53 protein-coding genes and 3 pseudogenes (1 of these 56 cut by a window edge) are annotated in these 56,377 nt (G+C 59.3%); 23 read left to right on the top strand and 33 right to left on the bottom strand.

The window, feature by feature from the left end; all coding sequences use genetic code 11:
* From AWB76_RS39665 to AWB76_RS33410, 3 genes and pseudogenes are all read left to right on the top strand, one after another.
* Window positions 1-63: pseudogene (locus AWB76_RS39665) on the top strand (transposase); its annotated part reaches 426 nt to the left of the window's first position; the annotation flags it as partial.
* 192 nt (window positions 64-255) lie between these two features.
* Window positions 256-442: pseudogene (locus AWB76_RS39660) on the top strand (transposase); the annotation flags it as partial.
* 762 nt (window positions 443-1,204) lie between these two features.
* Window positions 1,205-2,179 carry an NHL repeat-containing protein gene (locus AWB76_RS33410; RefSeq protein ID WP_061164380.1) on the top strand — a complete coding sequence of 325 codons (975 nt, stop codon included), beginning with the start codon at window positions 1,205-1,207 and terminating at the stop codon, window positions 2,177-2,179.
* A gap of 719 nt (window positions 2,180-2,898) precedes the next feature.
* Here the strand turns inward: AWB76_RS33410 and AWB76_RS41755 are convergent.
* The 3 genes from AWB76_RS41755 to AWB76_RS41260 all read right to left on the bottom strand — a co-directional run bounded on the left by AWB76_RS41755 (window position 2,899) and on the right by AWB76_RS41260 (window position 4,308).
* Window positions 2,899-3,075, bottom strand: a complete 177-nt coding sequence (locus AWB76_RS41755) for a hypothetical protein (protein WP_167357798.1) — start codon at window positions 3,073-3,075, stop codon at window positions 2,899-2,901.
* A gap of 535 nt (window positions 3,076-3,610) precedes the next feature.
* Window positions 3,611-3,958 carry an IS110 family transposase gene (locus AWB76_RS33400; protein ID WP_061164379.1) on the bottom strand — a complete coding sequence of 116 codons (348 nt, stop codon included), beginning with the start codon at window positions 3,956-3,958 and terminating at the stop codon, window positions 3,611-3,613.
* 146 nt (window positions 3,959-4,104) lie between these two features.
* Window positions 4,105-4,308 (bottom strand): hypothetical protein, encoded by a 204-nt coding sequence (locus tag AWB76_RS41260; RefSeq protein WP_157696263.1) that lies wholly within the window; start codon window positions 4,306-4,308, stop codon window positions 4,105-4,107.
* A 795-nt stretch (window positions 4,309-5,103) separates the two neighbouring features.
* On the opposite strand from AWB76_RS41260, the gene AWB76_RS33395 reads away from it, so the two are divergent.
* On the top strand, window positions 5,104-5,502 hold the full coding sequence (locus AWB76_RS33395; RefSeq protein ID WP_061164378.1) for a nuclear transport factor 2 family protein: 399 nt from the start codon (window positions 5,104-5,106) through the stop codon (window positions 5,500-5,502).
* Between the two features lie 119 nt (window positions 5,503-5,621).
* A pseudogene (locus AWB76_RS39655) lies at window positions 5,622-6,368 on the top strand (transposase).
* A 524-nt stretch (window positions 6,369-6,892) separates the two neighbouring features.
* Here AWB76_RS39655 and AWB76_RS33380 read toward each other — a convergent pair.
* From AWB76_RS33380 to AWB76_RS33340, 10 genes are all read right to left on the bottom strand, one after another.
* A complete protein-coding gene (locus AWB76_RS33380) occupies window positions 6,893-7,576 on the bottom strand; it encodes a response regulator transcription factor (protein ID WP_061164375.1) in 684 nt (227 codons plus the stop codon).
* Between the two features lie 137 nt (window positions 7,577-7,713).
* Entirely contained in the window at window positions 7,714-9,063 is a 1,350-nt protein-coding gene (locus AWB76_RS33375) for a sensor histidine kinase (protein WP_061164374.1), read from the bottom strand.
* Window positions 9,064-9,201: 138 nt separating this feature from the next.
* Window positions 9,202-9,651, bottom strand: coding sequence for a cupin domain-containing protein (locus tag AWB76_RS39650; RefSeq protein ID WP_074171464.1), 450 nt, complete (start codon window positions 9,649-9,651; stop codon window positions 9,202-9,204).
* A 12-nt stretch (window positions 9,652-9,663) separates the two neighbouring features.
* Window positions 9,664-11,343, bottom strand: coding sequence for an acyl CoA:acetate/3-ketoacid CoA transferase (locus AWB76_RS33370; protein ID WP_082864589.1), 1,680 nt, complete (start codon window positions 11,341-11,343; stop codon window positions 9,664-9,666).
* A gap of 140 nt (window positions 11,344-11,483) precedes the next feature.
* Window positions 11,484-11,792 (bottom strand): hypothetical protein, encoded by a 309-nt coding sequence (locus AWB76_RS33365; RefSeq protein WP_061164373.1) that lies wholly within the window; start codon window positions 11,790-11,792, stop codon window positions 11,484-11,486.
* Window positions 11,793-12,186: 394 nt separating this feature from the next.
* Window positions 12,187-12,930: a response regulator transcription factor gene (locus tag AWB76_RS39645; RefSeq protein ID WP_082864587.1), complete on the bottom strand. Its 744-nt coding sequence runs from the start codon at window positions 12,928-12,930 to the stop codon at window positions 12,187-12,189.
* A 205-nt stretch (window positions 12,931-13,135) separates the two neighbouring features.
* Window positions 13,136-13,888 carry a response regulator transcription factor gene (locus tag AWB76_RS33355; protein ID WP_061164393.1) on the bottom strand — a complete coding sequence of 251 codons (753 nt, stop codon included), beginning with the start codon at window positions 13,886-13,888 and terminating at the stop codon, window positions 13,136-13,138.
* Window positions 13,889-14,438: 550 nt separating this feature from the next.
* Window positions 14,439-16,139 carry a tannase/feruloyl esterase family alpha/beta hydrolase gene (locus AWB76_RS33350; protein WP_061164371.1) on the bottom strand — a complete coding sequence of 567 codons (1,701 nt, stop codon included), beginning with the start codon at window positions 16,137-16,139 and terminating at the stop codon, window positions 14,439-14,441.
* A 56-nt stretch (window positions 16,140-16,195) separates the two neighbouring features.
* Window positions 16,196-17,194, bottom strand: a complete 999-nt coding sequence (locus AWB76_RS33345; RefSeq protein ID WP_061164370.1) for a hypothetical protein — start codon at window positions 17,192-17,194, stop codon at window positions 16,196-16,198.
* Window positions 17,191-18,546, bottom strand: a complete 1,356-nt coding sequence (locus AWB76_RS33340) for an MFS transporter (protein WP_061164369.1) — start codon at window positions 18,544-18,546, stop codon at window positions 17,191-17,193. Before AWB76_RS33340 ends, AWB76_RS33345 begins: the two co-directional genes overlap by 4 nt.
* Before the next feature lie 114 nt (window positions 18,547-18,660).
* On the opposite strand from AWB76_RS33340, the gene AWB76_RS33335 reads away from it, so the two are divergent.
* The gene (locus AWB76_RS33335) at window positions 18,661-19,560 is read left to right on the top strand and encodes a LysR family transcriptional regulator (protein WP_061164368.1); all 900 of its coding nucleotides are present in this window, start codon (window positions 18,661-18,663) and stop codon (window positions 19,558-19,560) included.
* A 453-nt stretch (window positions 19,561-20,013) separates the two neighbouring features.
* Here the strand turns inward: AWB76_RS33335 and AWB76_RS33330 are convergent, their stop codons facing one another.
* The 3 genes from AWB76_RS33330 to AWB76_RS33320 form a co-directional block, all read right to left on the bottom strand.
* Window positions 20,014-20,868, bottom strand: a complete 855-nt coding sequence (locus tag AWB76_RS33330; RefSeq protein WP_061164367.1) for a CPBP family intramembrane glutamic endopeptidase — start codon at window positions 20,866-20,868, stop codon at window positions 20,014-20,016.
* Window positions 20,869-21,416: 548 nt separating this feature from the next.
* Window positions 21,417-23,858 (bottom strand): hybrid sensor histidine kinase/response regulator, encoded by a 2,442-nt coding sequence (locus tag AWB76_RS33325; RefSeq protein WP_061164366.1) that lies wholly within the window; start codon window positions 23,856-23,858, stop codon window positions 21,417-21,419.
* Between the two features lie 405 nt (window positions 23,859-24,263).
* Window positions 24,264-24,599 carry an HdeA/HdeB family chaperone gene (locus tag AWB76_RS33320; protein WP_061136687.1) on the bottom strand — a complete coding sequence of 112 codons (336 nt, stop codon included), beginning with the start codon at window positions 24,597-24,599 and terminating at the stop codon, window positions 24,264-24,266.
* 955 nt (window positions 24,600-25,554) lie between these two features.
* On the opposite strand from AWB76_RS33320, the gene AWB76_RS33315 reads away from it, so the two are divergent.
* Both AWB76_RS33315 and AWB76_RS33310 read left to right on the top strand, forming a co-directional pair.
* Window positions 25,555-26,601 (top strand): aminopeptidase, encoded by a 1,047-nt coding sequence (locus AWB76_RS33315; protein ID WP_061164365.1) that lies wholly within the window; start codon window positions 25,555-25,557, stop codon window positions 26,599-26,601.
* Window positions 26,602-26,813: 212 nt separating this feature from the next.
* Complete coding sequence (locus AWB76_RS33310; protein WP_061164364.1) at window positions 26,814-26,993, top strand: hypothetical protein; 180 nt, start codon at window positions 26,814-26,816, stop codon at window positions 26,991-26,993.
* Between the two features lie 366 nt (window positions 26,994-27,359).
* Here the strand turns inward: AWB76_RS33310 and AWB76_RS33305 are convergent, their stop codons facing one another.
* The 3 genes from AWB76_RS33305 to AWB76_RS39640 all read right to left on the bottom strand — a co-directional run bounded on the left by AWB76_RS33305 (window position 27,360) and on the right by AWB76_RS39640 (window position 30,855).
* Entirely contained in the window at window positions 27,360-27,926 is a 567-nt protein-coding gene (locus tag AWB76_RS33305) for an FcoT family thioesterase (protein WP_061164363.1), read from the bottom strand.
* A gap of 864 nt (window positions 27,927-28,790) precedes the next feature.
* Entirely contained in the window at window positions 28,791-29,642 is an 852-nt protein-coding gene (locus AWB76_RS33300; RefSeq protein WP_341845319.1) for a bestrophin-like domain, read from the bottom strand.
* Between the two features lie 1,012 nt (window positions 29,643-30,654).
* Entirely contained in the window at window positions 30,655-30,855 is a 201-nt protein-coding gene (locus tag AWB76_RS39640) for a DUF2934 domain-containing protein (RefSeq protein ID WP_074171463.1), read from the bottom strand.
* A 617-nt stretch (window positions 30,856-31,472) separates the two neighbouring features.
* Between AWB76_RS39640 and AWB76_RS39635 the strand changes: the two genes are divergently transcribed.
* The 5 genes from AWB76_RS39635 (at window position 31,473) to AWB76_RS33275 (ending at window position 36,595) form a co-directional block, all read left to right on the top strand.
* A complete protein-coding gene (locus AWB76_RS39635; RefSeq protein WP_074171462.1) occupies window positions 31,473-32,195 on the top strand; it encodes a DUF2934 domain-containing protein in 723 nt (240 codons plus the stop codon).
* On the top strand, window positions 32,137-32,589 hold the full coding sequence (locus tag AWB76_RS33285; protein WP_074171461.1) for a hypothetical protein: 453 nt from the start codon (window positions 32,137-32,139) through the stop codon (window positions 32,587-32,589). Before AWB76_RS39635 ends, AWB76_RS33285 begins: the two co-directional genes overlap by 59 nt.
* On the top strand, window positions 32,582-32,740 hold the full coding sequence (locus AWB76_RS41750) for a hypothetical protein (protein WP_167357797.1): 159 nt from the start codon (window positions 32,582-32,584) through the stop codon (window positions 32,738-32,740). The genes AWB76_RS33285 and AWB76_RS41750 overlap by 8 nt, the downstream gene beginning before the upstream one ends.
* Before the next feature lie 1,875 nt (window positions 32,741-34,615).
* On the top strand, window positions 34,616-35,473 hold the full coding sequence (locus AWB76_RS33280; protein ID WP_061164358.1) for an oxidoreductase: 858 nt from the start codon (window positions 34,616-34,618) through the stop codon (window positions 35,471-35,473).
* Window positions 35,474-35,572: 99 nt separating this feature from the next.
* A complete protein-coding gene (locus AWB76_RS33275; RefSeq protein WP_061164392.1) occupies window positions 35,573-36,595 on the top strand; it encodes an LLM class flavin-dependent oxidoreductase in 1,023 nt (340 codons plus the stop codon).
* 18 nt (window positions 36,596-36,613) lie between these two features.
* On the opposite strand, the gene AWB76_RS33270 is transcribed toward AWB76_RS33275, so the two are convergent.
* A complete protein-coding gene (locus AWB76_RS33270) occupies window positions 36,614-37,525 on the bottom strand; it encodes a LysR family transcriptional regulator (RefSeq protein WP_061164357.1) in 912 nt (303 codons plus the stop codon).
* A gap of 121 nt (window positions 37,526-37,646) precedes the next feature.
* On the opposite strand from AWB76_RS33270, the gene AWB76_RS33265 reads away from it, so the two are divergent.
* From AWB76_RS33265 to AWB76_RS33255, 3 genes are all read left to right on the top strand, one after another.
* Window positions 37,647-38,378, top strand: a complete 732-nt coding sequence (locus AWB76_RS33265) for an SDR family oxidoreductase (protein ID WP_061164356.1) — start codon at window positions 37,647-37,649, stop codon at window positions 38,376-38,378.
* Window positions 38,379-38,485: 107 nt separating this feature from the next.
* Window positions 38,486-39,745, top strand: a complete 1,260-nt coding sequence (locus AWB76_RS33260; RefSeq protein WP_063936418.1) for an MFS transporter — start codon at window positions 38,486-38,488, stop codon at window positions 39,743-39,745.
* Between the two features lie 641 nt (window positions 39,746-40,386).
* Entirely contained in the window at window positions 40,387-40,638 is a 252-nt protein-coding gene (locus AWB76_RS33255; RefSeq protein ID WP_061164355.1) for a DUF378 domain-containing protein, read from the top strand.
* 311 nt (window positions 40,639-40,949) lie between these two features.
* Here the strand turns inward: AWB76_RS33255 and AWB76_RS33250 are convergent, their stop codons facing one another.
* Window positions 40,950-41,405: a response regulator gene (locus AWB76_RS33250; RefSeq protein WP_157696262.1), complete on the bottom strand. Its 456-nt coding sequence runs from the start codon at window positions 41,403-41,405 to the stop codon at window positions 40,950-40,952.
* A 190-nt stretch (window positions 41,406-41,595) separates the two neighbouring features.
* Between AWB76_RS33250 and AWB76_RS33245 the strand changes: the two genes are divergently transcribed.
* Window positions 41,596-41,892, top strand: coding sequence for a DUF6723 family protein (locus AWB76_RS33245; RefSeq protein ID WP_061136674.1), 297 nt, complete (start codon window positions 41,596-41,598; stop codon window positions 41,890-41,892).
* 451 nt (window positions 41,893-42,343) lie between these two features.
* Here AWB76_RS33245 and AWB76_RS33240 read toward each other — a convergent pair whose 3' ends face one another.
* Together AWB76_RS33240 and AWB76_RS41255 are read right to left on the bottom strand one after the other, a co-directional pair.
* Entirely contained in the window at window positions 42,344-42,760 is a 417-nt protein-coding gene (locus AWB76_RS33240; protein WP_061164353.1) for a response regulator, read from the bottom strand.
* An 81-nt stretch (window positions 42,761-42,841) separates the two neighbouring features.
* Window positions 42,842-43,036 carry a hypothetical protein gene (locus AWB76_RS41255; RefSeq protein WP_157696260.1) on the bottom strand — a complete coding sequence of 65 codons (195 nt, stop codon included), beginning with the start codon at window positions 43,034-43,036 and terminating at the stop codon, window positions 42,842-42,844.
* A gap of 92 nt (window positions 43,037-43,128) precedes the next feature.
* Between AWB76_RS41255 and AWB76_RS33235 the strand changes: the two genes are divergently transcribed.
* The 5 genes from AWB76_RS33235 to AWB76_RS41245 all read left to right on the top strand — a co-directional run bounded on the left by AWB76_RS33235 (window position 43,129) and on the right by AWB76_RS41245 (window position 45,363).
* Window positions 43,129-43,344, top strand: coding sequence for a CsbD family protein (locus AWB76_RS33235; RefSeq protein WP_061164352.1), 216 nt, complete (start codon window positions 43,129-43,131; stop codon window positions 43,342-43,344).
* Between the two features lie 49 nt (window positions 43,345-43,393).
* Entirely contained in the window at window positions 43,394-43,651 is a 258-nt protein-coding gene (locus AWB76_RS41250) for a hypothetical protein (RefSeq protein ID WP_157694881.1), read from the top strand.
* A 366-nt stretch (window positions 43,652-44,017) separates the two neighbouring features.
* A complete protein-coding gene (gene relB / locus AWB76_RS33230; protein ID WP_061164351.1) occupies window positions 44,018-44,212 on the top strand; it encodes a type II toxin-antitoxin system RelB family antitoxin in 195 nt (64 codons plus the stop codon).
* Complete coding sequence (locus AWB76_RS33225; protein ID WP_061164350.1) at window positions 44,202-44,474, top strand: type II toxin-antitoxin system RelE/ParE family toxin; 273 nt, start codon at window positions 44,202-44,204, stop codon at window positions 44,472-44,474. The genes relB and AWB76_RS33225 overlap by 11 nt, the downstream gene beginning before the upstream one ends.
* A 511-nt stretch (window positions 44,475-44,985) precedes the next feature.
* Window positions 44,986-45,363, top strand: coding sequence for a hypothetical protein (locus AWB76_RS41245; protein WP_157696259.1), 378 nt, complete (start codon window positions 44,986-44,988; stop codon window positions 45,361-45,363).
* A 285-nt stretch (window positions 45,364-45,648) separates the two neighbouring features.
* On the opposite strand, the gene AWB76_RS33220 is transcribed toward AWB76_RS41245, so the two are convergent.
* The 9 genes from AWB76_RS33220 to AWB76_RS33185 all read right to left on the bottom strand — a co-directional run bounded on the left by AWB76_RS33220 (window position 45,649) and on the right by AWB76_RS33185 (window position 53,329).
* Window positions 45,649-45,843, bottom strand: coding sequence for a hypothetical protein (locus AWB76_RS33220; RefSeq protein WP_061164349.1), 195 nt, complete (start codon window positions 45,841-45,843; stop codon window positions 45,649-45,651).
* 18 nt (window positions 45,844-45,861) lie between these two features.
* The gene (andAb, locus tag AWB76_RS39630) at window positions 45,862-46,182 is read right to left on the bottom strand and encodes an anthranilate 1,2-dioxygenase ferredoxin subunit AndAb (RefSeq protein ID WP_074171460.1); all 321 of its coding nucleotides are present in this window, start codon (window positions 46,180-46,182) and stop codon (window positions 45,862-45,864) included.
* Between the two features lie 11 nt (window positions 46,183-46,193).
* Window positions 46,194-46,670 carry an anthranilate 1,2-dioxygenase small subunit AndAd gene (gene andAd, locus AWB76_RS33215; protein WP_061164348.1) on the bottom strand — a complete coding sequence of 159 codons (477 nt, stop codon included), beginning with the start codon at window positions 46,668-46,670 and terminating at the stop codon, window positions 46,194-46,196.
* A 4-nt stretch (window positions 46,671-46,674) separates the two neighbouring features.
* On the bottom strand, window positions 46,675-47,922 hold the full coding sequence (gene andAc, locus AWB76_RS33210) for an anthranilate 1,2-dioxygenase large subunit AndAc (protein ID WP_061164347.1): 1,248 nt from the start codon (window positions 47,920-47,922) through the stop codon (window positions 46,675-46,677).
* Between the two features lie 563 nt (window positions 47,923-48,485).
* On the bottom strand, window positions 48,486-49,499 hold the full coding sequence (locus AWB76_RS33205) for an AraC family transcriptional regulator (protein WP_063936417.1): 1,014 nt from the start codon (window positions 49,497-49,499) through the stop codon (window positions 48,486-48,488).
* A gap of 116 nt (window positions 49,500-49,615) precedes the next feature.
* Entirely contained in the window at window positions 49,616-50,680 is a 1,065-nt protein-coding gene (locus AWB76_RS33200; protein WP_061164345.1) for a maleylacetate reductase, read from the bottom strand.
* A complete protein-coding gene (locus AWB76_RS33195; RefSeq protein ID WP_061164344.1) occupies window positions 50,677-51,381 on the bottom strand; it encodes a dienelactone hydrolase family protein in 705 nt (234 codons plus the stop codon). The genes AWB76_RS33200 and AWB76_RS33195 overlap by 4 nt, the downstream gene beginning before the upstream one ends.
* A gap of 71 nt (window positions 51,382-51,452) precedes the next feature.
* Window positions 51,453-52,565: a chloromuconate cycloisomerase gene (tfdD, locus tag AWB76_RS33190; protein WP_061164343.1), complete on the bottom strand. Its 1,113-nt coding sequence runs from the start codon at window positions 52,563-52,565 to the stop codon at window positions 51,453-51,455.
* Entirely contained in the window at window positions 52,562-53,329 is a 768-nt protein-coding gene (locus AWB76_RS33185) for a chlorocatechol 1,2-dioxygenase (RefSeq protein ID WP_061164391.1), read from the bottom strand. The genes tfdD and AWB76_RS33185 overlap by 4 nt, the downstream gene beginning before the upstream one ends.
* Before the next feature lie 186 nt (window positions 53,330-53,515).
* On the opposite strand from AWB76_RS33185, the gene AWB76_RS33180 reads away from it, so the two are divergent.
* A complete protein-coding gene (locus AWB76_RS33180) occupies window positions 53,516-54,430 on the top strand; it encodes a LysR substrate-binding domain-containing protein (RefSeq protein ID WP_244173553.1) in 915 nt (304 codons plus the stop codon).
* 567 nt (window positions 54,431-54,997) lie between these two features.
* Here AWB76_RS33180 and AWB76_RS33175 read toward each other — a convergent pair.
* Complete coding sequence (locus AWB76_RS33175; protein ID WP_061164341.1) at window positions 54,998-56,140, bottom strand: porin; 1,143 nt, start codon at window positions 56,138-56,140, stop codon at window positions 54,998-55,000.
* Window positions 56,141-56,377 lie beyond the last annotated feature (237 nt).

Here is a 56,377-nt window from a genome sequence, read left to right as displayed (position 1 = left end):
ATCACCACATTGTTTGCGTTGGGAAAGTTATGGATGATGCGTAAGGCGCTGCGCGAGGCGTAAAACACACAACTGAATGAACTCGCTCCCGCACTCTCGATGAGAGGTCACAAAGTGCGGGCCCATCGCCTCTGCCATACACAGCCTTGCTGAGCGAGAACAACCTGCCCAACGCCTATATGGTGCGCAGGCTTTTGAAACCACATTCTTCAGAGCTTCCTTAACTTCGATCGTCGTGACAATAGGGTCGAGGAGATGGGTAAACCAATCATTGACGACGAGCTGTGGGCACTAATCGAACCATTTCTTCCTCCGGCAGAGCCACGCCGTTTCAAGTATCTGGGTCGCCAACAAGTGCCGGACAGGGCCGTTGACCGGCATTCTGTTTGTGCTGAAGACCGGTATTCGATGGCGCGACTTGGCGGCAGAAATGGGATGTGGCCACTCGTGACCGGACCCCGGCAGGCGGCGACGTGGTCAATTCCGGATCCTAGATGACCCGTTCGGTGAACACTCGCGCGTCGGGCCCGCGCGCCGCTTTTGAGCGACGCCATTAACTTTCAACCAGTGACAGATGGTCTGCGCCAATCGATTTACGATAGCTGACGTGTTTGATTGTTACCAGTCACCGGTCCGATCCCCGCGGATTCCGCGTTTGGCTCAATCGATCGCGGCAACAACGTGCGGCAGCCATTCGGCGGCAATCGTCGATCTTGAGCGGCAAACGAAACCCTGAGAACGACCTACAAACAAAGCGCGGTCCTCAGTCTTAACTTTCACCTAATTCTGCCAGGCAAGAATTGCGGCGGTTAAAGCCAGTTAATGGGCGGCCGGGATTGATCGCGTCGACGCCTGGAAGATTCTTGCACCGCCGGTATACAGGCCTTTCCCGAAAAGCAGTCAATTCACGCGGTTGAAACCTCTCACACACGGCAAGCGGCAATTTTATCCTCCATTTTTGGGGCTGGAAACCGGGCCGGTGTTTTGCAGAATTCCCTTAGCAGGGTTTTGCGGTGTTGCCTATTCATTCAGTTAAAGATACAAAATGAAGCAGCTCTATTCCATTCCGTGTTCTTCCGCCATAGCCCGCTTGGTTGTTGTCGGCACGCTGGCAGGTTTTCTGTGCGCCTGCGGCGGTGGCTCGTCTTCGTCAGCGAACAATCCTGCCCCTCCGCCGCCCGTTGTTCCGCAACCAGCCATCAACGTGTTTGCGGGCGTCGTGGATGCGACGGGCAATGTCGACGGCCCCGTGAGCGCTGCGCAGTTCAATTTTGCGCAAGGTCTCGCGTCCGACAATGCAGGCGACATTTTTGTCGCGGACACCGACAACTACACGATCCGCAAGATCAGCAACGGCGTCGTCACCACGATCGCCGGCACGCCGGGTAAGGCCGGTTCCGCAGACGGCGTGGGTAATGGCGCATTGTTCGAAGGTCCCCAGCAGATTGCGACGGACCGCGCGGGCAATCTCTATGTCACGGATCAAGCCCCGACCGCGACCGTCGCCGTGATTCGCAAGATCACGCCCGCCGGACAGGTGACGACGCTAATCGACTCGGCCACGAACGTCGCCGTGCAGACGGACGGAAGCGACGCGATCGGCGTCGACAGCAACGCCAACGTGTACTTCTTCATGTCCACGCCGACGCAACCCAGCGTGCTCGCGCAGATCACGCCGGGTGGTACCGTCAACGTGATTTCGCTGGGGGGCGTCACGAATGGTGCGTCGCTCGCGCTCGTGAACCCGCAAGCCATCGCGATCGACCAGGCCAACAACCTCTACGTATCGGACGATGACCTGAACGGGGGCGCAGGCGTGCTCTACAAGATGCAGCTCAGCGGCACGCACGGCGTCGTCACGACGCTCGCCGGATCGACTGCAGTGCAGGGCGGGACGGACGGCCCGGGCAACGTCGCGACCTTCAACGGCCTCACGACGCTGGCGCTTGACCCTGCCGGCAACATCTACGCCAGCGACTTCTTCAATAAGACCATTCGCGAAATCTCGCCGGCCGGCGTCGTTAGCACGGTGGCAGGTGTTCCGGGCCAGACGAATCTCGTCACGGGACCGTTGCCCGCACCGTTGCCTGATCTCGGCGGGCTGCTTTTCATCGGACAGGCGCTGTACTCGACCGATGTCGACGACAACGTAATCCTGTCAATCAGCCCGCTTCAATGAGAGGCAACATGGCGATGGACAACGAGGGGAGTACTGGTTGTCCACGACGATTTGAAGGCTGGCGGCAGCTTGGAACGCTCACTGAAAGACGCGGACCAACGTCAACCGGGTTCCTGACGGCCAGGCGCGCAGCGTAGTGATCGGCGCGGCGTACTATGCCGTCGCTCTGTTGGGGCTCGGTGTGCCGGGTATCGAGAGCATTGACGTGCTGAAGTCGGCGCGGGCCGCAGTCAGCGATGTGCCCGTGCTGCCCGCTGCGTGCAAGGCGCCCATCGGCAAGTGTGCGAGGGCCGTGATGCGGTTCAGCGTGCGCTAGTCCTGCGTTCATTCTTCGTACGCGTATGTGCACATCACACATTACGACTCAAGCAGCTAAGGTTGTGCTACGGCGTTTGAGTCACCGTTCCGAATCACCGTGACATGTAAGCCGTCGATTCGCTCGTAAGGACTGGGCAGCACCGTCTGTCCTTCCAGTCCCTTCGCCAGACCTCGCCCTGAACGCCGCGTCCCGGCGCCAACCATTAATTCGGGCAGCCGACGGGCCACGCGCGGGTGAGCGATGTGGGCATATAGTTCCGCACGTGCAAGAGCGGCGCCGACTGTATGCTCATGCTGGCTTTCAAGAAGCGGTGATTGCGCACGGCGTGCGTCGAAATGCCAATGTGATGAAACCTGTAGGCGACGCCGTCTCGGGAACATCGGCTGATCGGTGTCATGATTCAGTACGAGCCGGCCATCGGCAGAAGCAGGTAGGGCAGAAGGTCTTCGTAGGACATCGACGCGGCACGCGACGATGCGTCGAACGCGCTTTCCCCGGACGATGCATCGCGCTGCACGTCCTGCACATCCTGCGCGACGGGCGATGCCGCGGCGATTGGCGTCGGTTCGGTCTTCATCTTTCCCTCCTGTCTTGCAGCGTGTGAGGGAAGTGTGATCGGGGAGAATTAGCAGAGCGTGAGGGCCCGCGGTTCTCGCAGGCTTCGACGTCGCTTCCCGATTCGATGCGGTTCTCCCAGGCTTTGACGTCGCTTCCCAATTCGATGCATCTGCCTCAAACTGCCCTCCATCGAACAGGTGGCCGTCTGTAGATCTTCGATCCCGTTCGACGCCCCCGGCCATTGTCGTTGGCGCGCTCCGCCGTCAGACACCCATCGGGATCAAGCGAGCGGCGACAAGCAGCCGGTCGCCCTGGTGGCTTAGCCACGCCATAAGAGCTCCGGTACCGCAAATGCGCCCATAGGCTTACACAAATCGGGGCTGCCGGTCAAACGGCGCCAATCTGTGGGTGGTCCGCATTGCAGACGGTCCGTTTTGACTACACTCTACGGGCGACGGCGAATCGGTGTCCCATTCAAACCAGTGCTGTGGCTCCATCCGTGGAACCGGGCTTGCCGGTCGCCGTGGTAGCGCTATACGAAGCAGCGGGTCATATCAAACGACTTGCGCTTCTTCAGCATATGGGAACACGCGCGCCAGCTTGGGGGCCGAGGCCTTGCGGGCGACGACCGGACTGATTTTGGCGTTCTTGCGCTCATAGAAGTGTCGGCCCGGATCGCAAAAGCGCAGCGCGAAGTTAGCTGCCTCGACGAATACCCAGGCGAGATACTTGTTGCCGTTCCTAGCGTTACCTTCGCCTTTCTTCTTGCCGCTGATCAAATACTGACGTTCGACACAGCGCGCGTAGGAAGCGAAGTTGGCAGCGCTGGCGAAACGCTCGGTCGAGCCGATTTGCAGCGGGATAACGGTCGCAAGGGTGAGGCCAATACCAGGCACGGTCATTAGCAATGCAGACTCGGGTCGAAGCAGAACTTTTTCTGGAGACGAGAGTCGCAACTGGCTTTCCCTCGAGCGGCAGCGTAGGGAGCATCATGCTCGTGGGCCTTAAAAACGATGTGTGCATCGTATGAGCAGACTAGCTGAAAACGTCAAGCGTGAAGCGTTGCTGAACGCGTCAATTGATAGCCGGCTATTAGGCCCATGTCGTAAGCGCTCTCGAGAGCGCGAACGATGTCGACCGGTCTTACCGACACACGGCACTCGGCTGCATCGGCGTTCAGGACATCGACGTTAAAGCATTCGGCGGCAATCTCGCTCAATGTGCAAAGGCGTTCGTCGGGTGGCGCGCTCATAGTTCGTTCCTGCTCTGTCTATTCTTCCGGGTAGAGTAGGGCGCGAAACTTAGCTTAAGATGAGTCAACGAACCTGGCAAATCGATTTCAGAAGTGGCCGCGCGGATCGGACAGCCGGATAAATGAAGCGGCCGGGGCGTGCGCCAGCGATGATGCAGGCAAAGGGAAAGACTAAAAGGCGGCGAATCGGCGCGACGGATACGCACCCCGGCGCAACGGCGTTCAGCGCGTGCCCCGGTTCACTGGGATTTCCTCGCTTTCGAAGGCAAAGCTACCCCGCGCGCTCATTCTAGACTAACTCTGCGCCGCTACGATGGGACTCGGCCGAACCGTGCGCTCTTCGAGCACGCGTCCGGAGTCCGCGCGGCTGAGCGCATCGCGTTAATGCAACAAATCCAACAACAGACGCATCATGAAACAGACCTCACACAGACAGACATCGTCGATGACACGATCGCCATGTCGTCAATCGGTTTCACTGCCCGTGTATGCATTTAATCGTGCGGCTACCAGATGGCGGCGCCACGCGGATCGAAACGACAGACGGGCCCGCTGTGGCGCACCGCTGCATCGGCACCATTACAAATAGAGATTTTTCGAGTGATGACCGGCCCCTTATCCGTTTCGTTTGTTTGATTGCGGTCACCTGTTGTACGAATGTCAAACTTTATGCGAGGAGCCGCACTTGAAAGGCTCGATGATAAAGCCTACGCACCGAGACGGTCGTTACAATGTGTTATGGCCGATAGGTGGCGGCGCGATTGAATCCAAACAATATTGTCGAAGGAAACGGACATGAATTCGCCTGCTAAGCTCCTGCGCGAAATGTTTGAGGAGATGGTGCTCAAGAAGGACTTGTCCCGGATCGCCCATTATTACAGCCGCGATTTTATACTCGAGACCAATGGCAATATTCAAGATTACGCGGCATTTGAATCGGGCCATGCGAAGGTGTATCCGACCTCGATCCGCTACGACGTCCGTTATGACGAAGCCACCTGGGTTGAATCGGAAGATCGTGTCGCCGTAAGGCTCTGGATCAAGACCCAGCGGCCCGACGAGGCGCCCGTCGAATTCGAAATCCTATTGATTGCGACCTTTGTCGATGGCAAGATCCATCGTATTTGGGAAACCACCTATCCGGATTGGCGACAGGTGAAGGCGTTCGATAGCTATTCGTCTCAACGAGAATGAGCCGCCAACAGGCGCACGTTTCCCGGGGCCGCCTCAACTCTCAAGTGCAACACCTGTTTCGTGTAGGGTGTTGCGATGGACAACGAAATCAGTATCAACAGGTTTAACCCGAAGAGCGCCTGACCATCGCCAACCTGCATTTGCAGGGTTCTAGTATCCGCGCCATGGCCCAGAAACTCGGCCGCTCGCCAGCCACCGTAAGCCGTGAACTGAAGCTGAATGGTTCTCCTGCTGGCTACGCGTCCGCACCTGCAGGAGCGCTCGGCGCCGCGCATCGCAGAGCTATCGGGCACACTGAAGCGCATGTATCGGACCGGCCTTACCCAGCACGTTTCGCACGAAACCATCTGCACGGCCATCTACGCTCAGCCGCGCGGCGAATTTCGCCGCCAGTTCATTAGGCGGTTGCCTGCGTGCGCCCGGCCATAGCACTCGTATGTCCCGCACGCGCGGCACCGACCGGCGCGCGCAGATTCTCGGCATGGTGAGTATTCACATGCGCCCGCCCGACATCGAGAACCGCTTGCTGCCTGGCCATTGGGAGGGCGACTTTATCACGGGCGCAACAAACTTTTACCTACGACCAGCGAAAAGAAATGTCGCGGCATCAAGAACTCACAAAAGCCACTGGCGTACGCGTGTTCTTCTGCGACCCACATATCCCCTGGCAGCGCGGGGCCTGAGAAACACAAGCGGATTGCTCCCTCAAGGGCATCGACCCCTCGGTCTACACCCAGGACGAGCTCGATGCCATCGCCGACAGCCTGAACAGTCGGCCGCGCGCAACCCACGCTTTCCATTCGCCATTCGAAGTCTTCGCTGCAACACTTGCCTCAGCGAGCCAACCTCAACGACCTAAACCTTAACCCACGTTGCACTTCGGTTTGAAACCGCCCGACGTTATCGCTATAGGCCGCGCGCCGGTCCTTTCACATCACCTTCCATTAACCGCGAGCAATCGGAAGCTCGGCATTCGCGGGCGCCGTACCCGCTACGGGCGTCCCCTTTGTTTCATGGGAAGTCGGAGATGTCAAATGGAGCGGCCGCCTGTCGCTAACGTGCTTTTTGCTTTTTTTTCTGAAGCGCCCCGAGTGGGCGGTCCATGCATCAGCTGGTGTTAGAGATCTACGCGACCGCGGGACAGGATGTACGGCGTCGCATTAGGCAATCGAGTGCGTCTGCCGTCTCGCTCGATCCGTCGGAACTGGACTCTTGAATCCGTGTCGGGCGGGACCGCGACGGTTATCTCGGGTTGTCTAACAATCCCGCCGAAACCGAGCGGCGCATGTGTCAGATCGAAACGCAGGATCACGACTACAGCATGTATTTTTGCGGCGCGCTCGGCCGTCGATACGACGAGCATTGAGCCGCGCCGCCGATGTCGCGCGCGCTATTTCGTTTCCTCGCGGCCGACCTGGCCGAGCATCACCGTCCAGCCGAGGCCGCGCACGTTGCGGATCACGCCCGCGCCGAATTTCTTGCGCACCGAATGGATCAGCACGTCGACCGCGTTGCTCTCCACTTCCTTGCCCCAGCCGTAGAGACGGTCTTCGAGTTGATCGCGCGAGAAGATCGTGCCGGGACGTTCGAGCAGCGCGTGCATCAGCGCGAATTCACGCGCGGACAGCACGCCCGACGTCTCTCCGCACGTAAGCGTACGCTGATCGAGATTGAGGCAGAGCGAATCGTCGCCGAGGCGCGAGACCGCGTAGCCCGCCTTGCGGCGCAGCACCGCGCGGATGCGCGCCAGCAGTTCGGGCATGTCGAAGGGCTTGAGGAGATAGTCGTCGGCGCCGAGATCGAGGCCCTGGACGCGTGTGTCGAGATCGTCGCGCGCGGTGAGGATCAGCACCGGCGTCGCGTTGCCGGACGTGCGCGCCTGCCGCAAGAGTTCGATGCCCGTCATGCCCGGCAAGCCGAGATCGAGCAACACGACGGTGTACTCGGCCGCGTTGATCGCCTCGCGGCCCGCGTTGCCGTCGCGGACCCAATCGACGGCGTAATCGGCGTCCTTGAGCGCACGCATCAGGCTCGTGCCGATCTGCAGGTCGTCTTCGATCAGAAGAATTCGCATGTCCTACTCCTAATCCCGCGAGAATGGTGCCACACGCGCCGGAGACTGTTTCATTCGCACGGGTGTCTTTTCGCTCGGACTGACCGGCGAAGGCGACTCCGTGACAGGCGACGATTGTATTTTATCGCTCGCAAATGCTAAAGAATCAACGTAGGCGATGGCGCTCTTTCGCTCACTTCCTCGACCGGAAAACCGATCGAAGCGACGATGCCCGAGCGCCCGTCGCTGCGATTTTCAAGCGTCACGTCGCCGCCGTAACGCGCGGCAATCGCCTTCACGATCGACAGCCCCAGCCCGCTGCCCTCGATATCCGGATTCGCGCGGAAAAAGCGGTCGAACACGCGCGGCAGCAACGCTTCGTCGATGCCCGGCCCCGTGTCGACGACATCGATCCAGACCATGTCGCCATCGCGCCGCGTGCGCAGGTCGATGGTGCCGCCATCGGGCGTATAGCGCACCGCGTTCGCCACGAGATTCTTCACCGCCATGCCGATGTCGGTTTCCACCGCGCGCACGTGCGCGTTCACCATTTCCTCCGCGCCGATATCCATGCCGCGCGACAAGGCGATCGGCAGCACGTCGGCGACGGCGGCCGTGACCACGTCCGCGATGTTCACGCGCGCGAGCGGCGCGCCGTTCATCGGCGCATCGGCGCGCGCCATCCGCAAGAGTTGCGTAATCAGCTTGCCGCTGCGCGCGATGCCCTTGCGCAACTCCTGAAAGCGCTCCTGATTGCCGGGATAGATATGCGGCGCGAGATTGTCGGCCTGAAGCTGCAGCGCGGTGAGCGGCGTGCGCAATTCGTGCGCGGCATCGGCGATGAACTTGCGCTCCTTCTCGATCGATGTCGCGAGGCGCTCGATCATCGTGTTGATCGAATGGATGAAGGGCGCGATTTCCGTGGGCACGCCGACGGTCGGCAGCGGCTGCAGATGACCCATGTCGATGGCGCGGACTTCCTCGCCCAGCTCGTTCAACTGACGCAGCGAGCGCCGCACGACGAGCGCGACCGCGATCCACACGAGCGGCAAAAGCACCGCGATCGGCCAGAGCGTTTGCGTCGCGGCTTCCTGCGTGATTTCGCGCCGGATCGACGAGCGCTGCGCGACCTGGATCGTCATCGTCGGCTCCTGGCGCGTGAACATGCGCCAATGCTCGCCGTTGACGTCGACGCCGGAAAAACCCGGCTGCGCGTCGCGCGGAAAGTGCAGCGACGGGTCGGTCGTGCGGAAAGGCAACGCCTCGCCCGGCTTCCACACCACGGCGACGACATCGCGCTCGTCCTGCGTGCCGCGCGCCGGATTTTTCGGCAGGCTTTCGGCCAAGCCGTCGCGCAGGCGCGCGGCTACCTGTTCGAGGCGCATGTCGAGCAGCGCGTTCATGCCGGTCTTGCTCAACTGATACGAACTCACGCCCTGCACGACGCCGATCACGCTGACGAGCAGTCCGAGCGCGAGCACCAGCTGATTCTTCAATGATTTGATCATTCGAGTCCGCCGCCTTGGGATGAGACGGCGCGATGCTGCAGCCCGTTACAAGATAGCGACTTCAAACAACGTAAGCGAAGTGCGTCTCCATGTCCCAGTGCGCCGTTGCAAAGTGTCGGAAGAGTCGCAGAACGCCGTTCAATGGACTGTTGTCGCAGTGGGTAAGCCTTTCGCTCCCGCATAAAATACGATCAGTTTGACTGGAGCGTTATCGGTGTATCCACGATGAGCGCTTCCCACCATTTCAGGAAGCACGTCGCCTGCGTGCAGGGTCGTCTGATGATGGCCGTCCCTGCTTTCCACATGCAGATTCCCGCTTAGTACGTATCCGACGTTCGGCATTGGGTGCATGTGCCACGGTAGCGTCGTGTGGGCGGGAATGACAATTTTGAGAACGGTGAGTTGCGGCCGCCCCGCAGGATAGCTTTTATATAGTTTGCCATCCCATGAGCGCTCGGTCTTGAGGAGGACGGTCGACACCGGCTTCTCCGGACCACCAGCGGCCGCCGCCGCAGCGGGCGCTGTCAACGCCCGCGCGGTGATCAGGACCAGAGTTAGCGCGATTGCAGTTCTACGGACCAGTCGCATGGAACACACTCCTTACGAGTTAATTGGGGGGCGTGCGGAAGGACGCAAAACCTCGTGTGAGTTCGGCTTGGCTTCAAATTTGAGAACACTGGATTTTTCATCGTTGCCCTTAGCGCAATGATTCGATTGCGGCGGATCCTGTCGCATCGTGGCAAGACCCATGGGTTTTAATTGATAGATGCGTGGGTCCATCCGCACCACGTCACCGATAATCGGACGGAACGCCATATGGGAAAGCACGTCTCGTTCGATGTCGATTCCCGGCGCCACTTCAATCAGTTGCAGGCCCTCGGGCTGGAGCTTGAAAACGCATCGCTCGGTCACGTACAGCACAGACTGGCCTCTTGCCGCGGCAAGGGGTCCGTTAAACGTGATCTGCTCCACCGCTTTTACAAATTTGCTCGTTTGCCCTTCGGCTACGATTTGCAGTTCGCCACCTTCGACACAGCTGGCGCCTCCGTCTGCGGCAAACGTCCCGGCAAACACAAGCTGGCGCGTATTCTGGCTAATGTTGATAAACCCACCGGCGCCGGCAAGGTGAGAACCGAATCGGCTGACGTTGACGTTGCCCGCGCCGTCGACCTGAGCCATGCCAAGGCACGCGAGGTCCAGTCCACCGCCATCGTAGAAGTCAATTTGCTGATTTTGATGCAACAACGCCTGCGCATTGATGCCCGCGCCAAAATCGAGGCCGCCCTGGAGCAGACCGCCGATCACACCGGATTCCGCCGTTAAGGTTAACTCGTGGAGTATGTGCTCCTCCGCTGCGACTGCCGCCACTGACTCGGGCATGCCGATTCCGAGATTGATGACACCGCCCCGGGGTAACTCGAACGCACAGCGCCGCGCGATGAGCTTTCGCTCATTGAGGGGAAGTGCCGGCATTGCGTCGATGGGGACGCGGATCTCGCCTGAGTACGCTGGGCTGTAATCGGTGGCATAGGTTTGCCAATGGGTCGCACCTGGCGCTACCACAACGTAATCGACCAGCATGCCCGGAACCACCACGGTCCTCGCATCGAGCGAGCCGCTCGATGCAATCCTTTCGACCTGGGCAATGACTAGCCCGTTGGAATTCCTCGCAGCCATGGCAGCAGCCTGAGCGTCCAACAGCAGCGCCTCTCGCTCCATTGTGATATTGCCTTCGGGATCGGCAGTAGTGCCGCGAATCAGGGCGACGTCGATCTTGAAGGCCTTGTAAAAGAGCCACTCGTCGCCCCCGATCTGCATTAAATATACGAGATCTTCTTTTGTTCGTGAGTTAATCTTCCCGCCGTCTTGGCGTGGATCGACGAAGGTACCGAGGCCTACTTTAGTGAGTGTGCCTGCTTTGTGAGCGGCCGAATCGCGATAGAGATGCGAGATCGTACCTAGCGGAAGGTTATAGGCCTCGATCTGGTTGTCCATCGCCAGCTTCGCGAGCTTGGGAACGAGCGACCAATGGCCTCCGATTGCTCGACGGATCAGTCCATTGCGGGCGATCCTGTTCAGTCCGCGCTCCTTGCCGTCGCCACACGCGGCGGCAAAGACGAGCGTCAGATCGCGCGGACCTTCCGTTGAGACGAAACGTCGCTCCAGCGCCGCGATCAATTCCTCCGGCGTGCCGGTTCCGACGAAACCTGAGCAACTCACCACGTCGCCGTTGCGAATCAATGCAACAGCTTCATCAGCAGTTTTGACTTTGTTTTCCATGGTGATGTTTCGTTCGCCTTTGGCGATCAATGCAGGTGATAAGTGTAAGCATGGCGAACCGCCTTAAATTGGAAAGATGGGTTGAAGATCTTCCGATCGATGGCGTTGGCACATGCTCGCCGATTGCAGTGATTGGATAGTCAACCAGGGCCCATGGTGGACAAGGAACTGTCGAAGCAAGCGTCGAACGTCGCGAAACCCTGCTTGACGCATCCGCGCATGAGTTCCTCGCGACTTGCTTCCATCCGTTTTTCCTGCCACTTGCCCCACGTCGAATTGATGAGCGCGGCCGCAAATCCCTCCTCTCGAGGCAGGGCGACCTGCATTGCGGCGAACGCCAGTACCAAAGCGCATGCTAAAAGCGCGATCCGGCGAGTGCGGCGCCCCATTAACTTCTCGTCCGGTCGCGATTGAGCGACTTTTTTAACTTCAACCTGCGGATGTTCCATTTTTCGATACCTCGGTTGTCTTTGCGGCCGATTGTTGCATCTGACAATGAGTTGAGAATTAAGCCGATCGTTTGACAGGTGCCCCTATCGAAGCAGTTGACTCTCGCGTCGGTGCGCATATGCGGAACTCGGAGTCCGCGATATGCGGCACCCTAGATTTGAAAATCGACTGCGCGACGTTTGGCAGAACGCAGCTTTCACAATCGTTCGATTGACGAGCAGATGGCTGCCAGTTGGCGACTCGCGGACCACCGCGGGCGCGCTCGCGAGTCCGCGTTGCGTACGTCGTTGACTAAAGTCAGATGCTTGCACACCGGAGCGATCAGACCCTTGTGCGTCGAGCGCATTAGGTCAGACCTCGAACGGCGTTTGGGTTGGCCCGTCTATGATGTTATCAATGAACCAGCCCCGCCTCGAAGGAAGAAAAACTGCGCATTGTTGATGGGATCGGAGCGCAGTGCGCATGCGCCGAGCCGCCCACAGCGCGCCTTGCTGTCCAACCGATCCCCCGCACGTTTTCGATCAAATTGCGACCGAACCGTTTGCGCATCGAATGGATCAACACATCGAGCGCATTACTCTCGATCTCTCGCCCCCAACCGTAGATGCGCTCCTCCAGTTGAGCACGCGACAGGATCGCCTCCGGTCTTTCTAACAATGCGTGCATTAACGCAAACTCGCGCGCTGAGAGTGACGACGACACACCGTTGCATCGGAGCGTTCGGTGATCTAGATCGAGGCTGACTTGCTTATTGCCGATTCGTGAAGTGGCAGAGCCGGCTTGGCGACGCAGGACCGCACGAATGCGCGCTAGCACCTCGCGAACATCGAACGGTTTGGGCATGCAATCATCCGCACCAATATCGAGACTGTGAACACGTGCCTGCGGATCGCCGGAGGTAATGAAGGTCAGTACGGGCACCTTGTTGCCCGACTCTCGCGACCTTCGGAGAAGTTCCAGAGCGCCGCCACACATGAGACTCAAGTCAAGGAGGACAACAGCATAGTAGGCAGCGCCAATGGCGAGACTTCCAGCGCGCGCATCGCGCACCCAATCAACGTTGTAGCCCGCGTTTCTGAGCTCGCGGAACAAGTGTTGACCGCACTGCAAATCGTCTTTTACAAGAAGTACGCGCATGATGTCTCAACCGTGTTGCGGCCCTCTTTGGGCCTGAGGGACAAAAGAGTTCGCCCGGCTTTTCGATTCGGTATCCGAAGTGAAATGTAAGGCGTTTGAGGAACTGCTCGGTGATCTTTCTCTGCAGGGATCACCGAGCAGAAGTATCTTAAATTGATCAATTGTGCACGTCTGTCCTACTGAACTAGGACAGGGATGTCGCGGGTCAACTCATCAACGCCGTCAGTGCAACAAGTTCGCGCTGTGTCGCGATGCCCAGCTTTGCGAATGCACGCTGCTTGTAGGTAACAACGCTGGTCGGGGATAGCGAGAGCATCGCGCCTGCTGTCTTTGCCGTTTCACCGCGGCCGAGCAATCTGGCAACGGACCGTTCTCGTTCAGATAGCATCGTGTGCCACTTGAACGAGACCTCGCGGGAGACCCGAGGCGTTGTTAGCAGTCTGGTGTGGATGGATGCGAGCGCGGCCAGTAGGTCGGCAAATTCGAAAAAGTGAACTTTGTCCCTGTCGCTGAAAAGGCCCATCTCCGCCGAGCGATAAAAGCTCAGGAAGACTGTGTTGTTCGAATCGGGCACGATGAGTGAGAACTTGTCTACGAGCCCCGGTTCAACGAAGAAGCGCTCGTAGTAGGCTTCGTTGAATCGGCATTCGGGCATGAGCGATCGCAGGACCGGCTTATCCAACTCAGCGACTCTGGAGGTCACAAACTCCTGCACGAGTGGATCTTCGCGATAGCGCCCACCAATATAAGCTTCGGTCAGGTGTTCGCCGGCACCGTTGCGCCGGTTTGCAAACGCCGACAGTTCTGCGTGACGCGGCCAGACATTAACCAGGACACAATGGTCGACCTCAACGAGGCCTTCAATTGCTTTGAGGAGGCCGAAGCCGAATTCACTCGTGCCCGCGGCACGAACGCAGTTGGAAAATGGCAGAATTCCTGCGAAGTCTCGCGAGTTCATATTGGGCTCAGCCGTTGACACGGTTCCATGCGGATCGCGCTCGGAGAGCATCACTCGATTGCCGGCTGAGCGCCGGGCGGCAATCGGGGGAGCGGGCGACCGAAGTCAGAAACGGATAGCGCGCTCGGCTGTGAACTACGGCGTATTCGCCGCAGGTCCACTTAGATACCACTTAATCAGTCGACGCAATACTAAAGACGTCACAGAGGAGGTGTCTTGTCACTTTAGCACCCGTGGCGTGACGATTTCAGCATAGTGCCGAGATGCGTCTTAATGTTTTGGACATAGATTGGTACTACACTCAAAAACTTGTCCGAACGTTCGGTTCCATCGGTCGCTTTGCGTAAAACTCGCGTCGTTTCTGCGCTGGCGTGTCAGTTAAAGGTGCTGCATCTCTGTCGCGTGAGCCGGACCACATTGCAGCTTAAAACGACGTAAGCCGCGGATCGAACCAACCACAGTGAGTCTTCGGGCGGCACTGGCTTACGGCGCTTATAGTGGATGCGCTTTTTTGCCAGTTGCCGCGCCGTAGGCACTTTACGATTATGTTTTATCGGTATACACACGCAAAACTCGTCGCGTCGTTCACGTCGCCGCCGACAAACCGCGGCCACGCCGGATAACGGCAGAGCGGCCGTGTGCGGCCGAGCGTCGCCGTGTTGAGGTCGCTCATCTGCAAAGTATCGGGCGCGGTGCCTGATTCGACCCAGCGATCGAGCGCGGACAGCGAATCGATTGCCGGATGAAACGGCCCCGTCCCATGTCCAACGCCGGGCATCAGATAGAAGCGCACGAAGTCGTCGACCTTGCCGCGCCCGTAGCGCTCCAGCAGTCCGTTGTAGTATTCCGTGCTGGAATCCGTGCTGACAATCTCGTCAGCGAGGCCATGCGTCATGATGATCTTGCCGCCCTTGGCTGCGAACGCGCCGACGTCCGTGTTTGTGGCATCGCTCAGCGCCGAAACGGTCTGCACGCGCGAGCGGTAGGTGGCTGGATTGTATGGATCGAAGGTCAGCGAATCGAATGTCGGCACGCGGGTGACAAAGAACTTGACCCATTGATCGCCCGTCACCCACTGATTCGCGTCGTGCTTGCTCGCGGGATTCGACGGCGTTTTCGATTTGCCGAGATCGCGCGTCGTGAACGGTCCGGCGAACACGGAGCCGGCGAGAATGTTGTAGCCCGCATAGCGATGCACGCCGTTGGCGAGTGGATAAGGCAGCAGCAGGGGAGAAGCGATCGTGACGACGGTCGCGAGTTGCGGATCGGAGAGACAGCTATCGCCCGCATCCTTGCCGCCCGGACAACGCACCGACGCGAGCACCTTAAGCGCGTGCAGCTTGCAGGCATCGACGTTCGAGATGATTCCGTCGGCCACGCCGTCGAGCGTATCGCATTCCTTCATCACGGCGTTCTGCAGCAGTTCGGTTTTGGCGACATCGAGCCAGCCCGCGCCGTTGCGCAAATAAAGCGCGCGTCCCAACACGACGTTCGACAGACGCAAGCCAGTGTAATTGAGTGCGGGCCGGTTCACGACAATGCCGTCGTAATCGCCGGGCCAGCGTTGGATTTCCGTGAGGCCATCGCGGCCGCCCGTCGAGCTGCCGAAAAAGTAACTCTTCGCCGGCATCTGCGCGTAGCGCTTCCTGATGAGGAGCATCGCAACGTCGTGCGTCTTCTTCAGGCTCAGGCCGCCATAGTTGGCGAGCGCTTCGTCGTTGGCCGCGAAGGAGCCATTCGTGATGCTCGAACTCTGATGTCCCGAATCGTCGCCGAACGTGGCGTAGCCGGAAGCGAGCGGCGTCGGCGCGCCGGTGGGCGCCATGTCCAGCGCGGCGACGCCGGTGATGAGCGTGCCATCGAAACCGCCGCCGCCGTAATGCAGCGACTTGTGGTTCCAGTTGGTCGGCAGGTTCACCTGGAAGTTGATGGCGGGCGCTGCCGGATCGACGGGCGCGATGGCCCCGTTCACCTGGCAATACTCGCCGCTCGTTTGGACGAGCGTCGCGGTCGCGATCTTCGCACCGCTCGTCGGCGCGCCGATGGATGACGCCGGAATCGCCATGGCGGCGAGCGCGGCGCATTGTTGCGATGCCGTCTGAGTCTGAGTTTGCGTTTGCGCTTGCGTTTGCACGTTCCCGACGGCTGCGGGCGAGCCGCCACTATCGCCGCCGCATCCGGCAATCGTCATCGAAAGCGCTGCGCATAGCGCACCGAGGGCGAGCGTGCGCCCCGACGTTCTGCTGATCATGGTCGTCTCCTGTATCGGCACGGATCGAACGCCCGGGCCGGTTGAAAGTGCTGCTCTTATTCGCTTGCGCCGCCCACGTCGCCGGCGACGGATCGCACGAGCCGCGCATCATCGCCGAAGAGGGCGCGTATGCCCGCATCCGATCCGAACATCGCCTCGCCGCTATGACCCGCTTCCGGCACTTCGTGATAGCGATGCATCAACCCGTGATGCCGCGCCAGCAGATACGCGTAATACGCTCGGCCCCGGGCCAGCCGATGCGGACCCTGCGCATTCGCCGCGCACGTGCGATCGAGCGCGGGATGCAGCGGATCGCAATCGCGTTCGCCCAGCAGATAGGTCACGTCGCTGCGCGCGTAATGCGCTTCGAGATCGCGCGTGTGCGCGTTCTCGCTTGCGTAGCGCGGCAAGCGGGCGAGGCCGTATTTCCAGTCGTTCACGTCATCGCATGGAAGACTCGCCGGATAGGGCCGCGATGCATCGAAATACACATACGACGAGGGATTCGCGATCACATGACGCAGCCTCGCCGCGCCGCTCGATGCGCGTCCGACGATCGCATAGCGATGCGTCACCTGCGCGCCGCCCGAATGTCCCGCGATCACGATGTCGCGTATCGCCGGATAGCGCGCGCAATGCGCGTAATGCGCGATCAACGCGTCGAGCACATCGAACGAACTCAGCGCGTTCGGACCGCGCGCATCGAGGCCGCCCATCCATGCGGTCCACTCCCAATGCAGCGTGCCGGCATCGAGCGCGTGATGCTCTACATCGGCGGTCGCGAGAAATTGCGGCGCAACGAGTAGCGTCGTTTCGCGTGCCACGGACGATGCATACAGCGCGCGTTCGACTGTGCGCAGATAAGCATCGGCATCGCGCAGGCGACCGTGCAGCATGATGACGACGCGCTCGATCGACGCCCTATCCGATGCGCCGCCGAAGAACACCGGCACGCAGCCGGCGCCTCGCGGCGTCGAGATGCGAAAGCGCGCAGCGCCGACCACGTGCACCGGCGCTTCGTTGCGCGGACGCGCTCCGTTCTCGGGCATTGTCATGAATGCGCGCCGTCCTTCAGCCACAGATTCGGCTCGCGGCACAGCCGCCGTCCCGATGCACTCAGTCCCACGAGCAGCAGCGACACGATGCCCGCGAACATCAGATACCACGCAGGCACCATGCGCGATCCGGACACGCCGATCAACGTCGATACCGTCAGCGGCGCGAGCCCGCCGAACAACGTCACGGCGATGTTGTACGAAAGCGCGACGCCCATCGAACGCGTCGCGGTCGGGAACAGTTGCGTCAACATGCCGGGATGCGCGCCCGACATCAAACTCAATACGACGGTGGCGATCATCTGCGCGGCGAATACGCGCTCGGGCGTGGGCGCGGCGAGCACCCAGGAGAACAACGGCCACGCCGCGCAGATCCACAGAACCGTGATCGGAAAGAACAGCCGATATGCGCCGAAGCGATCCGCGAGCCTGCCCGCCAGCGGATAGCCAACGATGCCGATCAAACCTGAAATGGCCGTGCCGAGCAGTGCGTTCTCCAGCGGCAGATGCAACTGCCGTTCGACATACAGCGGCATATACGAATGCCACAGATAGTTGGTTGCCGTGCCGACGATGATGACGCCCATTGCACACAGCGCCGCATCGCCGCGTTCACGAAAGAACGCGCGCAACGACTGACGCGGCGCGTGGCAGAGTTGCTGTCGCAACTGCACGAATTCCGGCGATTCGGAGACCTTGTGGCGAATATAGAACCCGATCGGGCCGACGAGCGCGCCGAGCAGAAACGGCACGCGCCAGCCCCACGAAGTGAGCGCGTCGCTGGAGAGATGCGTCGTCAGCAGATAGCCGCATGACGACGACAGCAGCAGCGCGACCGCTTGCGATGTCATCTGAAAACTGCCGAAGAACATCTTGCGGCCAGGCGGCGCATATTCGGTCAGCATCGCGGCGGCGGTCGCGAACTCACCGCCGACCGACAAGCCTTGCAGCACGCGCGCGAAGAACACCAGCAAGGGCGCAGCAATGCCGATGCTCGCGTAACCCGGCGTGAGACCCATCAGCAATGTACTGGCGGCCATCAACAGAATCAGCATCGAAAGCGTCTTCCGCCGTCCGTGACGATCGGCCCACGCGCCGATCGCGATGCCGCCCAGCGGCCGCACGATGAAGCCGATCGCGAACGTCGCGAGCGTCAGTGTGATCGAGAGAAAGCTGTTACCGACCGGAAAGAACACATGCGCGACGGTCTTGGCGAAATAGCCGTAGATGAGAAAGTCGAACCATTCGAGCCCGTTGCCGATGACCGACGCCAGCACGGCGCGGCGCACTTGCGAGTTCGACATCGGCGGCGCGGCGGCGAGCGGCGTGCCCGTGTTCAACACGGTGTGCATTTTTGTCTCCCCTACCTTTTCGAGTGATGCAAGCATAAGAAGCGCGCCGGCAAATGTAAAATACATATCGGATAGGGTGACCATATCCAATGGATATATCACAGAGCGAATGCCATGAAATTGCGCCATTTGCGTTACTTCCTCGCCGTAGCGGAGGAGGGGCAGTTCACCCGCGCGGCGGCACGCTTGCACATGCAGCAACCGCCGCTGTCGCAGCAGATTCAGGAACTCGAGCAGGAATTAGGCTTCGCGCTGTTCCTGCGTCAGCCGCGCGGCGTGGAACTCACAGCGCCGGGCCAGGCATTTGCGGAGCATGCGCGCGCGGCCTTGCGCACCTTGGAGCAGGGCGTGGCGCATGCGCGGCGCGTGTCGCAGGGGCAAGTCGGGCGGGTGCGTATCGCGCTCACAAGCTCGGCGGCGTTTCATCCGCTCGCGACCACGGCGATCCGGGCATTCCGGCAGACGCATCCGGATATCTCGATCGAACTGAGCGAGGTCAACGCGGCAGGGATCATCGAGATGATGTCGAACGGGCAGGTCGACGCGGCGATATTGCGCAAGCCCACCGAAACGCCCGCCGATTTGCGTTTCGAACTGTTGGCGCAGGAGCGCATGCGGTTGGTGCTGCCACTTGGACATGTGCTGATCGGCGCGCGCGCGATAGCGCTGGACGCGCTCGCCGGCGAGCCGTTCATCTTCGTTCGACGGCCGGGCGCGCCGGGTATGTACGCGGATTTCATCCGTGCCTGCGAGGCGCGCGGCTTCACGCCTCGCGTGGTCGATGAAGTGCCGCGTATGGTAACCGCGATCAACCTCGTTGCGGCGGGCGGGGGCGTGACACTGGTGCCGGCGTCGATGCAACGATATCGGCAGGAAAGCGTGCGCTATTGCCGCGTCGCCGGCGACGATGCGTTTAGAGCGCCGTTGCACCTCGTCACGCGTTCACAGACGCAAAGTCCGGCCGCGTCGCGCTTTAGGGAGATGGTGCTCACGTTCGGTCACGCATCGGCTTGAAGATGCGGCCGGAGCCACAAAATCTCCAGAACATCAAACTTGATGGCTCCCGGTGACAATTCCTCTCCAAAATCTCACGGATCAGCGAGCGTGGGCAGGGGGGCGTATCAACGGATCAAATCCGATGCATGTGGGTAGTCGGAGCACTTCGGAACGAGCGCTTCTTCGTCGGGCATTCCGACCACCGAGCGGCCGCTTCTCGCTCGTGCCCATGGCCGTCGCAAGACGAGCACCTCGGAGCACAATCGTCGTTCCGAGAACTCGACGAGCCGCGGGTACTTGCCGCGCCCTGCGCGCGGCCAGCGTTCTGCCAGCGCGAGACATCATCGCTATCGCAACTGCACGGGCGTCTGGACTTTGGTGACTCCGTCGGGTCTCGTGCGAATGAAGGACGGATCGACGCATATCTCAGCCATATCGTCTTCCTTGTGATGTGGGAGGACCGGGGTGATGCTATGTAGCCGCGTGCGCCTGAAGCATCGGATAAGTGAAAAGGAGGAAATGCACGGCATTTAAGCCAAAGTGCGCGAGGATGGCGGCACTCAGGCCGCCAAGGCGATAGGCTAGGCCATAACCGACGCCCGCCACGCTTGCGAGTACGATCCATTGCCAGCCGCCGGCGAAGTGGGCCAGCCCGAACACGATCGCCGCGATGAACAGCGCAACGAGGTCCCCACGCGCGAAGCGCGCGAGCAGGCGTGACAACCCGCCTTGGAGATAACCTCGAAATAGCGCCTCTTCAGTCAACGTGACAAGCAGCAGGTTATTAAGCATGAAGAGCCAAGTCAACGAATGCCATCTTGGCTCCCATCTCACCAGCCCTAATGCCACGGCGAGAAGCAAGCAGGCGATGGTCGTACCAACGAAGCTTGCCATGCCTGCTTTCATCGACGCTTTCGCTTCGTAACGCGGGCGAATCCACGGACACACCAGCAGGAGCCAGAATCCAATGAGGGGCTTGTCAAGATTCAAATACATCGTGAACGGTACGGCATCGCCAGCTAGTCGCTGGGCGTCGATGACGCGCAGATTATGAAAGCCTGGCACCCAGTGCATACTTAGCGCAACGGCGAGCACAATGAATAGCGCATGTCCTGTGTAACGCACCCACGCTTCGCGATGTGGCGCGATGGAGAATGCTGCGATGACCAGAAGCGCGACCGGTAGGGCGGAGAGAACAGTCACTTGCCCGCTGGCCATCGCAAGCGCGTATCCGACTACGAGTAGAACGGGTACCAGCCGTTGGGCAACCGGCGTCCACAAAGCGGGTGCAGCAAGAAAAAGCGCAATGAACGGCGCGGCGAGCATGTGTTTCCTCGAACAGCGAAAGTGATAGCGTGAATGTAGAGGGTCGTCGGGTAGCGCCGTGTTAGTCACCCTGCGACGCACCAAGTGACGTTGGAAGTGTGTCTTCTCGGTAGAGAGCCAGCGGGCTCAGTCGCCAATTTATGCCGCGTTTCTTAGCCCGGAGTTACGCCGGTTTATGCGCTGTGCCGTCAGATGCGGCGTATGCGAGCCTTGGCCCTCGCAAGCGGGAATTTCTACACCGAGTGCATCGCCGGTGACATTGCCGTGACCCGACCAGCAAAAGAGAATGGACCGCGAGAAGTCCGAGTCTACATGCGCACCCGTACGCAGCGGCCGGACCTACGGATCGCGCCCGTGCGCAATACCTGGCCGCGCTCGTTTTGTCTCTAGGCCGATCCTGCTCGACTCGCCGAACCTCACATCCTGTCCCGTCCTATGACCTTGAAGGAGGCAAGTCGGCGATCCGTTTTACCGTTTCGAGACTTCGCATATCCGGCGCGTAGCCCTCTTTCGTCAGGACGCTTCGGAGCAACGTCGGTCCAAGCGCATTAAGAGCTAGATGCCGGCCTATCATCTGAGGTGCGGATCGTGGCGTGATCGCCTCTGCCGGCTTTTTGTTTTGCCTGACGGTTACTGGCGGACTGCAGCGTATCCTGCAACTGCGCAAGCGAATAGGGCTTGCGCAGCGCCGACCATTCGAATTGCAAGGTCTCTTGCTCCGGGAGGGTGTTGCCGGAAGCAAAAATAACCTCGAGGTCTGGTTTCATGGCCGCTGCGCGGCGCGCCAGTTCCAGGCCGGACATATCGGACATGACGACGTCCGTAAGAAGAACGTCAATGTCGCCGGCTTTGAGCACTTCGAGTGCTACGGCGGCGTCTTCCGCGCGCCGTGCGCCGATGCCCAGCAGGTGCAACAGTTCACAAAGCGCGTCGAGCGACGCCGGGTCATCATCTACTGCAAGCACCCGCAAATCTTCAAGGCGCTGGACCGGAGCACAAGGATCATCGTCGGACTCGGCCATCGGTTGTTCGATGACCTTGCGATCGCTTTCGCCGAGCACCTGCCGCACCTTCGTCGCAAGCTGCTGACGGCTGTACGGTTTGCTGAGCAGTTCCACGCCCGGGTCCAGCCGGCCGCCGTGGACAATAGCGTTCTGCGTGTACCCTGAAGTGAAGAGTACCTTGAGTCCAGGAAGCATCTGTGCGGCTTGCCTGGCCATGTCGGGGCTACGCAACGACCCGGGCATGACCACGTCCGTAAATAACAGATCGATGTGCACGCCGCTCGCGACGACAGCCAGTGCCTGCTCGGCGTCATTGGCCTTCAACACAGCGTAGCCGAGACCGGTAAGAAGCTCGACAACCGTCGATTGGACCTGCGGATCATCCTCAACGACGAGAATGGTCTCTTCGCCATGCTTCACACTGCCCCTCGCGCGCGGCGGGAATTCCACTGCCGTACCGGTCGAGCGAGGTAAATAGATCCTGACAGTTGTTCCTTCGCCGATCTCACTGTAGAGCTTGATGTGCCCGCCGCTCTGCTTGACAAACCCGTATGCCATGCTCAGTCCGAGGCCAGTACCTTCGCCTTCCGGTTTCGTGCTGAAGAACGGATCGAAAGCGCGCTCCATCACTTCCCGGCTCATGCCGGTCCCCGTATCCGTAACAGCCAGCATGACATACTGTCCGGCCTTGACGTCAGGGACCGTCGAGACGTATTCGTCATCCAGCGTCGCGTTGGCGAGTTCGAGCGTAAGCTTCCCTCCGTCCGGCATCGCGTCGCGTGCATTGATAGCCAGATTGAGAATCACGTTTTCCAGCTGATGCGGGTCGACTATGATGTTCCAGAGACCGCCCGCGACAACGGACTCGATTTCAATCGTCTCGCCCAGCGCCCGGCGCAACAGGTCGTCCAGTACGCGAAGCTGGCGCGCGGGATTAATGACAAGTGGCGCCAGTGGTTGCTGACGTCCGTAGGCGAGCAGCTGTGAGGCCAGTTTCGCGCCGCGATCCACCGCGTCGATCGCCTTGCCTAAACGCTCGGCGCTCCAGTTGTCCCGTCCGTATTTGCTTTCGAGCAGTTCCAAGTTTCCCCGTAGCACCTGCAGGACATTGTTGAAATCGTGTGCCACCCCGCCGGTCAGTTTTCCCAACGCCTCCATTTTCTGCGCCTGAAACAGAGCGCGCTGCGTTTGCTCCAGTAGTTCCGCGGCACGTCGGCGCTCGGTGATGTCCCGGGTGACCTTCGCAAAACCGACCAGCTCACCATTCTCGCGGATCGCGTCAATGACGACGTGTGCGAAGAAGCGGCTGCCATCCTTGCGTACGCGCCAACCTTCTGCCTCGAAACGGCCTTCGCGTCTTGCCGTTTCCAGCCCGCGAAACGGCACTCCGGCGGCGACGTCCTCGGGGGTGTAGAACCTGGAGAAATGCGAGCCCACGATCTCGCGTTCGCTGTATCCCTTGATCCGCCGGGCGCCGGAGTTCCAGCTTGTGACCCGGCCGTCGGGCGAGAGCATGAAGATGGCATAGTCGATGACACCCTGAACCAACAGGCGAAAGCTCCGCTCGCTTTGCAGCACCGCATCGTGCGCGGCCTTCTTATCGCTGACATCCTGAACCACCTTTCCATAGCCCAGGAGCTGACCGGCGCTGTCACGAAGTGCTGTCATGACGACATGGGCCCAGAACCGCGTGCCGTCCTTTCTCAGACGCCATCCTTCACTAACATAGCGACCTGAACTGGCCGCGGCTTCGAGTGCGGCCTCGGGCGCGCCCGAGGCGCGTTCGGTGTCTGTGTAAAACGCGGAGAACGACTGCCCTATAATTTCGTCAGCCCTGTAGCCTTGGATACGCTCGCCCCCCGGGTTCCACGTCATGACGATGCCGTCGGGCGAAAGGGCGAAAATGGAGTAGTCGTCAGTGGACCCGGCCCACAGTTGAAGCCATGCTGTGCCAAAGCTCGCGGCGCGGGAGATGTCGTTGCTCATGGGGAACGGTGCGCGGATGGTATGGACAAAAGTGTGTCATTGACGCATTTTTTATGCCAGAGCCGTTAAGGAACTCGCTTAGTAATTGGCCCAGTCTGCGGTCCCGTGGCGCGTCGCATCTATCGCGGAGGCTCAGATCCGCCGCCTACACGGTATTTCTGAGAAACGTCGGAGAAACCACGCAGGTTTGTGGTCCTTCAACGACTGCTCGGAGAAACTAGATTCGCCCCTCGCAGGCAGACAGTGTGAGCGCATTTGTTAACGAAGCCTGCAGCATACAACTCGGGCGACATCGGGACCAGGATGCACCACCTGTCATCGCTGGCGCGTCCGAAGCAATGCTTTTTTTCCCGCTCGGCGCTCAGCGTCTCGCGGGGCCTGCTCGGTCCTACCCTCGATAAATCATTAATGGTGGTCAAACAGTGCAATCTGCTTCGATTTGATCATCGAGCGAACCTTCGTCATGAACTTGGTCTGCGGGTCCTTCTGACATTCCTGCGCGACGGTGGCGGCGACGGGCTGCATGGTATCGACGACGGTCGTTTCGGTGCCTGTCACACCGAGCTTGTCGACGCCTGCAACCCAGTAAACGAGCGCCGGCTTATACGCTTCATCCACCTGAACGAAGTCCGCGCACGTCATCTTGGCTGGCGCGATTTTCTGTTCGGCAGCGCGGGCCACTGTGGACGCTCCGATGGCGAGAGCACATACGGAGGCTGCGATGCATTTAACGAGTGTCATTTAATACTCCTTGATGGTTATTGAGTTTAAGGCTGCCTGGGCATCGTATCGACGTTGAATTAGCGACAAATTATTCTCAATGAGAAGCCACTGCGCTCCTTTCCGGGGGTGCGCAAGTCATCGGATGGCTGAGTTGGACGTCCGGTCGATGCCACGAACGTTGCCAACTTATGTCGCTTCCAAAACACTTTCGCATCGAACCAAACAGCACTGTGACCTTGTTGATATGGGGAGGCCGCTGCGAACAGTCGCCTGCGCGACCTAAGACATCTTCGCCAGCAGGGGGAGTCGACCCTCCATACTTCGCGTCGCGCCAGCTCACTTTCAATGAACTTAAGCGGGCACGAAGCATCGGTGCACTGTCAATTGGTCTTGGATTGAATCCTGAGCCCGAAACCGGACAAAGGACTTCGCGACGGCAGCAATCTCATCCGCGCGCCACGTCAACGTTGCAGGTAGATCGCATAATTCTCTGCTAATTGAAACAAGGGAAACTCCATTCCAGACTTCTTCGGACGGTTTTGATCCGCACCGAACGAGCCTCCCCGATTCGGGGTATAAGGCCGCCCGCTGACATGGGCGGTCCTGGTCTGCCGAACGTATTCGGCGTTGCACAATCTAGAGAGGTGAATCATGTGGAATGAACTCAGTATGGGACAAACCGGTGGGGCAGTTGCGCAAGGCGCGCAGTTCGCTGCTTCAAGACCTCAGTCTGTAGATGATGCTGTCCGTCAAATTCAGACAGCAGTCGTAGGCGCCGCTGAGGGTGCCTATCCGTCGAGTTGGTTGTTCGCATCCGTCGGCGACAACTAACGATGGTGCATTGAGTCCACCGTGCTGCTCGATGCCGATACTGCATGCACGCGCTCCGAATGCAGTAGGCGTGACGGACGGGCAAGCACGGTGGTCCAGTGTGACCGAGGCTCTATCCCCCATCTTTTGTAAGGCATCGACCATGCAACGTCATCTCGAACAGCGCCCGCATGTAGCCGAAGGAATGCGCATGCTCATCCTCGACTATCTGAGGCTCGGCGCTGGCTCCAGACTACTCATACGCTGGAATCTGGACGCGGCCGATCTGGCGGCGCAAACAGCGCTTTCGGATTTCGTCGCCCTGTGTGGTCAGGAATCTGTCGATGTGAACGCTGAAGCGGTCGATGAGCAGTCGACCTTTTGTTTTGACGACATGGCAGGATACGATGTCGTTCTCTACGTCAGCAAAACCAAGAGCATTCATAGAAAGCAGCTTCTTACAGGTCTGCAAGACTATGTCGGCAGGACAACCGTGTACCGCCTATTCGATTTCGGATACGAATTGTTCGAACTATGTTTCCGTATGTCGAAAGACGAATTGCAGAATCTGAATACAAGAGTTTTGGCCTGCGCAAAAGCATGCTCGAAGATTACCATCACGAGCGACACGGGGACCGATCTGGTGGTGCGCCCTGATTCGCTGGCTAGTTGGACGAGCAATCATGGAGATTTTCGCGCACCGTTTCCCGGTGTGTTTCCCTGTGGCGAGGTCAGCACGTACTCGGCGGACATCGAAGGCGTCTTGGTCGCCGATGGTGCGATCAACATGAGCTATCCGTTCGAATTCGATCCGCGACTGGACGGTAGGGAAGTTGTTCTGCGAATAAGCGAAGGACGTGTGACTGATTACTCGTGCAAGGATGTTCTGATCGACAGTTTGTGCGAGAAGTTGTTTGAAATCGAGAACGCTAACAGGGTAGGTGAAATCGGCCTCGGTACGAACCAAACAATCTCACGTTTCGTTCCTTTCCGGTCGTTAATCAATGAGCGCGTTGCCGGATTTCATCTGGGCATCGGCTCACCCGTTAAGAAAGGCGCGTATCCGGACTGGAACTGCCGTTTGCACACCGATTTCATTCTCGCGCGACCGACGATCCGTTTCGATGATGAGATTGTCTTCAGCGACGGGAAGTGGACGCTTTCAAGCGGAATGACCGCCGAGGCGGATCTTTACGTGGATGCAATTTGAGCCGCGTGACGCCATACCCACGTAACAGTCTCAGCCAACGGCGCCAGCGCAAGGCTCCGGGACAAGTCGGTGTATCTTCCGTCGACCCTTTTGCAGGCCTTTTCGCCACCCACCGCGTGAACTACCCTCGGAAGGGCTCACGCCATGGTCTCGACCCAGCGTAGCGGAACCGGCCGCCAGCGGAAGCGATTACTGGCGGCGACCGAGGCCCGATGAAGGCGCTCAAGAACGATGCGTTGGAAGAAGTGCTTGCAACGGGATTGGCAGAGTTGCTGGGCGCCGACCTGGGCGCAGCGAGACGCGAAGCTGCTACCGCGAAACTCGAGCTGAGGTGGCACGGTGGGCGGCATAGCAAGTTATCAACGGCGCTGGACACCCCCGCGCTGGCGTGAGACGTGGTCCACCAGGAACTGTCGTTCGGCGGCTCGACCAGCATCATCGACGATTGACCGATCTGGCCACGCACTGTGGACCGATGTAGCTCGACTTCGGAACGGGGACAACTAGCCACGGCTGCCGATGCTCAGCAAACCAGCATAACTTGATCGGCGCACGAATCATTCGAGGAGAACCACCGACAGTTCTGCAGCTGATCCCGGACGCACCATCACGCATCTTCCGTGTACGAGCTCGCATAGGCCGCGACGCTGTCACATTGGTTCGGATGGCGCACGCGGTGGTGGCAGTCGAATCCGTCCGACTCAAGGATAGCCTGCGGATCAGCAATCTTTATGGTCTTGTCGCCCGAGCGGCAACGCTCAAATGTCGGGCATGGCGAAAGTCGCGTCGCCCATGAACGCAGGCCGTGCCTCGAAAGTAGAAGAGCCGTCGATGAACGCAAATTCCGATGCCAGGAATATCAAGCCAGCACGTTTTCTCGCTGCGGTGAATGCGAGGCGCATGAAGGTATTTTTGCCGTCTAGCGTACGCCGGTACTGCATTCGAACAGAAGTAATGAACGTCCTAGTAAGAACGTGTTCCTTGAATACATGAATTGATGTCGTCCTAATTGATTTGCGGAGCTCGTGCGGCTCGTCATCGACGATGAGCTCAGCAATTGCGAGAAAGGCGAGTTGGTTAAGGCAAAGCAGCGACTCCACGGCGTTGAAGTGACCCGTCTCAGATCCATAGAACGTCACAGGCACACACACTTCGGCGATTGTCACCAACGACTTGTCCTGCGTGACGTCCCGGAACGCCTCCTTAATATATACGCACTCCTGCTTGTAAGGCTCAAGAATGCTGTCTTTCAGGGATGAGGAAATGGGGCGAAAAAGATCAGTGTGTTTCAACTGGGACTGGAGCGGTCTCTGCGGAGCAAGCATGGTCGTTTCCTTTGGACTGGGAGATGAACGCAAACCCGAACATCAACGAATGGCGGTCCGATCGAGTGGTTAAGGCTGCTCGGTTCAGCGTGTCTAGGCAAGTGAAATGTAGGCGCAAAGAATTAGCCGAGGGTGAGCGCTCTCTTGCCCATTAAAGCTGCTTCGACCGGCGCGGCGCGCCGATGGTACATTCTGCGGCGCAAAGCTCAGCGGATGAGACCGCGTCTTGCCCGCGGACGAAATGGCTAATGCTTTAGCGGTTTAGGCTTCACTTAGCACTGGTGTCTGTGTACTGCTTGGCTGCACCAGTGCGACCGATCGCGCTTTCTGCCATTGCCGGCATTGGTGCTGGGTGCGGGCAAATTCGGCGGCCGAACGGATCGCCGACGTTACCGGCGCCTCGCGGCAGGCCCCACCTGAATGATCAACAAATTCATACACCCACAAGTGACACTGGCGCTATCCGGTGCGTCCATTCAGACGGGCTCGCGCGAGCGGGTCGTTAGCGAACCCCTTGCCGACATTCCTAAGGCGACGCTGGCAACGCCGCATAGCCGGTCACTGCCGACTCTTCACGCGACGATGCACTCGCTACTCCACAGGGCGACAAACGAGCACAAAAAGGAGTGCGAGCACGATAATCGCGGCGTCGCTCTGCAGCGTCGCCACGCTAATAGTGCACGTGCGGACAAAGTGGCCGGCACGGTTGGAAATATCCGCGTCGTGATCGCGAGCCCTATCGCGCCGATGACTCGCCAGGAAGGCGGCGGCGCTCTTGAAAGTTCGCGCCTATGCGGCGAGGCAAGACTTCGACGCTTCGGCTCGTCGCTCAACAGGTCATTGGGAAGCGCCGGACGGCGCGCGTCACCGGCCCAGACGTTCGAGGGCTTCGCGCATGGCGCGCGTCGATACCCGGATGACGCCATCGAGCGGCGTATCCATTTCTAGGATTACGAAAATCGCCCCGGATGCGCAGAGCGCGCAAATCAAAAATGCAAAGATGACGGTGCCGTTGCGCGGCGACAGCACACCGAAAGTCCCGAAGATCACCGCAAGCCAACACACGAGCACGAACATCAGCGTGCGCGGCAGTGTGCCTTCCCGCCGCAGCAGCGCTAGGGATCGCGCAGTGAAAACGTCATCGGCGATTTGTTTGGCGCGCGTTTTAAGATCTCGTTGAGTGTCGTTGGCCGCTTGAAGACTCTCGATGCCGCGGCCGAACTCTTCCATGCGCCCGATAATCGCGGGGCTGTCGAGCCGCGCGTCGCGCGTCGCGTCGTTCGATGCGATCAACGCGATCCAGTCCGCGTAGTTGCGCTTCAGCGTTTGCCGCAACGGCCCGGTTTCGGGTCCGTATTGCGAGAGCACACTGTCAAGGCGAATCATGTTCGCCGCGTTCTCGATCAGGGCGTTGTTGACCGCATCGAAGGAATTTTTCGCCGAAGAAATGAGCAGACCGAGGACGAGCGCCGCGATTGTCGCGACCAAGCCGATCGAGAGTTTGATGGCACTCATCGAGTCGTCGCTGAGATGGTGATCGGGCAAGCGCGTACTGACATAGAGACCGAGCAGCGCGCTAAGCGAAACGACCAAGAACACCAGCAACGCAACTATTGAATGAGACAATGCGCTTCTCCCGGGCGTTGTCCTGGCGTGCGAGTGGGCGATGTTATGCTGCCTTTGCAAACTGGCGACGCCCGCTGCGACAAGGCGCATGATAACCGAAAGATGCCCGCCCGGACGGCTACCGACTCGTCTGCGGTCACCGGCTTCTGTACTTCTTTGGCAACCGAGTCGCTCACCATCTCGCCTTCGAAACTCGGGCAATACGGTCTAAGGGCAAAGGATCCCGGAGGCCGGCTGGCGATCTGAGTCGCCCCGCTAGAGTGATCGCCGCTGCCACCCTTCCTGCTTTGCACGCCCGTACTAGCGGATTGAAGCGCATCCTGCAGCTGCGCGCGCGAATCTAGCCTTTCGTAGCGCCGACCTTCGAGATGCAGTCCTCTTGCCTCGGCAGCGTGTTTCCTAAGAAGCAACAATAAACCGGATGTTTGACTAGAGTCAGCTTTCCAAATAGCACGGTATGCGGTGGAAACCGACGCCTTCTACCGGAAAGGCGAACCGCTGTCCGGCTTGCAAGCAGATGACGTCGTGGGTGCGTATTGTTTAAGCAATGCGGCAGCCGCTAGCAAGTTCGGTTAGGACGAGCGTCATACAATGGGCCGAGATGCGATGCGAAAGAGTGGTGTTCGCGCGGGACCTTGTTGGAGACAACGTGATGCTTGCCGTCACGCTCGTTATTCGCGCGCCCGATGGCATAACCCGCGCAACCGCATCCTGGGCGATTTCCCGTGACCCATCGAAGGGCTCCGCTTCGTCTTCCTGTACGCAATGGCCGAAATCGATCACCGGCCGCTTCCTGGGGCAGAGTGGGCGGCGCAACAATGGTAGTCCGGCCGAGACGATTGGGGCGTGCCTCGGTATGCCAGTTCCAATGATCGCGCTTCCAATAAGTCCACTCCTTCTTGTTGATCTAACTCTGCCGTGCAGCAGAGGAACAGCGCACCGGCTTGTTTGCCGCTTCGGTTCCTGTGGACCCAATGACTGCCCGTCTCGGTGGCGAGCCGCGCGGCGGCGAGTCGGTGACGATCGATCAAAGTCCCCGCGTCGCTGAAGCCGACCACCGGCCGGCGCGGAGCACATGGCGATCTGCGGCACGGCTCCGCGATTACGCCCCATCCGGGGTATCGCGTGCGTCTAGTTCTTCAGCGGGTTCAATCGCTCGAGCATTGTTAGTAGGCCCATTCACGCCGAGTTCTTGCCGAGCGCGTTCCCAGAACTCCTCGGCTTGGCCTTCAGGGCACCCGGCTTCCTCCCAGAGCCGATAAGCCACAGTTCTAATCTGTTCTTCGGGGATGGACGATTGCATAGGTGCCTCGCGACGAAGGGGTTCGCATTCTGGGTACACCAATCATAGTAGATGACTTGAACAAGTGGACTTGCGATGTTTGCTTGCCGAGCAAGTCGTCTGGCCGGCCCCTTCTGCGGCTGCAATTCCTTCCATAGTGGCAGGCGCCCGGTCAACTTTGCTTGACACCGAAGCGCCACGGCAATCTCCACAGTCAGGAAAGAAAGCCGACGAGGCCTGATCACCAGCGCGAGGTGATCGAGGTGCCATCAGTACCTTTATTTGAGCCTGTCTACTTGGTGCTCGCGACGTTGACGGACGTACCTTCCAGAACCTGGGGTACGCTCGGCTTCGATTCTGCCTCGGTCAGACAGGCTTAGCACGCGCGTCCGACCGGCTGGAGGTCTTCACTTGCGGACCCCTGAGATCAGCGAGGTCGCTATTGATGCGAGGAGCGCCTCGCCCGTGCGGCGTTCCGAACCGGTTCCCGCGCACTATGCGGTGTCCCGGCCGTGTCCCGGGGATCTCCGCCTCTCTCCACCGTGCCATTACTTGGATCGGTTCTCGGCGGGACCGGATCGTGCGCCATCGCCGGCTTGAACGTGCTGATGACACTGAGTCGAGCGGAGTGAACAGACATGAACGACGACGAACTACGCCTCCGGGCGTACTGCATGTGGGAAGGGGCCGGTCGACCGGACGGCGATCCGGATCGACACTGGGCGCAGGCTCGTCGCGACGCGGGCCTGATCGATGAGGCACGGGAGGAGATCGTTGCCGATCGACTTGCCGACGTTCTGTCGCCCGAAAACCGCGCGGTTCTCGAGCAACGGATCCTGCCGAACTATCTCGCGCGGCGTCGCTGGTTCGCGACAAAAAAACCAAGCAATCCGATCGCTCAAGCTCGCCGACCCGGCCGCCATCGACGAGTTTGCTGTACTCGCCCAGATCGAAGTCGCACTCGACGCAGCGTTGAACGCTACGCCTTGCCGCTGGCGGTTTCATGGGACGGTGACGCTGGCGGTGACGCCGAGCGTACTCCGATGCGTGACATGGCCATCGTGGCGGTGCTTGGCGACGGGCGCCGTGGCATTCTGAGCGACGCGTTCTTTATGCCCGCGTTCATCCGTTCCCTGCTTGGCCAGACGAGTCAAGGAGCGGCGAGCGCTTCGGAGGAAAACGGCACGCTCGATTTCAGGCCGGAGCCCGCCGCGCGCGAAGTGGAGGTCGTCGGTGGGCGTCTGGGCGAGTTGCACGCCGTGCTGTCGAAGGCACATGACGACGCTGCCTTCGATCCCGAAGTTGCTCGCGGCGATCGAACAATTCGAGCGCGCAGTCGATGTTCTCTCGTCTTGCGATGATCCGCTCGTCTCCCGCATCGTTGATGCGCGATCGGAGATCGTCGAAGCCGTTCGCCGCGCGCAGTTCGGTGACTCGGGCGCATTGAAGATCCGCATCCACGGCGACTTCCATCTCGGACAGGTGCTGTGGTCGGGCACGGATGCTTACATCATCGACTTTGAAGGCGAGCCCGCGCGGCCGATCGAATCGCGCCGTGCGAAGTCAAGCGCGGTGAAGGACGTGGCCGGCCTGCTCAGATCGATCGATTATGCGGCGGCATTCGCGGCCAAAGAGGAAAATAGGGCTGACGGCGCAGCGATTCTCCATGCGCCGATCAGCGCTGCGGAAAAGGGCTTCTCTGCGCGCGTATCAGGACGCGCGCGGAACGGAGGTGACCGCATCCGTAATGAGTGACGCACCCGATCTCCTGAACTTGTTTGCGCTTGAAAAAGCGGCCTACGAGGTCTGCTATGAAGCGGCGAACCGACCGGACTGGCTTTTGATCCCAGTGCGAGGAATGGTACGCGCGCTCGCCGCTTTTACCGACGCAGTCAACGCTCCATGACACGACGCTCAGGTAGGTCCCGTTGTGCGGCCTACGGCCCGGCCGTTCGCTGCCGCTCCGGCCCCAAGAAACGGGACATAGATCTTCGGCACTCACGTGGACGGGCGGTGAATGTCAGCCCGCGCCCAGCGGGCCGTGGCGGACAGTCAAGCGTGAAACGAGCACCGTCGTGCTAGCGCCGAGACGACTGCAGGACACCGGTCGCACCGACAAGTGCGTTCAATGCGACTGCACGCAACGAGAAAAATCTCAACATGGACAGCGGGCCTCTACGACGACTGCTCATGCCTTGCAGTTCGACAGGGCGAACGCCGGCTGACAGGACAAACTCATGTGCGTCGCGCCTTAGGCCGAAATCAGCGCGGCAGAGTTTGAATCAAGATGGCAAACCACTAGTGGCCCTACTATGCACGACAACAAGTTCATGAGCGGCACCGAGGTACCCACTGCCTCTCCTTCGGCGCGCATCTCAATATCAACGGCAGGGGGATCACGGGACGCGTCCACAACAAGGGTATCCGCGCACGCGCTTTCGGCTTGGGGCGCCGTCGCTCCAACGCGTGCAAGGCGAGATTCAGCGAGCCGGAGCACCACGCCTGAACTCATCGAAATTGAACTCGCTGACGACGGCGGGTCCGAAGTGGAAGCCGACGCCGGGGCCGGGACGCTGTATCGATATTGTTTCGAGCGAGCTCGCCGCTCTCGATCTCGCGTCGCGCTTCCAACCGCAGGACGTGATTGGGCAAGCGAAGTCTTGAATCCTGACGCATACAACTGGAACAACGAGGATTGACAAGGGCGCCCGTGAGAAGAAACGGTGCTATACAAACGGCACGTCGGCGCGATGTGTGGCTATGCGGGCGCTACGCGCGTCTGCGGGAACTTGCGCAACTTGGCGTGACAACCATCGAACTGATGCCGCTCAACGACTTTTCCGGTACCGCAACTTAGGCCACGACGGGGTGCTGCCCTACGCGCGCGACTCGACCTATGGACGCACGGAAGAACTCAAGCAGCTCATCGACGCTGCGCATGGCCTGGCGCTGATGGTGGTTCTTGATGTCGTCTCACCACTTCGGTCCCGACGGGAACTACCTGCATGCGTAGGCCAAGACATTTTTCGGGGAAGGGGTGAACGCACCATGGCGTCCTGCGACCGATTTCCGCACTGCCGCAGGCGCGTGACTTGCTGTGTGACAAGATCCGATCATCTCGTCGCAAAGAGCTAGGCGCCGATAGCGGCGCGGCGTGTGATGCGGACCAAGCTGACGTCCTAGTGCACTAAGATTTAGGCACCGCCCTCAGCTGTGCTATGCGAGCCTTGTTTTCCAACCGATAAGCCGCGATTTTGCGAGGCAGACGATGAAGGATCCGATGTCCGACCGTTTGATCGCGCTGGCCTTGACGGTCTGCGGGGCAATCGCATTGGGCTCGCCGGATATGGACTTCTCAAGGCTCTTTTGACGTTGCTGCTCCTCCTCCATGGAGAACGCTAACTGTCTGGACGTCAAGCTGGGCCGCGACTAATTTCCGCTCACGCCTGCAGCGCTTAGGAGCGGCCGTGGTCTTCGAGGGCGACTCCGCCTTCCTTCAGGAACGTGGCGACGTCCCTCGCGAACCGGGAGTCGTCGTCTTTCTAGAAGCCGTCGAATAAGCGCAGACACCGTGTTGCCGCGAGCGTCCGAGACCTGCTTCGTCGCAATCGCGCTTCCCGACCTTGGTGAGCGACGCAGGACACATTTGCGTTCGCGCGCGCAATTTTCCATTGACGGAAAAGTCATTCCACCCATTCCCGTCTTATCAAAAGTTTCCGCCGGTCCGACACTTCTCCCATGCACTTCGTTTCACATCCAGCACGAACCACGGAGAAGAGCCATGAACACCCTCACGAAACAGCAATTTAAACGCGTTTGGTTTATCACCGGCGCATCCCGCGGTTTCGGCGCACTGATTGCGCAAGCCGCGCTCGACGATGGCAACGCCGTCGTCGCGACCGGCCGCAACGCCGCCGCGATCGCCGAGCGGCTTGGAGAGTCGCCTGCGTTGCTCACCTTTGCACTCGACGTGACAAACGAGGCACAGGCGAAGGCAGCGGTTGAAGCCGCGGTCGATAAGTTCGGCCGCATCGATGTGCTGGTCAATAACGCGGGCTTCGGGCTGCTCGCGGCGGTCGAGGAATCGAGCGATGCCGAGGTTCGCCGCATTTACGAGACCAACGTGTTTGGCTTGCTCAACGTCACACGCGCCGTGTTGCCTGTGATGCGCAAACAGCGTTCGGGGCATGTGATCAACACGTCGTCTATCGTCGGTTATCAGGCGGCGGCAGGCGTCGGCGTCTACAGCTCGACGAAATTCGCTGTGGAAGGTATCACCGAAGCGCTGCATGCTGAACTCAAGCCGCTTGGCATTCACGCAACAATGATCGAGCCCGGGTTCTTCCGCACCGACTTTCTGGATGCGTCGTCGTTGGCCGTCGGCAAGACGATCATTGGTGACTATGAAGAGACCTCGGGCAGGCTGCGGCGCCTCGCTGGCGAAATCAATCATAATCAGCCAGGCGATCCTGCAAGACTGGCAACCGCGATGATCAGACTCGTCGATGCCGAGACGCCACCACTGCGTCTGCCGCTCGGCACCGACACACTTAAGGCACTGGCCGAAAAGAATGCGTATGTAACGGCCGAAACGCAAACCTGGAAGTTGCTTTCCGCATCCACCGACTTCCCGGCCTGAACCGCAAAGAACTAAGGCAGACGGCGCGCGTGCAAGCGGCGTCTGCCCGATTCGTACAAGATGCGGGCATCGCCTATCGAGCTTGCGCGCAACATTGACATGAAAAAAATCGGTTTTTTATCGTTTGGCCATTGGTCTGAGTCGGCACACTCGCACACGCGTTCAGCTTCCGACGTCCTGCTCCAATCCATCGACCTCGCGGTCGCCGCCGAGCAACTCGGCGCGGATGGGGCGTTTTATCGCGTGCACCATTTCGCGCGTCAGCTCGCGTCGCCGTTCCCGCTGCTCGCGGCTGTGGGTGCGAAAACCAGCCGCGTTGAAATCGGCACAGCGGTCATTGACATGAGGTACGAGAACCCGCTGTACATGGCTGAGGATGCGGGCGCGGCCGACCTCATCGCCGGTGGACGCCTGCAACTCGGCATTAGCCGCGGCTCGGGCGAACAGGTGATCGACGGCTGGCGCTATTTCGGCTATGCGCCGGGCGAGGGTGAGACGCATGTCGATCTGGCGCGTCGGCACACGGAAGTGTTCTACGAAGTGCTGCGCGGCGAAGGTTTCGCCGAGCCAAATCCCCGACCGATGTTCGCGAACCCGCCGGGCCTGCTACGGGTGGAGCCCCATTCCGAGGGCTTGCGCGATCGCGTCTGGTGGGGCTCGGGATCGGACGCCACCGCGGTATGGGCAGCCGGGATGGGCATGAACCTGCAGTGCTCGACCTTGAAGAACGATGAGTCGGGCCGTCCTCTGCACGTTCAGCAGGCGGAGCAGATACGCGCTTACCGGCAGGCGTGGAAGGAAGCCGGACACGCCCGTGAGCCGCGAGTGTCGGTGAGTCGCAGCATCTTTCCGCTGATGAACGATCGCGATCGCAGGTACTTTGGGCGCGATGCGAACAACGACGACACGATCGGGCTGCTGGACGGCAACATCCGGACGGTATTTGGCCGCAGTTATGCAGCAGAGCCCGACGCGCTAGTCAGGCAACTCGGAGCCGACGAGGCCATTGCGCAAGCCGACACGCTACTGTTGACCGTGCCGAATCAACTCGGCGTGGAGTACTGCGCACACGTGATCGAATCGATCCTCACGCACGTCGCCCCCTCGCTCGGCTGGCGTTAGGACAAGATCGCTTTGGCTTCAGCGCAGCGGAAGCCAAAGCGGTCCGTGCCACGCTTTCAGCGCATCAAGAAACGCCTTCAATTTCGACGGCAAGAAGCGCCGCGTCGGATAAACAGCATGCACGAATATTTCCGGTGACGACCACTCGGGCAGCACGCGCACCAGTTCTCCGCTGGCAATGTGCGGATCGCAATAGCTCGACGGAAGCAGCGCGATGCCGTGCCCCCGGAGCGCGAATGCACTGACGATGTGGAAGTCGCGTGCTGCGACAGGCCCACTCACGTGCACCCTGGCCGTTTTGCGGCCGCTGACCAGGTTCCATTCCGTCTCATTGTTGCGGGCGTTGATCAACACGCAGGGGTGCTGGCTCAGCTCGTTGGGGCGAGAGGGAAGGGGATGGTTTCGCGCATAGTCGGCTGAGACGACCAGCTGCCGCACGCTCCTTCCCACTCGCTGTGCAACGAGACTTGAGTCCTGCAATTCTCCGAAGCGAATCGCAACGTCGACGTTTTCGGCGATCAGGTCGATGAACGCGTTGGTGAAATACAGATCCACCAAGATTTGCGGATAGTCCTTCAGAAATGCGGACAGGAACGCGTAAAACGGCTCCTGTTCGAGCATCACAGGACCGGAGATGCGTAGCACGCCCTCCGGCTTCTTCTGCGTCTGAGTAATGACGCGCTCCGCGTCGTACAGATGGCTCAGCGGCTCGCTGCATTGATCGAAGTAGGCGCGACCCTGTGACGTCAGGCTCAGCTTGCGCGTCGTGCGTTGCAACAGCGTGACGCCGAGCCGTTCTTCGAGCGCGGTTACCTTGCGGCTGACCGTTGAGACAGGCATGCCGAGCGCGCGCGCGGCGCGGCTGAAGCTCTCGAACTGTGCCACCCGCACAAAGACGGCGACGTCGTTGAGGTCGGCGAGTTGGGTCATGTGCAGCTCAGCGGTGATTTTTGCGGCGGTGAAAAAGACATTCCATATATTCCAGTCTACTCAAAAATCTTCGGTGGGACGAGACTGCTCCTCAAGCAGTCCAACTTCCTGGAGAGAAATCATGGCAAACAAAGTCGTCGTCATTACCGGTGCGTCGAGCGGAATTGGTGAAGCCACCGCCAAACTTCTTGCATCAAAAGGTGCTACTGTCGCACTGGCCGCTCGCCGCCTCGACAAGCTGCAACGCGTTGCCGCGGAAATCCTGGCGAAAGGCGGGCGCGTGTCGGTTCATCAAGTCGACGTGACGGATCAAGAGCAGGTCAACCGCTTGATCAGTAACGTCGTAGCGCAACATGGCCGACTCGACGTCATGGTGAACAACGCGGGTCTGATGGCGATCGCGCCACTGTCACTGCGCAAGACCGACGAGTGGGACCGGATGATTGACATCAACATCAAGGGCCTCCTGTATGGAGTCGCCGCGGCGCTGCCGGTTTTCGAAAAACAGCAGTCGGGCCACTTCGTCAACATCGCGTCGGTCGTGGGTCTAAAGGTCTTCAGCCCGGGAGGCACGGTTTATTCCGGAACGAAGTTCGCGGTCCGCGCAATCTCCGAAGGTCTCCGTCACGAAGTGGGCGGCAACATCCGCACGACCGTCATTTCACCGGGCGCGATCGACACCGAACTGAAGTTCGGATCGGGCCACGACGACAGCCGCAATTTTGTCGTCGACTTCTACAAGATGGCGATTCCAGCGGACGCGATCGCGCAAGCCATCGCTTACGCGATCGAGCAGCCTAGTTCGGTCGACGTCAACGAGATCGTGATTCGTCCCACCGTTCAGGACTTCTGAAGCGCGGCACTGCGGTGGCTGGGCGCCGACGGGCAAGAGGGCTTCGGACCCGTCCGCGCGACAGTCACGGCGAAGCCAGCGCGAATGACTTCATCGAGGAGTTGATCATGCCCGCAGCAGTGTTTTCTCTCGCATTTGCCGCGTTCGCAATCGGAACGACGGAATTCGTCATCGTCGGCTTGTTGCCCGACATTGGAAGAGCGTTCGGCATCTCCGTGTCGACGGCCGGTTTGCTGGTGAGTTTCTACGCACTGGCCATTACCGTCGGCACGCCTGTGGTCTCGGCCATGACCGCGCGCTTGCCGCGCCGCGCACTGCTGCTCGCGCTGATGGCTTTCTTTACGCTATGCAATCTGGCAGCCGGACTTTCGACAGCCTTTCCAGCGCTGCTCGTGATCCGGATCGTGATGGCGGTCGCGCACGGCGTGTTCTTCGGCCTCGGGACGACCGTTGCTATGTCGCTGGTGCCGTCCGAGAAGTCGGGCAGGGCCGTGGCGATCATGGTCAGTGGCCTGACGGTCGCGATGGTGACTGGCGTGCCTGGCGGAACGTGGCTCGGCGATCTGATGAGCTGGCGGCTGCCGTTCCTGGTAGTGGCTGCCATGGGCGCGCTGGCGACCATCGGTCTCTGGCGGTTTTTGCCCGCGCTTGCGGCTCAGCGCAGCGCCGGGACCGTTCTCTCGCAGCTCGCTTTGCTGAAGAGCCAGGCGTTGATGCCGCTCTATGCGATCGCAGCACTGGGTATGGGAGCGACGTTCGCGGTGTTCACTTACTTGTCGCCGCTGTTAACTCATACCACGGGATTCCGAAGCGAAGGCGTCACCCTCGGGCTGATGGTATTCGGACTCGGCTCTGTAGTGGGAACGATCAGCGGAGGGCGTTTGTCCGACCGATATGGCCCGAAGCTCAGCATGAACATCGCGCTGGCCGGCATCGCCGCGTCGGTCGCCACGCTCTTGCTCACCGCACACCACCCGGTGCTGGTGTTGGTCAACCTGTTTGTCTGGGGTGCATTCGCCTTCGCCGTTCCCCCCATCATGCAGGCGACTGTCGTGCTCGTGGCTCGACGCGTGGCACCCGAGGCAGTCGGTACGGCGGCGGGGCTCAACGTCGCAGCGTTTAACCTCGGCATCTCTGGCGGGTCTTTCGTCGGCGGACTGACGCTGGCAGGCGTCGACGTCCTGACGACGGTGTACGCCGGCGTGGCTCTGGCGGTGGTGGGACTCGTGGTTGTCGCGACGTATCGATGGTCGGAGCGTCCGGCGGTCGTGCGTGCTCGAGACGACCTCGGGCGGTGCAAGGATGCTGTTGTTTGCCGTGCCCAGCAGGCCGCGAGGAGTTCTAGCCTCGCTGGCCGCTCGCCATGAGTTCAGTCCACAGAACGATGGCCACGTTGCGCTTGGCTGGCAGTGACGATTACGCGCCTGTTCGGGTGATTGGGTCGCGCCCGACCGGAACGGGAACGTCGACGATCGCCTTAAATCGGTCCGCGGTAATCGATGTCATGCTGTCGCCCCGAGGTGGACGAAGCGGCGCGTCTCTTACCGCACGCGATGTGGAGCGAACTTCTTCTGAACTGCGCGGCCGCTGCGGTGCGCGCGGGGAAGAATTCCGGATGGAGTAGCGCGGCGAGGCGCTGCCCGACTTCCAGCCTACGTGGGCACGCCGAGCCGGCTTAGCTCGATAAGCTCGGTCAGCGATTGTGAAACGGTGCCTTCGGGCAGGCGCGAGCAGTTGCGCCGGCGCATCGGCACGGCCGTTGCTAAACAACTTTGGAAGCAATCGCATTCACACACTGCAGTCCCGATGAATGCACGTAACGACCCTCGTGGCGGGGCCCGCCGCGTCAAGCCAGCGCACTCTCGCGCTGAGGCTCGTAGCATCGACCGACTGTAAGTGACGTTCTGACGCTCCTCTCAGTCGCTGCGAGACAACCCAACTTTTCGGAAACGGCTTGCTGCGCTCACGCGCCGCAGGAAGACACGCGTCGTTCAACAAAGGAGTCAATATGCCAACGGTTACATCGGAAGGAAGTGTCGTTCACCGTAATCCTGTCGACTGGATCGCGGGCGCGCTCGTCATCATCGGCGCGTTGAACTGGGGCCTCGTTGGTCTCGCACAATTCGATCTCGTAGCGGCCATACTCGGCACGGGCTCGGCCGCCTCGCGCATCGTGTATGTGCTTGTGGGACTTGCCGGACTCTACATGCTGTTTCGCGCGTTTGTCTCGGCGCGCGGACCTCGGTTGGCGCATCGTTGAGCCATGCAGCGCACGCGTCTAGCTTCTTATGCTCAGCAGGACGCAGCATAGTTGCCCGACACGCGAGGAGCGGGTCCGTGCTCGAGACGGTGGTCCCGTTCCCGCGTATCGGCGGGGTGCTCGCGCTTGCAGCCCTAGGGGTGCATAAGAGCATGTCAGAAGCTCGTTTGTGGCTTGCAATACGTACCGCGCGGCGTGTTTTCGTGGGAGGCGCGCCGTGTTGGTGCTGCGGTCGTGTCGGTTCTGCGCCACCAAAACTCAAGGCATCCTATGCGCCTCTGTCAGTCGACCGCTTGCCGCTGTGATTCCAATCATTCGGCGACCCTACGAGCGAAGTCCGCCAATCCGCGCCAGTGAACGTGTTCAACCGCAACCAGCAAAGGAGCAACGAGCGCCAGCATTTTCGATTCGCTGACATCCGTAGGCTTAACCAGGTATGCGTTAACGCCTTGTTCGTAGCAGCGGCGCAGGTCGCGCGGTTCACGTGAAGAAGTCAACGCAACAACGGGTAGTGAGATGCCCGGCGTTCTGCGGATTTCCTGCAGAACAGCAAGACCATCGATCTTTGGCAGCTTGAGGTCCAATAAATCGAGCGCCGGGTCGTCGTTGAGGCGGTGTTTCCAGGCACCCTCGCGCCGCAGATACGCAAGCGCCTCTTCGCCGTCGCGGGCGATGGCCATTGCGCACGGTTCACAGTACGGCCCGAGAGCTATCTGCGCGAGGTCGAGGTCGTACGGATTGTCTTCGATGAAGAGAAGCGATTTCATGATGGCGGGCACGGTATCGGTCCAATATTGCACCAATGACCGATCCGATCGCGCTCGGCAGCCAAGCGAATGGTGGGCGGCGGTGACGGGTGTGCGCTCTGCGGTTCGCGCGGCATTGGACATGGAGCAGATTTTGCGTCACGTAGTCACGCACTAAAGGGCTCAACGTGCCCGAGTCGTGCCTTTCGCCATGGACAACAATAGCCTGCGCCGGCCCAAGCTGGTCTTCTTTCCAACGAAGCGCCCCGAGCCGACTGCTGGTCGTTCGGCGGAAGACTACCGCGTGTACGCGTCGTATCGTCCGGGCACCACAGGGCGCTTCATGGGTACATTGAAGGTCGTACGTGTGACGGACGGACGACTGCTCTTTCCTTTTGACGGCGCCGAGGAAATCGGTCCTTTCGAGACCAAGGAGGCGGCGAGAGACGCCGCGTCGCGTCGCGGTATGGAAATCGTCGAAGCGGACCTCCATTCACCAGAACTCTGACCGAATACATGGGGACGTCCGCAGGAGCGACTCGCTGTCTTGTATCAGGCAGAAGGCCGGCTGTCAGAACTGCTTTCGGAGGCCGTATGAAACTGATTCTAGGAAATGCCTGCCTGTGCGCGGTCACTGTCGTTGTAATCGGCGTTGCGCACGCGGCTGGAACGGAAGGGCAAGGGCCCTCCGCATCGAGCTCGAAAGAATCTGCAGCCTCGGGGCAGGGAGACGGTCGGGTGAGTGGACAAGGATCCGCCGGCGGCATGCAGCCGTCCACGCCGGGAGGCAATACCGGGAACACGGCGGATAGGGCCCGTTCTCCAACGCAAGAATCTTCGGGCGGTAGACAGCCCGTCACGCCTGCCACACCGTCGAGTGGTGCCAATCACAACGCGTCTGCCCGGAAAAGCAAGTCCGCCTCCGACTAGAACGCGTGACCCGCGACACAAGGCGACGTTTAGGTGCCGGCGGGCCCGACCGGCGCCATAAACTCGATGAGTTCGAACAGGCAATGCAGCGTGTTGCCTTTTCGGCAGAACGCGTCGATCTGCGCTTCTCTGCCGCGTTCGACAACCTCAGCTTCGTCGAGCGAGCTATAGGCGATGATAGGAACTGCCGCGAGGTAGGTCGATTCACGGATGGCCGTAGCCACCGCGAATCCATCACAGACTGGCATTTCAATGTCCAGGACAACAATGTGAGGTCTTAATGTTGGCGGCGTCCTCAATGCTTGCCGTCCTCCTTCGACGACCGTAGTTCGGAACCCCTCAAGCGCCAGCACAGCCGCAAGCGCCTCCGCCCCGGCGCGATCGTCATCGACAATCAAGACAGCGACGGGCGGAGTAACGCCCGGGAACGATCGGACGCTCCACATACCGGAAGGACGCGAAGAGCTGGGCTGCATGTTCGAAAAGAGGGAACTTTCCGAGAAAACAGCAACGGCTATGCCGCAGGTTCACTTGGTGGTTTTCGAAGAACCTAGCTTCCTGAGGAGCTTTTCGGCGTCGCAGCGGGCGGCTTCTTCGTTCGCGAATGCTTCCTTAGAATGAAGAAGCACGAGCGATGGCCCGCCGTCGGGATCGACCGCCAGTGCGATCCAGATCCAGCCGCCTGGCTGACGTTCAACCCGGATTTCCGGAGCATCGGACACGGTTAATTATCTCCCTCAGACATCACCGGAGTCGGCACTCTCCTTGCGAGTGTAGTCAAGCCTGCGATCGGCAGGAATTCAGGAGAACCGCAATGAATGAGGACCAAGTCAAAGGGGTCGGCGAAAAGGTGAAGGGAAAAATTAACGAGGGCGTCGGCAAAGTAACAGACGATCCCGCACAAGAAGCGAAGGGCGACGCACAGCAAATTGCTGGCGAGGCAAGAAAACAAGTCGGCAACGCCGAAGAGGATGCAAAAGACGCAGCCAATGAGGCGGTGGATCGTGACCGCGGCTCCGATGCACCGTAATCGACTAGTTCAAGAATGAGGGAAGCCGTGTAAGGCTCGGGAGAAAAACATGAATCGCATCTCAGCTCTGTTAAGCGTCCTCCTTGTAGCGGCAAGCACGAACGTGCCCGCGCAGACCACGCAAAAGGCTCCGTCACCAACGCCTCAGAACGGCGCCACGAAGAATCAAGTGACCGACAGCGCTTCCAGCGGGGCAAGCGCCTCGGGCGGCCCGACACTGATGCAGCAACGTGAAAAGGGCATGTCGCCGGATGGCGCTTCGGGGACGGACGCGACCGGCAAGGCGACTGGGAAAATAAAGCAATAATGCTCCACGCCCGTCTGCGACGCGGACCTGTCGGAGACGGGCTATCGAGTGCTAGAGGTCGATCCCGTAGCGGAGGACGGAGAGCGCGAACGGTTCGCTCTATCCAGCCGGGAGGCCCGCGACGCTCCCATCAACGAGACTCGTGGAATTGCGACAACCGCCTTTAATTTCCGACGGCCCTCTTATCGAACGATCGTGCGATAATCGGTATTATGTAAAACTAACGGCGCTCGACCACGCGACCCACCAAGCACGGCGATTCACCTTTCAGACACAGAGCGTCAAGATGAGCGACGTGCGTCATGGTTTGAAAGTGACGCGCCAAGCTGCCCGCGCTATCATGAAGGCATCTGAATGAGGTCACTCATGGGAAATATCTGGACTGAGCCCGCCGTCAGCGGGCACGACACCAAAGAAGAAGCCGAAGCCTACGACGAGTGGTTCCGCAAGGAAGTGCAACTCGCGCTCGACGAGGAAGGCGAAGACATTCCGCACGACGAGGTGGTCGCGACGCTTCGCGCCCGGGCCGCTGAGCGCAGGAAGGCGCGCAATGCGCGTTGAATGGCGCCCGCGTGCTGAGCGCAGACTCGACAAGATCCACGAATTCATCAGCAAAGACAGCATCGACGCCGCAGACTTTGTGCAGGAAGCGATTCTTGCGGCGGCCGCCACACTCCCTGACCACCCTCTCGTTTATCGGCAGGGTCGCGTGCCGAACACGCGTGAAATGGTCGTGCTGCCGAACTACATGATCGTCTACCGCGTGAAGCGCGATCGAATCCAGATCGTGAACGTGCTTCACGCGCGCCAGCGCTACCCCTGAAATTCCCGGAGCATGTCTGCACGGAGTGCTCCGCCTCTACCCTGCTGTCGATCCACACCATACGATCGTAGAGCGCTTGCAGTTCGGCGAACCTGCGCCCCGTCGGCACTTCCTTGATGCTGTCTTCCAGCCCGACAAGCGGCGCGGCCTGACCCGTCTCGTGGTATTCCCAGAACACGTAGTCCAGACGCAGGTGCCGCGGCTGGGCGCGCAGAATGTCCTTCGAACTTAGACGCGGGCATGCGCAACGCTTCCTTCCACCCGAGGATGGCCGTGTGATCGAGCGTGCCGTGGGTTCCGAGCGCGCAGAGCACCGCTTGCTTGCGAGTATTCGATAGCGGCGCGAGCAGCGTGCGCAGGTCGCCGAGTGTGCAATTCGTAAACTCGGCGTCTAGCTGGACTACAGCCCTGAAGCATGTAGGAGGCCAATTGCAAGCATCGTAAACACGACGACACACTCGGTAAACTGCCGCCTATATTGGTTGAGTCAACGAGTTGAAGGGAGTCGATCATGCGTGGACTGTCATTGATAGCTGTCCTGTCTTCTTTGACTTATTCGGCATTAGCCGGCGCGGCATGTCCGGGAAACGTATTGGACGGCCCTCACATATCGATCGTCGGAAATCCTGCGGGCAACTGGCATCAGACGCTTAACTCTGCAACAGGCCAAGCGCGAATATTCAAGGCAGACGCTCAAGCAACAGGCAAAGTCGGCAGTTGGCTTTGTGATGGAAACAACTGGTCAGCAACCATGGTTGGGATGAGTAATCAGCTGACCTACACTTGTTCAGGGACGATCAGCGGCAACAAGCTGAGCTCCGGGAAGTGCATGACTGAGAACGGCGGCTCAATTGACATTTCCGGCGGCGATTTTCTGACGAGTCAATAGCAATATCACCACAACCACGAAAATGCCGGCACATTGGCCGGGCATGAGGGTAAGTCGCGGGGTGTCGCGCGTTACGGGGGGTGCTTCGGCGCTCGCGGTTGCTAAGCTGATGCCTGCGACGCTTTCTGCACGGCGGCGGTGAGAATGCGCGCGATCGCGAGCAGCGGCACTTCGGCATTTGTTCGCGTCGATCATGCGGCACCCGCGCATGCCGTCGAAGTTCACTTGCGAGCGCCAGGGCGCCGGCGACGCGGCGAGGATCGAGGGAAGCGTTAGCTGCTCCACTTACGCCCCCTTCACTGCCGCGTCAAACTGCGCGATGACTTGCGCGAGCGTGTCCGGCTCGCTCTTATCGAGGCGCAGCCCTGCTTCAACCATGCGCGGCAGGAACAGCGAGTGCCGGTCATTGCTCTCGCTCGGCTTCATGACCGCGTTTGCGCGCACCCCGATGATACCGCGATGAACAATGTGCTCCACCATTCTCGATTCGGCCGCAAACTACTGATCGGTTCTCAGGCGAATTTCAATCACCCCGTCAACTACTCTGACGGGATATGTCTTCACCGCATCGACAATCGGTGCTGACCTCGGTGCCCCCGTTCTTAGATCAAACAATCCCTGATGGAGAGGGCATTCCACGCAGCCGCCCTCAACGAACCCTTCCGACAATCTCGCTGCACCATGAGTGCACAAGTCGTGCAGCGCAAAATATTCATTGTTCGTCGTAAAGAGCGCAACCGGTACTCCATCTATGGTCACGCCCAGCGGCGTATCTTCGCTGACGTCGGCGCAAACGGCCGCTCGGTACCATTCGGTCATAATCGGCCTCCTCAGATCGGCGTCGCGAGCAGTGTCTGGACGCGTAGAGTGTCGTACACCGCCACTTTTTTACTGTATTTTAGTGCGCCATTGAGACGCACCACAGTATCGTGATATGCGCCGGACTGATATACCGCACTTTCACCGGCTTGATTCGTTAGCACCACTATATAGCTACAACTTGATGTGATCTCCCCGTCCTTTTCATCGCCAATGACCAATCCGGATATCGCGTGACGATAGGTATGCTTTTCGTAGATATTTGCATGCCGCAGCGACACTACTCGGTCACGAAGCATCTTTTGATTAGTGCAATAAATGACGGACGCTCGTAGGCCCGCATCGTGATTTTCCCTTGGAATAATTTCATAATGACAATCCGGAGTGAAGAAATTGGGCCAGTCTTCGAGCCGGTCGTTGTCAAGCGAACTAATGTATTGATGCGCAAGCGAGTAAATCTCAAGCCACGTCTTCAGCTTTTCGTCCATGTTCTTAGAACCCCATGAGGTTTTGATACCCGACCCAGAATTTCCGAATCATATTTTCGGTTATGGCTGAGTTTTCCTCCGGTGGCACATCTCGCGCCATTCCCATGAAAGAAGTTACATACGAGTCCCGCGCCGTGGCGCGCTGAACTAGTTCTGTCGCTTCGGTGTCTTCCATGGAGATATAGCCTGCCGGTCCGACCAGATTCGCCTGTAACAGTCTCAACTCCCGCAGCTCAGGCGTGTCGTCCTCGTACCCGAAAAAGTGAAAGATCAATTCGAAGTTACCAGGTCCTTTCGGCAGAAGTTGCCTTGCGACAAGCGTGTTGTGAATCTGCTGGATCACGAGTTGGGGAAAGATGGTCTGGATGTTGTTCGTCGTGACCTCTTCGTACTCCTGGATCTGTGCAAGCAAAGACGGATCTTCAAGGAAAAAATTGCTATCCATTGTGCGAATCTTGTCGGCAGCATAAGCCGCGCTGGTATCTTCTTTAATTTGCGGCTTTGTTGACGTGAAGATGCTGTGTAACCCGTTATCCGCGACTTCGGACCTAACCTGCATCCCCACCCGGAAGATGTTGAATGTTGTGTGGAAGAGATGCAGCAAACTCGCGTGGTAACCGTCCTTCACATTCTCAATGTAAAGCTTCCAGTTGGACTTCGAATATTGGCGGGTGCACCCGAGGTATACGATCGGTTTATGGAAAATGCGGTCGATGTAGGGTCGCATTTTGGGGCCGATGTAATCGATCAGTGGCGGCGTTTCGCTGCTGAACGTCGCAAAGACAAGGCCTCGGTAGCATTCGACGCGCAGCTTCGTCAACCCGTGCTCAGACGGCACGAAGTCGGCGCACATGCCTGCCATACCTTTCTGCCCCCTACGAAACGGTACTCCCTGCAGATCTCCAGCGGGGCTGTAACTCCATTGATGATAAACGCACGTGTGCGAAGTTGCATTCCCCTTATTCTCTCTGCACAACTGCGCCCCACGATGTGCGCAGCGATTTACCCAGCAGGCAATTCCGTCGGTGGTCCGGGTTACTACGACTGGAGTGTCACCGACGAAAGTGCTTTTGAAATCCCCGAATTCGGGGATTTCGCATTCAAGCGCGACAAATGACCAGTAGGGTCCGCGAAAGATCTTTTCTTGCTCTCGCTCGTACACATCTTGAGAGCTGAATACCTGGTATGGAACCATCGACCCGTCATCACGGGGAAACATAGGCATACCGTGTGTTGCAGAGGTGTGTTGCATTTTTCACTCCGTCATGTCGGACTTCACAGAACGGAGTCTAAAAATACGAAAGACAGGACGATATCCAAAATCCGAATCGTCCGGGAAACCACCTATCCAGATAACGAAGATAACCCGTCATGCTCGCGTTCGATTCGGTTTGACCGAAGAACTTGAGGAGATTCTTTGCCTCGGCGAGTCTGACCGGCTGTCGCACTCGCCTTGTCGGTATGGATGGCGGGTGCGCCAGGACGTGATAGATAGCCCAGTCTTGGCGGAAGAACGCTCGCACGTTTCTTCTGCCTTCAGAGTCGACAAGCAGTTCAGATGCCTATTGAACGAGCAAGCCTCTGCCGCGACGCCGACGGATCCGCCGCGGTAACCGCTTTGCCAGGCGCCAGGGCAAAGAAAGACAGCTTACCCCACGCGTACACGCGAGAAATGTTGTGGATCGGCGTTCCTCGCAGCTTCCGTCGCCCAAATCCGCCTTCAATCGGTAGCTACGCCGTGCACAAATCTAACTTGATATCGGAAGAGGTCGGCTCGGATCGACTTGTGCGGACATGCCGCGGAAAGCTTTTGAGCTATTTGGGCGTCCGCGACACTGCCTTCGCATTTCGGCGCGTACATGTCTCGCTCGGCAACTCCCCAAATCGCTCCCGATAGTAACTTGAAAAGCGCCCTAGATGACCGAATCCCAGTTCGAGGGCGGTTTCGGTCACACTAACGAAGCTCGACGTTTTGAGCCGCCTGTGCGCTGCGTCCAATCTCATGTTGCGCAAGAGATCAGTTGGGCTGATAGCTCTCTCTCGTTGGCAGATCATTTGCAATGCGCGCGGGCTGACGCCTGCGGCATCGGCTAAGTCATTAATCGACCATTGCGCGCCAAGACGATCGGAAATCGCGTTTTCCAGGCGCTCGATGGGGAGTCTTTGCGGCTCGCAGGTAATTGCCTCATGTGCGGACGCCGTCTGCCTCTCTGATAGGTGTCGGCCACTACTTACGCCGCCGACGCCTATTAGTAGAAAATCGACCGCGAGCCGTTCGAGCTGGCCGACCCACTCGTCGTAGCCGTCCGTCTCTGTAGGCCCGGTTACCGTAGAAAGCAGCATTTGGACGAGCGCAAGCCATTGCCTTTCGAACCGTGCAGGAAGCATTCCAAAGGAGGGAAGGCTTTCGTTTCCTCGACCGCTGCTCACAAGGCTTTTTGGCACCTTTAGGATCAGTTGTTCCGAGCCGGCTTGCCAACGCATGTTCCATGAGCGGCGCGGGGAAATCCAACTCGTCTGCCCCGGTAGCAAGATAGCCCGCTGGCCGTCACATACCATTTCCACCAGCCCGCGAAGTCCCCAATGAACGACTACGAAATCGTTCGAAGGTCGTGGCGTGACCTCAACTTCGGCTCCATAACGTAGGCCGTAGACTTCGATCGCGCCCAGATCCGCCTTGTAAAGGACCGTATCCGCATCGCCTTCCCGCCAGCGAAGCCGATGTTCAGCGAGCTCCCGGGCTGTCTCTTCGTGAAAATCCACGCGGGAGGCGGATTTGAAGATGCAGCGGTGATATAACGGGGCTAAATTGACCGGGTATGCGTTCATGATGTGCTCCTCCCGTCCCTGATCGGCGCATCCGGCAGCTTAATTCGCCAAAATTCCGCTGCGCATCGAGGCGGTGGCGTGCTGGATCTCCTTGAAGAAGTCCGGAGTGAAGGAGGTCAGGTTAAGGACGGTCGCCGTCCATAAAACGCGTTGGCCAAAAGCGTTTCCAGAGCGTCCGATTCCAGCGCCCGGGGGTTCGGATACTGGTCCTTAAGTGCCAGGTCGCGCACTAGCGAGATGTCTTCCGTGCGCATTCCGATCTCTGCAAGGCTCAGCGGCGCGCCACAACGTTTTGCGAGATCGTAAAGCGCGCCGGGGACGTCATCATCGCCGACGACTCCTTGCAGCAACCGTCTCGCGGCCTCGGCGTTTGGCAGATTGTATGACATTGCGTGGGGCAACACGATGGCATGCGTTTCCGCGTGAGGCAAGTTAAGCGTTCCGCCGAGTGTATGGCAAAGCTTATGATGCAGGCCCATACCGAGATGAGACAGCACCGTGCCGCACAGCCATGCGCCAAAAAGCGCGCCAGTGCGTGCTTCGATGTCAGCGGGGTTCCCTACCAGTCGCGGAATAGCGTCGATCAACGCTCCGATGCCCTGTTTGCACATGCTCTCCAAAATCGGATTAAGTTCCGCCGAGTACAGGCCTTCCGCCGCATGTGCAATCGCGTTTAATCCACTGGTGACGGAAATCGCGGGCGGCAGTCCGATCGTAAGCAATGGATCGTATATCACTGTCTTGGGAAGGACCTTAGCGTCTCTGCCGGTTCTTTTCAGCCCGCCTTCTGTGATGCCCCATATCGTCGTCATCTCGCTGCCGGCATAGGTAGTCGGTATCACCAGACTAGGCACGCCGAGCCTCATCGAGAGGATCTTCGCGAGTCCAGTAGTCGAACCGCCCCCGACCGCGATGACTGAGTCCGCACCGCTCGCCGCAAACGCTCGCTCCGCCTCCTCCACTACCTCTACTGGCACATGCATCGTTGCCCTGTCGAAGTATCCAGCCACGACATCCCTTACCGGCCGAGCAATATCTTTCGCGACGTTGTGTTGATCTGGTGTACTTAACACCAGAAAGCGCCGCGTGCCAAACCGTTCAACTTCGTCTGGCAACGCAGAGAGGCAACCCGCCCCGAAAACGACCCGCGGACTAATGTAATCGAATGTAAATTTCTTCATGAGAGTTCCTTCAATGTTCCGAACAGCTCAAGCGTCCGCGCATTCGCTATACTCGTTGCCTCCCGGTCAAAGTTAGGACTCGACGGCCGCGCGAAGGAATGCCCGACCGGATACCAATGCAAGCTCAGACTGTCGTTCTTAGTAAAACTCTCGTCGAGAATTCGACGTGCCTCCTCCGTCACATAATGGTCCTTAGAGCCCATGTGAAGCATTGTCGGTCGTGTGATAGCCGATACAGACGACACTTTCTTTTCCAGTCCGACGCCGTAGTAGCCGACCGAACAATCTGCCAGCGACTGTGCGGCGACGTCGTACGCCAATGCACCCCCTAGGCAATACCCCAAGACACCGACCCGCCCATTGGAGAAAGGGAGCTCGCGGGCATATTCAATCGTGCACGCGAGATCGCCGACGCCGGCTTTCATGTCAAAGTCACGAAACAACGTGAGTGCTTGTTCCCGTTCTTCCGGTACATTCGCGTCGAGTTCGATAGCTGGTGCCTGCCTCCAGTACAAGTCCGGACACAAACAGCCAAACCCCGCCCCAACGAGCCAATCTACCGTATCCCTGATGAAAGACGTGATCCCGAAGATTTCCTGTGCGATTACGATAACGGGTGCGGTGATGGCCGTCGGCTTTCCGACATAAGCACCGAATCTCCCGCCAGCGCGCGACGCGATCTGAACGCCGTCTGTCAACATAACAACCCTCCAGTTATATTTGCGCAGCGCGGTCGGCGATTTGCTACTTTTGCGTGCGCTACGCTTTCTGCCTAGTTAATGCGTGCGTATCGGCGCACCTTCTCTTCGTCGAGCGTCATGCCGTGACCGATGCCGGTGGGGACCTGCAATTCGAAGTCTCGAATTTCGAGTGGTTCTTGGCTAATTGTGTCCGCAAGGACAAAGGGACCAAGCAGCTCGCAACCGTACGGAAGCGACGGAATCGTTGAGTAGAGCTGGAGTGCTGCGGAGGTACCTATCGTCGAGTCGAGCATCGTTCCGCCGTAGGAGGCAATTCCGCTTGCTTCTGCCACCGCCGCGACTTTCTGCGTCGCAGTCACGCCTCCCATATTGCACAGCTTTAGCGAGAAGACGTCCACGCTTCGGTCACGCGCGAGATCGAAGGCCGAGGTAAGAGTGCTCAGACTCTCGTCAGCCATGATTGCCACACGGTTGTTTTCGGATAGGCGCCTTAGGGCTCGAGTGTTTTCGCGGGCGACTGGTTGTTCAATTAAATCCACCCCGAGCGCCTCGAGCTCCGGGATATACGTGGACGCCACCTGCTCGTCCCACGCCATATTAACGTCTACACGAAGCGACGCCCTGGATCCCAACTCTTTCGACAGCGCCTCCATATGAATCAGGTCGTCAGCTGGCGAACGAAAGCCGAGCTTGATCTTGAAGTTGTTGTGCCGCCGCTTTTCGATCATTTCGATCGCAGCGTCGATGTCGCGCTTCGTGTCGCCGCTGGCTAGTGTCCACGCAATCGGGATTGAATTACGCAGCCTGCCGCCGAGCAGCTCGGAGATCGAAACCCCCAACGCACGGGCTTTGAGGTCAAGCAACGCCATCTCGAGCGCGGCTTTCGCCGACGCGTTCCCCGTGACCGCACGTGCCATGGTTTGCAGCGCGGCCGACAGGTTGAATGCGTCAGTTCCGACAAGATGCGGTGCCAGATACTGCTCGACGATCGTCTTTATCGTCTCCGCACACTCCGCGCTCCAGACAGGCCCCCCTACACTGCCGCCCTCGCCCACGCCGACGAGTCCTTCGGCAAACACACGGACGATGACATAGCTTTGCTGGTGAACTGTAGTCATTGACATTTGGATCGGCCGTCTGGTCGGCACGTCCACAATCAAAGCGTCGATAGCGTCGATCTTCATGTGTTGGCTCCGGAGCGCTCGAGTGCGGGTTCGATGACGAAGTCGATATTCATCACTCGGGCGCCCTCTTCCACCTTCTCGGGACTGATCAGACTCGGCTCGACACCATTGCAGCAATCGTCGCCCACCCAGTCGCCGCCTTCGAAGTAGTACTGAGTCGTCAGCGTTTCATAGCCCGGTGCCTTTACCTTGAAATGCACATGCGCAGGACGCCACGAGTGACCGCCCATGGTCTCGAGCAATGCACCGGTCGGACCATCGCTGGGAATCTGGTATGCAACTGGCATTGTCGTTCGCACGCTAAATTGGCCATCGCGACCGACCCTGAGTTTGCCCCGATAAAAATCGGTCGGAATCCCGTCATGGAATCCGCTGTACTTTCCGTCGGGAGTCGAATGCCAGACGTCGATCGTCACGCCCTCGGCCACACTGCCATCGACCGCCTTGACCGTTCCCTTGATGAGCAACGGCTTGTGGGCGTCGGTATCGTACGTTTTGAGTCGGTCGACTACGAACGGGGCGTCCTCACGATAGTAGGGTCCCTCGATCGCAGGCGTCGAGCCGCTGCTTAGGCGAGCCTTCGTCGCCACAACTGTACTGTTGAAGAACACGTCACAGAGCAATGCGATCTCGCGCTGTTCGGCGACCTTCATCAGGTAATGAAGCGCTGTTCGATATTCCGACTCCGTAATCTCCTTTTCATCGAGCACTCGCTGTACAGCCGATACGATCCCGTCCACAACATCCTTAACTCGCTTGTTCACCTCGCCTCCTTTCCAAAAAAGTCCGAGGACGGCAGCCGTCCTGAAATTATGATAGAAACGGCACGCCGATACCGTCCAATACCTTTCGTCTTCTCCGCCCATACGCAATCGGTATGTCCTTATTGCGCGGTATCGCGCCGATGCGCACAATCTCGAAGCGAACACATTCGGAGCCAAACCGTGGAAATGAGGCAGTTGAGATATTTCGTGGCTGTAGCAGAAGCCGGGGGATTTGGTACGGCCGCTGAAAGGATGCATATCTCCCAGCCGCCACTCACGCGTCAGATACAGGCGCTCGAACGCGACATCGGAGCCAAGCTTTTCGAACGGTCTGCACGTGGCGTTGAGCTTACCGCCGCAGGCAGAGTATTCCTTGAGGACGCACGTCAACTGCTAACGTTGGCCCAACGATCGTCGCGGCGGTCACAAGCAGCGGCAAGGGGCGAGTCGGGGGAGTTGAATCTCGTGTACTTCGGCACGCCCGTGTTCGAAACGGTGCCAGCCTTTACCAGGGCTTTCCGCGCGACATACCCGGACGCATCTGTCGCGGTTTCTCATATGACGAAGGAGGAACAACTGGAATCGCTCCTTTCTGGGGTCGTGGATATCGGATTCGGGCGATTCTATCCGGTGACTGACGGTGTGACGAGTTGGAACATCGGGGCCGAAAGTCTGCACGTTGCGGTAGCTGATCCCTGGGATGAGCGTGTGCGCGGTGCGCGAACGCTTGCAGATCTGATAGACGTGCCGGTCATCCTTTATCCCCGAGGCGACCGTCCAAGTTTCGCTGATAAGGTCGTTTCGCTGTTCAGGTCAGAAGGCGCCGAGCCGAAAATCGCAGCCGAGGTTGAAGACGTCCTTGCAGCCCTTGCGTTGACCGCCGCCGGAATCGGGGCAACGTTGGTTCCTGCATCAGTCGCACATCTACGGTGGCCCGGCGTGACCATACTAGCGCTTGTACAAAAAGCGCCGTCCGTACCTGTCAGCTGCGTTTTTCGCACACATCGCCGCGCCCCGATAGTCGAGTCAGCGCTACGAGTTGTCTCCTCGTTGATCCGAGACGGTGGAGGTCTCAAAGGCGAGATTCATCCGCCCAGTTGATGCAATGCCCGCTCGCTCGATCTCGGCATCGGCCAGCGTGGCCTGAGGGAAATCGATCTAGCTGGGTATTTTGCCGTTCAGATATCTCGAAGACGGAAATTGCGCATACCCGGTCATTTTTCAAGGCCGGTACTGCGTGAGAGCGCGGGACCATCGAACCACGATGCAAATCGTCGACCACGGCCGGAGCCCAACCCTTGCAGGGGTGCCCCTTCGTCACAGGGCGCATGCCCCGACGTCCGCGCGCTATTGGACAGAATTTTCGGTGTCGGTCCACTCGCCCAGCAGCGAGCCGAAGATATCAGCTAGATCGTGCGTACTTGCGGCTTCATATAAGGGTGACGAAATAATGATTGCCGCTCCTATCCATTGAATCAACGGCGGCGCCGGATTTGAGTCACTACGTTCCATAATTCTGCTTAGGATTTCGATACAAGTTTGTTTAAATCTCGCTAACGTCGCCCGTTTGAAAGATTCCATAGCTATCCTCTCGTCGCCTTGACAGCATCAAGAGCATCAAAAGCCCTTCTGTTTCTCTCAATGCCGTTGAAGCCGTTGAAGCTGCTGTTAGAACAAGTGCCGCAAACCGACCATCACCGCTGCTTGTCCAACCCCCGGCGCCGGCGATCCGCCGGGCCCTCCAGCGCTTACTCCGTAAGCAGCCTTGGAGCTGTTAAAGATGTACCCGCCTTGCACATACACAGCCGATCGCTTCGAAAGCGAATAAATCCCTCGCAATGTCGCAAGAGTCGCTCTCGTGTCGTGCTGAGCGTTGATGATCCGGAAGACCTCGCCGTCAATGGCCACTGCGGGCGTGACCAGATATCGCGCCCCAAGGAAAAACATATTCGAGGTGACGACTGGGGTACCAGAGTTCACGGTTTCCACGCGACGATTGAGCCAACCACCGGATATCGTCGCACCGAGTACCTTTGCGTAGGCGTCGATATAGAGCCGTGCATCGATTCCGTTGCTCGTGGAAAGTGGCGCCGGCGCGACGCCGTCAAAGAAATTCGCAGCCGCGTTCACACCTCCTCGTTCTTCCTCGTAGGACACTACCGCACCGAACCTGTCCGAGTCGTACTTCAACATCGCGGACCAGTCGCGGCACTGCGTAACCGCCCCCGGGACCTGCCCAGCGCATGTGCCTTGACCAGGAGAATTGCCAGTACCGGCGGAGTCTCGGCCAAACGAATAAGTGGCCAGAGCAGTTAAACCACGGAAATTGACTCGGTATGCAACGCTGTTATCAGCGCGGGCATTCGCGATGTAGGCATCGAGGGACGCAATGCCATATATAGCTGGTCCCATGATGTCATTTTCCAGCACTGCGATGTAGGTCGTCGTGTACTGTCGACCGAAGCTCAGCGTACCGTACTGCGACTCCAGTCCGATCCATGCCTGTCGCCCGAACAAGCGGCCACCCTGAGCCAAGGCGCCAGTGCTCGGACTGAATCCGCTTTCGAGAACGAATGTTGCCTTATAGCCTCCGCCAAGGTCCTCGCTACCCCGGAAGCCCCAACGAGAGGGTAGTGAACCGGTCGTTGAGGGCATACGAAACAGCCTATCGCCCGCCGGACCCGCGTGAGAGATGAACTCCACCCCGGTGTCAACGATGCCGTACAATGTAATGCTCGATTGAGAGTACGCTCGTGCAACGCTGCAACTTACGAGAATACAGATCAGAAATGCCTTCAGGTATCGCTTCATCGTTATCTCCGAACCCTGGTTAGGGTCTGTGGCATGCTAGGCGAGCACATGAAAAGATTTCGTCCATGATTTTCGCGATTTTCGCGGCGAATGCGTGTTTGTTTGAGGGCGAGTCTATGAAGGACGAAATTCGTCGAATAGCCATTTAGCGAATCCGACCTAGCAGGCCGCTGAAATACACTCGAGCTGAAGCGGCCTCGCTCCAATCACAAGGCTTTCGCCGCGAGGTTTTCGCAT

Source organism: Caballeronia temeraria, assembly GCF_001544795.2.
In the GTDB taxonomy this organism is placed as follows: Bacteria; Pseudomonadota; Gammaproteobacteria; order Burkholderiales; family Burkholderiaceae; genus Caballeronia; species Caballeronia temeraria.
The sequence above is the reverse complement of the archived record's forward strand: the minus strand, read 5'-3'. Positions and strand labels throughout refer to the sequence as shown.

What these genes read in the sequence shown, in the direction of transcription:
- AWB76_RS33325 (WP_061164366.1), bottom strand. Translation starts at nt 23,858, where the DNA reads ATGAGCAACGACATCTCCCGCGCCGCGAGCTTTGGCACAGCATGGCTT.
- AWB76_RS33220 (WP_061164349.1), bottom strand. Translation starts at nt 45,843, where the DNA reads ATGGTGGAGCACATTGTTCATCGCGGTATCATCGGGGTGCGCGCAAAC.
- AWB76_RS39645 (WP_082864587.1), bottom strand. Translation starts at nt 12,930, where the DNA reads ATGCGCGTACTTCTTGTAAAAGACGATTTGCAGTGCGGTCAACACTTG.
- AWB76_RS33175 (WP_061164341.1), bottom strand. Translation starts at nt 56,140, where the DNA reads ATGAAGCGATACCTGAAGGCATTTCTGATCTGTATTCTCGTAAGTTGC.
- andAb (WP_074171460.1), bottom strand. Translation starts at nt 46,182, where the DNA reads ATGACCGAATGGTACCGAGCGGCCGTTTGCGCCGACGTCAGCGAAGAT.
- AWB76_RS33320 (WP_061136687.1), bottom strand. Translation starts at nt 24,599, where the DNA reads ATGACACTCGTTAAATGCATCGCAGCCTCCGTATGTGCTCTCGCCATC.
- AWB76_RS41245 (WP_157696259.1), top strand. Translation starts at nt 44,986, where the DNA reads ATGCGTGGACTGTCATTGATAGCTGTCCTGTCTTCTTTGACTTATTCG.
- AWB76_RS41750 (WP_167357797.1), top strand. Translation starts at nt 32,582, where the DNA reads ATGAGTGACGCACCCGATCTCCTGAACTTGTTTGCGCTTGAAAAAGCG.
- AWB76_RS33300 (WP_341845319.1), bottom strand. Translation starts at nt 29,642, where the DNA reads ATGCGCCTTGTCGCAGCGGGCGTCGCCAGTTTGCAAAGGCAGCATAAC.
- AWB76_RS33305 (WP_061164363.1), bottom strand. Translation starts at nt 27,926, where the DNA reads ATGCTTGCTCCGCAGAGACCGCTCCAGTCCCAGTTGAAACACACTGAT.
- AWB76_RS33275 (WP_061164392.1), top strand. Translation starts at nt 35,573, where the DNA reads ATGAAAAAAATCGGTTTTTTATCGTTTGGCCATTGGTCTGAGTCGGCA.
- AWB76_RS41755 (WP_167357798.1), bottom strand. Translation starts at nt 3,075, where the DNA reads ATGAAGACCGAACCGACGCCAATCGCCGCGGCATCGCCCGTCGCGCAG.
- AWB76_RS39640 (WP_074171463.1), bottom strand. Translation starts at nt 30,855, where the DNA reads ATGCAATCGTCCATCCCCGAAGAACAGATTAGAACTGTGGCTTATCGG.
- AWB76_RS33270 (WP_061164357.1), bottom strand. Translation starts at nt 37,525, where the DNA reads ATGACCCAACTCGCCGACCTCAACGACGTCGCCGTCTTTGTGCGGGTG.
- AWB76_RS33205 (WP_063936417.1), bottom strand. Translation starts at nt 49,499, where the DNA reads ATGAACGCATACCCGGTCAATTTAGCCCCGTTATATCACCGCTGCATC.
- AWB76_RS33180 (WP_244173553.1), top strand. Translation starts at nt 53,516, where the DNA reads ATGAGGCAGTTGAGATATTTCGTGGCTGTAGCAGAAGCCGGGGGATTT.
- AWB76_RS33380 (WP_061164375.1), bottom strand. Translation starts at nt 7,576, where the DNA reads ATGCGAATTCTTCTGATCGAAGACGACCTGCAGATCGGCACGAGCCTG.
- AWB76_RS33260 (WP_063936418.1), top strand. Translation starts at nt 38,486, where the DNA reads ATGCCCGCAGCAGTGTTTTCTCTCGCATTTGCCGCGTTCGCAATCGGA.
- AWB76_RS33375 (WP_061164374.1), bottom strand. Translation starts at nt 9,063, where the DNA reads ATGATCAAATCATTGAAGAATCAGCTGGTGCTCGCGCTCGGACTGCTC.
- AWB76_RS33225 (WP_061164350.1), top strand. Translation starts at nt 44,202, where the DNA reads ATGCGCGTTGAATGGCGCCCGCGTGCTGAGCGCAGACTCGACAAGATC.
- AWB76_RS33315 (WP_061164365.1), top strand. Translation starts at nt 25,555, where the DNA reads ATGCAACGTCATCTCGAACAGCGCCCGCATGTAGCCGAAGGAATGCGC.
- AWB76_RS39650 (WP_074171464.1), bottom strand. Translation starts at nt 9,651, where the DNA reads ATGCGACTGGTCCGTAGAACTGCAATCGCGCTAACTCTGGTCCTGATC.
- andAc (WP_061164347.1), bottom strand. Translation starts at nt 47,922, where the DNA reads ATGCAACACACCTCTGCAACACACGGTATGCCTATGTTTCCCCGTGAT.
- andAd (WP_061164348.1), bottom strand. Translation starts at nt 46,670, where the DNA reads ATGGACGAAAAGCTGAAGACGTGGCTTGAGATTTACTCGCTTGCGCAT.
- AWB76_RS33245 (WP_061136674.1), top strand. Translation starts at nt 41,596, where the DNA reads ATGGACAACAATAGCCTGCGCCGGCCCAAGCTGGTCTTCTTTCCAACG.
- AWB76_RS33345 (WP_061164370.1), bottom strand. Translation starts at nt 17,194, where the DNA reads ATGACAATGCCCGAGAACGGAGCGCGTCCGCGCAACGAAGCGCCGGTG.
- AWB76_RS33340 (WP_061164369.1), bottom strand. Translation starts at nt 18,546, where the DNA reads ATGCACACCGTGTTGAACACGGGCACGCCGCTCGCCGCCGCGCCGCCG.
- tfdD (WP_061164343.1), bottom strand. Translation starts at nt 52,565, where the DNA reads ATGAAGATCGACGCTATCGACGCTTTGATTGTGGACGTGCCGACCAGA.
- AWB76_RS33265 (WP_061164356.1), top strand. Translation starts at nt 37,647, where the DNA reads ATGGCAAACAAAGTCGTCGTCATTACCGGTGCGTCGAGCGGAATTGGT.
- AWB76_RS33365 (WP_061164373.1), bottom strand. Translation starts at nt 11,792, where the DNA reads ATGGAACATCCGCAGGTTGAAGTTAAAAAAGTCGCTCAATCGCGACCG.
- AWB76_RS33355 (WP_061164393.1), bottom strand. Translation starts at nt 13,888, where the DNA reads ATGAACTCGCGAGACTTCGCAGGAATTCTGCCATTTTCCAACTGCGTT.
- AWB76_RS39635 (WP_074171462.1), top strand. Translation starts at nt 31,473, where the DNA reads ATGAACGACGACGAACTACGCCTCCGGGCGTACTGCATGTGGGAAGGG.
- AWB76_RS33195 (WP_061164344.1), bottom strand. Translation starts at nt 51,381, where the DNA reads ATGTTGACAGACGGCGTTCAGATCGCGTCGCGCGCTGGCGGGAGATTC.
- AWB76_RS33310 (WP_061164364.1), top strand. Translation starts at nt 26,814, where the DNA reads ATGAAGGCGCTCAAGAACGATGCGTTGGAAGAAGTGCTTGCAACGGGA.
- AWB76_RS33235 (WP_061164352.1), top strand. Translation starts at nt 43,129, where the DNA reads ATGAATGAGGACCAAGTCAAAGGGGTCGGCGAAAAGGTGAAGGGAAAA.
- AWB76_RS33335 (WP_061164368.1), top strand. Translation starts at nt 18,661, where the DNA reads ATGAAATTGCGCCATTTGCGTTACTTCCTCGCCGTAGCGGAGGAGGGG.
- AWB76_RS33255 (WP_061164355.1), top strand. Translation starts at nt 40,387, where the DNA reads ATGCCAACGGTTACATCGGAAGGAAGTGTCGTTCACCGTAATCCTGTC.
- AWB76_RS33280 (WP_061164358.1), top strand. Translation starts at nt 34,616, where the DNA reads ATGAACACCCTCACGAAACAGCAATTTAAACGCGTTTGGTTTATCACC.
- AWB76_RS33200 (WP_061164345.1), bottom strand. Translation starts at nt 50,680, where the DNA reads ATGAAGAAATTTACATTCGATTACATTAGTCCGCGGGTCGTTTTCGGG.
- AWB76_RS41260 (WP_157696263.1), bottom strand. Translation starts at nt 4,308, where the DNA reads ATGAGCGCGCCACCCGACGAACGCCTTTGCACATTGAGCGAGATTGCC.
- AWB76_RS33330 (WP_061164367.1), bottom strand. Translation starts at nt 20,868, where the DNA reads ATGCTCGCCGCGCCGTTCATTGCGCTTTTTCTTGCTGCACCCGCTTTG.
- AWB76_RS33370 (WP_082864589.1), bottom strand. Translation starts at nt 11,343, where the DNA reads ATGGAAAACAAAGTCAAAACTGCTGATGAAGCTGTTGCATTGATTCGC.
- AWB76_RS33395 (WP_061164378.1), top strand. Translation starts at nt 5,104, where the DNA reads ATGAATTCGCCTGCTAAGCTCCTGCGCGAAATGTTTGAGGAGATGGTG.
- AWB76_RS41250 (WP_157694881.1), top strand. Translation starts at nt 43,394, where the DNA reads ATGAATCGCATCTCAGCTCTGTTAAGCGTCCTCCTTGTAGCGGCAAGC.
- AWB76_RS33350 (WP_061164371.1), bottom strand. Translation starts at nt 16,139, where the DNA reads ATGATCAGCAGAACGTCGGGGCGCACGCTCGCCCTCGGTGCGCTATGC.
- AWB76_RS33400 (WP_061164379.1), bottom strand. Translation starts at nt 3,958, where the DNA reads ATGACCGTGCCTGGTATTGGCCTCACCCTTGCGACCGTTATCCCGCTG.
- AWB76_RS33240 (WP_061164353.1), bottom strand. Translation starts at nt 42,760, where the DNA reads ATGTGGAGCGTCCGATCGTTCCCGGGCGTTACTCCGCCCGTCGCTGTC.
- relB (WP_061164351.1), top strand. Translation starts at nt 44,018, where the DNA reads ATGGGAAATATCTGGACTGAGCCCGCCGTCAGCGGGCACGACACCAAA.
- AWB76_RS33250 (WP_157696262.1), bottom strand. Translation starts at nt 41,405, where the DNA reads ATGAAATCGCTTCTCTTCATCGAAGACAATCCGTACGACCTCGACCTC.